Below are 57,048 nucleotides of genomic sequence, written 5' to 3'. Positions count from 1 at the left end.
TGGCCCGCGCCGGCCTCGACGACCTGCTGGGCGAGGCTCCGGCACGACCGGGAACGCCTCTCGGCGAGCCCGGAAGCCGATCCCTTCCCCGCCAGACCCACCAGCGGATCCTCACAACGTTCAGCCGTGCGACGTTGCGGCTCGGCCCCGCATCACGATGAATCGGTGTTCCGGATGAGCGCCGTGAGCCACAGCGCGCAAGCCATGCGGCTGCTCGGCTCCATCCACGCGACACGCACACGGCCTGCCGGGATCTAACACTTAGTGGGTGCCCGACTACTCAGTGTGATAGTCGTTGGGATCGCACAGTTCCCAGACACCCGAAAGGGGATCCCGTGATCACGCGTGTTCCGCTGTCCGGCCTGACCCTGGCCGCCGCCATGGTGGGTGCCGGCGTCAGCCCGGCCGTCGCCAGCGCGGCTCAGCCTCCCGTCCCCGGCTACCACTGCCACATGCTGCACTCCCACGAAAACGGCGCCTGGATGGGCCAGGTCAACTGCTTCCCGTTCCACGGCGCCACGCACCGCGGCCCCATCCACGGTGTCTTCACGATCAGCGGCCATACTCACGAGGGGACCGAGAAGACCGTGACCTGCCGGGCACACGAGGGGCAGCACTCCGGCTTCGCCGAGCTCCCGGTCTGGGTCCGCGGCTTCCACTGCGACTAGTCCACGGCTGACCGGGCCCCGGCTCTACTTTTACGGGTACAGGACCGGATCGCCGAGGGAGTGTGGCCCGGCCGGGAGAAGCCCCGGCCGGGCCTTATTCGTTTCGGTGGTCACCGCGCCGTCACGTTCGGCCCTTCTGGCCCGGGTCTGAACGCAGTGAGAGCCAGAGATCCTGCGCGCGGTGGTCCGACATCCCCTCTGGACTGCGAAAGTCGTATCGGTACGTGTGAAGGCCGGTCGTGAACGCCCAGTCGAGCCGCCATACCGTGGGCCCGAACGCGGGCCACGACGCCGGATAGAGCGAGCCGTCCGCGCGCACCGCGTCGCTCAGGTGGGACCGGAACCAGCTGACGTCCCCCATTGACGGGGTGGTGTTGAAGTCGCCGGCGATCAGCTTCGGGTTGTGGTTGGCCGCCACGTCGCGGCGCAGTGCGCTGAACTCGGCGGTGCGGTGCCGCACCCGGGTGTGCACGTCGCGGTAGAAGGAGGTGTCGAGAAGCCCCCCTTGGCCGAGCTGGACGGGGATGTGCACGTTGTAGACGGACAGCGTGTGGCCGCCGACGTCGAGGTCGGTGCGCAGCACCTTCCGCGCCTGGAACTGGGAGTACCAGGACGAGTCGACGGGCCACGCAGTCGCGATGGGGGGAGTGGCGATGATCGGGTACCGGGAGAGCGTCACGAGTTCACCACTGATCGCCATCTGGTAGCCGGGGAACTCCTTCCGCAGCCTGGTCAGGTCGTCGACCGGCTGCGGCCCGTTGTTCACCCAGTTCAGGTACTCCTGCAGCAGATAGACGTCGGCATGCTGGGCGGTGAGGTAGCGGTAGAAGTGGGCGGGGTCATCGGTCTGGTCCCAGTACTCGGTGTTCCAGGACACGATGTGCAGCGCTCCGGCCGGCGCCCGGCCGCTGACCGCCAGCGCCCGTGGGTTCAGCCCGGCCTGGCCGAAACCGAGGATCAGCGCCACCACGGCGGTGCCGGCGACGGCCATCGCCCACCGGCGCGGCCCGCGGAAGAGGCCCACCGCGGCCGCCGCGAGCAACGCGAGCGGCACCACCATGTAGACCGGCGGAGGTGCCAGGTCGGGCAGGACCCACAGCCAGAACCGTCCACTGAACAGCCGGTGCAAGACGGCGTTGGCAAGCCAGGCCACCGACATGGCGACCGCCAACCGTGCCGCCCAGCGCGGGAATAGTCCTGCGCGCTCCATCTGCATACTACCTCCAGGAGCAAATTGGCGTCCGGACTTAGCTTATTTATCACACATTAGTCAAAGAAAAAGTAAAACAAGGGCCGTCGGCGTGGGCGTACGGCGATTCGCCATTCAATTCCCGCATTAGCGCACGAAACGGGTTCGTGCGGCTATTCTGGTACCTCGCCGGAAAGGTGCTCTCCTGCGCGCCCGGCGGAGGTCCGCAGCGGAACCTCCTTCAATACCCAGCCGATCACGAACACCAGTGCGGTGAACGGCAGGCCCCACCAGAAGACGTCGTGAATGGCGTCGGCGATGGCAGCGAGGAGCGGCCCCTTTACCTGGGGTGCGACCTTCGAGAGCGCGTCCGGGTCGAGCTTCGCGCTGCCACCGCTCGGCAGCACGCCGGCGTCCGGCATCCCGGACAGCGCGGCGGCCAGCCGATTGTTGAAGATCGCGCCGAACAGCGACACCCCGAACGCACCACCGATCAAGCGGAAGAAGTTCGACGTGCTGCTCGCCACGCCCATGTCGCGCTGCTCTGCGCTGTTCTGTGCGATCAGCATGGTCAGCTGCATCGACATCGCCATGCCGATACCGAACACCACCATGTACGCCCCGGATGTGAGCTTCGTGGTGCTCACGTCGAGCCGGGTGAGCAGGAACATGCCGACGGTCAGCACCGCCCCGCCCAGGATCTGGAAGATCTTGTACCGCCCGGTGCGGCTGATGACCTGCCCGACGAGCGGGCCGACGACGAACATCGGGAACATCATCGGAAGCAGGAGGATCCCGCTGTTCGTCGCGGACGCACCCTGGACGGTCTGCTGGTAGAGCGGCAGGAATGCCACGGCACCGAACATCGCGAACCCGATGAGGAAGCCGTGCCACACGGCCACACTGAAGTTCCGGTTCCGGAACAGCCGGAACGGCAGCATGGGCTCCGGCGCGCGACGCTCGACGAGCACGAACAGCGGTGTCGATACGACGCCGATGACGGCAAGACCGATGATCTGCCAGGAGCCCCAGCCGTAGTGCGAACCGCCCCAGCTCCGCACCAGCATCAACGCGGAGGCGGCGACGATCAGCAGGACCGCGCCCAACCAGTCGATCTTGTGCTTGATCTTGTGGTGTGGCAGGTGCAGCGTGGTGCCGATCAGCGCGAGCGCCATGATCCCGGGCGGCAGGTTGATGTAGAAGATCCAGCGCCAGGAGAGGTGGTCGGTGAGGAACCCGCCGAGCAGCGGGCCGCCGATCGTGGCGACGCCGATGACCGGCGCGGCGAAGCCCATGAGCCTGCCACGTTCACGCGGCGGAACAAGGTCACCGATTATCGCCAGCACGCCGACGACAATGCCGCCGGCGCCGAGGCCCTGCAGGGCTCGGAACCCGATCAACTCAGCCATGTTCTGCGACGAACCGAGCAGCACGGACGCCACCAGGAAGATGACGATCGCCGACATGAAGATCTTCTTGCGTCCGTAGAGGTCCCCGAGCTTGCCGTAGAACGGGCCGGACACGGTCATGGTCAGGAGGTACGCCGTGACGACCCACGACAGGTGCTTGATGCCGTCGAGCTCACCGACGATCCGAGGCATCGCGGTACCGACGATCAGGTTGTCGAGCGATGCGAGCAGCATGGCGAGCAACAGCCCGGCCAGCACCACATAGACGCGCCGGTCGAGCTTGCTGGATGCGGGGGCGACTGCCGCCTCCGTGGCGACCATTGTCAATCACCGCGTCCGGCGCAGGAGCAACGGCACTGCTGTTCCGAGGCCACTCTTGGCGTACTCCGCTCTGTCGTTCATTCGGGGGAACGGCTCCGCTGGCACCGGGACGTCGAGGAATTTGCAGAGTGGCTCCCACCCCGACTTGACGTCGAAGATCAGTAGCCGGCTGGCGGGAATGGTCTCGACGACCTCATTCGTGTGCGCCTTGAACAGTTCGATGGCGCGTTCTCGTGTCTGCTCGGTCGGTGATTTGAAGGTCTGCGATTCGAGCGTCGTCTGCAGGAGCTTGACCATCGGGGCGTAATCCGTACCAAGCATCGACGACAGCAGGACGGCGGTTCGGCCCGGTAGTGAACTCATGCGCTGTCGCCGTCTGAACAGCGTCTCTTGTATGCTGCCCAGCCAGCGCTCTGGGTCGCGTATCGTGTGGATGACCTTCGCCTCTGGATAATACTCGGCGAGCTCTCGCCAACGGGTAGAGACCGGCCCGCCGACAAATGATTCATACCCGGCGAGCACCTCGTCCCAGTTCGCCGAGCCACTTTCAAGGGCTCCGAGCAATGGCCGGATCAGTTTGGGGTTCGCAAATATATCCACCGCGTGCAGGCACGGCCCGAAGCCGAGCCGCTCCAGCGCCGCCTTGATGGAGTTCGTCCCCGTTCGGCCGAGCCCGGTACATACGACACGCACCATCGTCTACTCCTTGCCGGTGAATGACTGCTTTTTGGAGATCGATGTCATTGAGGCTGCGTGAAGGAGATCAAAAAACCCTTGGCAAGGCCAGGGCGAGGGCGGCGAGTGCCATGGCCACGATGAGCAGGCGCGGCCGTTTCGGTATGGGTGCTCGTATGACGCGTACAAGAGGTATGGCCACGAGCAGCATCACCGGTACGGTCACGTAGGCGAGAGGTGGCAGGTCATCCAATGGCGTCAACAGCCACCAACGCCCACTGAACAGACGGGTTGTCAGGACGACGAGCAGCCAGACCGTCGCCGTACCGACAAGCGCCCACGTCGCCCGGCACCATCGGCTGCGCGACGGCGATGCGGTCCTATGATCGGCCGCCGAAGCATCGGCCTCGGCGGGCCGCGTCATGCTCCGGCCTCTTCCAGCGCGCCGCCGGGGGCGGGGTCGTAGAGCCGCCGGAAGGTGCCGGAGGTGAGCCACTGCAGCACGCCGGTCGCCGCCGCGGTCGCGATCGTCACGTTCACCAGGAAGTGGATCACGACGAAGTATCCCAGGAAGGCGATTGACCGGCGGCGCGCCACGAAGGCGTACAGGCCCGCGTCGCACAGCACCGACACGGCGAACAGCAGCGCCGGAACCGCCCACCAGGCCGCGCCGAACACCACCGGGACCACCACCGACACCAACGCGGCCAGCGCCGCCACGCTCCCGTACGCGCGCCATCGGGTCTCGAAGCCCTGCGCGAAGGCCTGCGCCCGCGCGTACAGCGGAATTCGCATCCGGCCTCGGTGGAAGAGCTTGCGCAGCAGTACGCGGAGGCTGTCGTCGTGATCGTGCCGGCCGCTGATGGCGGAGGTGAGCCGCAGGTCGTAGCGGCGGGACACGCGGTAGCCGTAGTCGACCTCCTCGGTGTGCCGCAGCCGGGTGTTGAAGGGGCCGATCTCGTCGAAGACCTCCCTGCGCATCGCGCACATCGCGGGGAAGAGGAACGTCACGTTGCCCTCGCCGCTGACCGACCAGTAGTGGTACTGCAGCGCCCGGTACTCCTCGAGCAGGCTGTCGCGGATCAGCGGCTCGGGATCCTCGATCCCGCAGACCACGCCGATCCGGGGATCCGAGCGCAGCTGCGCGACGGCGACCTCCACCGCGTCGGGCGCGATGGCCACGTCGGAGTCGATGAAGAACAACACCTCGCCGGCGGCGCGCGCCACGCCGAAATTACGCGCCGCCGCGCAACCCCCGTTGGCCGGTGTCGAGATCACCGAGACGCCGAGCCCCTGCGCGATCGCCACCGAGTCGTCCGTACTGCCGTCGTCGACGACCAGGATCTCCATCGGCCCGTACGTCTGGTTCAGCGCCGCGCGCAGGCACATGCCGAGCGTGCGGGCGTAGTTGTAGTTCGGGATGATGATCGACACCAGCGGCCGGTCGTCCGTGGTCATACGCTTACACCACCTTGTCGAGGAATATGCCGGTCACCGCGACTTTGGTCACCACAGCCTTGGTCACCACAGGGACGTCACCTTCTCCTTGACGAACCGGGTGAGGAGCCGGGAAAGCCCGGTCTCGAGCACCTGGGCAAAGGCATCCAGGAACTGCTCCACCTCGGCGGTCCCGCAGACCAGGGGCGGGGCCGCGACCAGCGGGCTGCGGCCGTTCAGCGTGTAGTAGGTGTAGATGTCGTGGTCCCGGTAGAGCGCGTTGATGACCGCACACGTGATCAACTTGGTGCGGAACAGCGGGTCACGGGCGATGCCTCCCGGCGCGAGCTTCGCCACCAGGTCGAGCACCTTCGGGCCGCCGTCGAGGTGGATCCCGTGCAGTGCGCCCGCACCCTGCACGTCGGAGATGATGTCCGGGTGTTCCTTCCGAATGCGCTCCAGGCCGGGGGCGAGCACATTCTCGATCGCCCGTGCGCGCTTCGGATAATCGTCGTCGACCACGATGTTGATCGCCTCGATCGCGGTCGCGGTCTCTTCGCCGAAGCCGTAGTACGTAGTGCTGGTGCTCTGTAGCAGGGCGTCGGTGAGGCTGTCGTATGCCTTGCGGAAGATCGGATTTCTGGCGATGAAGGCGGAGATCGAGGATTTCCCGCCGCCGAAGCTCTTGGATGTCGTCACGACGTCGGGCAGCAGGCCCTCGTACCGCATGAAGTAGAAGAGGCTGCCGGTCTTCCCCCACCCGGTGTATATCTCATCGAAGATCAACACGATGTCCTCGGCCGTGCACAGCTCGCGCAGCCCCCGCAGAAACTCCTCGGAGCACCGGCGCATCGTGGAGGCGCTGAAGGGTTCGATGAGAATGGTGTACACGTCGCAGTCGCCGCGTTCGGTTCGGGCCTCGGCCACGAGCCGCCGCACGGCGTCGAGATCGTCGTACGGGAAGCTGCGGACGCCGGGGATTCCGGGGAAGGCGAAATGGTTCTGCGCCCCGCCGGTGAGGCTGCCGCTGCCGAGCAACTTTCCGTGGAAGCTGATGTCGGCGTGCAGGATCGTGTTCCGCTTGCCGCCATGGTACTTGTAGGCCAGCTTGACCGCGCCCTCGACCGCCTCGGCTCCGGAGTTCGGGAAGAAGGACATGTCGAGATCACCGGGCAACAGCTGCGCGAGATTGTGACTCAGAGCGGCGACATAGGGGGAGAAGTAGGTCTTGTGCACCTCCATTCGGTGACGTTCGGCGAACTTCTTTCTGGCGGCCAGGATGCGCGGGTGGTTGTGGCCGTGGTTGAGGACGCCGACCCCGCCGGTGAAATCCAGGATTCGGCGGCCGTCCCGGGTATGAATCCACGGGCCTTCCGCACGCTCGACGAGTTCCTTGCCGAAGCCGAACGACGTCATGAGCGAAACCTGGCTTCGGTTCACGAATTTCCGGTACAGCTTGTGCACCTCGGCGACGCTGAGCCGTTCGGTATCGTCGAGGCTGAGTAGTTCGGCCATGATTAACCTTTCTTCGACGATGAAGGCGAAATCAGGATTCGCGTGGCATGACACCCGCTGGAGTCACGGCCTCGACACAAAAAGGGCGTGGGTGAGGCCGGGATAATGGGTATCGATCGTCGCCGTGCCGAGTAGAAGGGTCCAGAGCGCGAAGTCGGCGATGAGGACTCGGTCCCGCAGCAGGGTCTCCACCGGTTCGCCGCCGCCCTGCCGAACGATGACCAGTTGCAGGTAGCGCGAAACGGCGAAGAGTCCGACCGGGATCGACAGAAACGCGATGGCCTGCGCCTGCGTGTCGAATCGCGCGCCGGAGACGAGATAGAGGACGTACGCCATGAGCGTGAGCGCGGCGTTGAGGAGGATCAGCTGATCGACGAGTGCCACTGAGTAGCCCTGCAGCGAGGGGCGGTGGCCAGAGCCGACGGTGACAAGTTCGTGTCTCCGCTTGCCGAGGCTCAACATGAGACAAAGGCAGAGGACACAGAGCAACAGCCAGCCGGAGACCGGTTGCCCGATGGCCAGGTATCCCTGGATCAGCCGCAGGAGGAACCCAACGGCGATCAAGAACACATCCACCAGCGGCACGTGCTTGAGGCCGCGGCTGTAGACGGCGTTCATGCCGAGGTAGACGAGGACCGGCCACCAGCCGATCTGTCGCCAGCCGATGAGCGCCACGCAGAGCAGGCCCGCCAGTACCGCGGCGTAGAGCCAGGCTCCGTACACCGGAAACCGGCCGGCGGCGATGGGGCGCATCCGTTTGACCGGATGTTTCTTGTCACGTTCCCGATCGGCGATGTCGTTCACGACATATGTCACGCAGGACACGAGCGTGAAGACCGCGACCGCCAAGCAGACCCTTACAACCTCCGAGGCCGACCAGCTTCGCGCGCAGACCAGAGGAAGAGGAACGACCAATAGTGTCTTCGCCCACTGCCGCGGACGTGATATGGCGATCAGGTCGCGGACGAGTGAATGCGGGGTGGGGTCCGGCGCAGGTGAGGCCCGACGTCCTTCGCGGACGGTCGGACCCGACCCGGCCGGGTCAACGGTATGCATCGCGGTCTCCGTGTGGTGGCAGGACTGGAGGGCGTTGCTGAGAAGTCGCCGGGGAAAGGGCTCCGGGGCGGCAGATCAGAAAAAGGCCTTGGTGAGCGCGAGCGCCCCTTGCCGCCATGCGTCCTTTGAGGTGGCGCCGGATCCACGCGCCTGGTTCGCTTCACGCCCTTCTCTCCACCAGGCGAAGGTCCGCAGGATCGCGTCCTGGTTTGACCGTTGCGGCCGAAAGCCGAGCTGCTCCCGCGCCAGGTCGACGCTGACGTAGGAATCGGCGAGCAGCTTGTGAAGCAGCCGTCCGTACACCGGGGAAAGCCGTGCTCGCTGAAGCATGCTGAGTGCCGTCAGCGCCGGCTTGGCCGGGAGCGACACGATCCGTTTGCCGTGACCCGCGGCGTCGAGCACGGCCTGAAAGTCCTCACGAAGTGTGCCGAACCGTTCGGCACCGATGTTGAACGTCCCCGAGACGCGGTGTTCGGGACCGCGCAGGGCGAGCACGACCGCGTCCACCAGATCCTCGATGTCCAGCATCTGGATGCGGACGTCACCGCGGCCGAGAACGGGGAAGTTACGCCCTTCGTCGGCCCACTCGAACAACATCGCGAACAATCCGAGCCGGCCAGGGCCGAGAAAGGTCTTCGGACGCAGGATGGACAGGCATTGACCGCGGTCGCGGAACTCCTCACCTACTTCCTCCGCCGAGGCCTTCGCGCCGCTGTAGACGTCCACTGGGCTGCGCGGATGGCTCTCCGGGGTCGGGACGAGTTTCGGTAGCCCGTAGACGGCCGTGGAGGAAATCTGGACCACCCGCGGAACGTCCGCCCGGTACGCTGCTTCCAGCACGTTTCGGGTGCCACTGACGATGACGCTTCTGATCTGTTCATCCGGATAGCTCGGCAGCGCGGCCGCACAGTGCACCACGGCATCCGCACCCGCGACCGCCTTGGTCATTAGTGATTCGTCACGGACATCGCCGACAAAACATTCTTCCATTTCATGTGAACCGGGCGTCGCTCGCAAGTCCAGGCCGCGGACCTTATGGCCGTCGGCGGCCAATCGCCGTACGAGAGCGCCGCCGAGCATTCCGTTACTGCCCGTAACGAGGATTCGGTCCGTCATGCACACCACCTTCCTTTGCCAGTTCATATCTGACCTGTCGGGGGGCCTTGCTTCGGATCACTCTTAGCTGATGTCGTCGCTTGACAAAATGCAATACCACTTTCGTGTAGTGTTCGTGATCTAGGGGCTTCCCCGCTCTCATTCGCTGCGTCGTGTCAAGAGATACCTGGCTATCTGACAGGTCACGACCCTTTCCTATCGCAGGGATTGTCCAGTATGAAGCGATGTGGACAATTATGGTGACCGTTTTGTCCAGTTACAGTCAGTACGGGGAGTGACATGGGGCGACGGATGCGATCGGTGGATCCGAAGTTGGGCCCGGTAGAGCGGTTCGCATGCGAGTTGCGAGCGTTGCGGGCTGAGGCGGGTGACCTGCCGTTTTGGAAGATGGCGCACTCTTGCGAGGTATCCAAGAGCGCACTCGCCGCCGCGACGGCCGGCTACCAGTTGCCGACCGAAAGGGTGGTGCGCGAGTTCGTACGTGTCTGTGGCGGCGACTGGACAAAATGGCGGCAACGGTGGCTGCAGACGGCCGCCGAGCTGGACGCGATCGCCGACAGCGGTGCTCCTGATCGCGACGTGCCGGCTCAGGCGTCGCCGGAGACGTGCGGCGTCCCCGCACCCGCTGCGGAGGGGGACCAGCCTGCCGGCGGGAGCCCATGGCGAGACCCCCCTCGGCGGCGCATCTGGCCGATCGTCGTGGCAGCGCTCGCCTTCGCGGTCGCCGGCGGATGGCTGCTGCGCACCCGGCTACGCAAGCCGTTGGCGGCGGTAAGGGGTGTCAACACTCGGCAGTGAGTCCATGGCCGGCCATGACGGCGGCCCGGCCGGGAGGTGCCCCGGCCGGGCCTCATTCGTTGTCGGCGGTCACCGCGCCGTCGCGCAGCCGTAGTGGAACAGCTGCGGAGCCGTCGAGGAACCGGCGGCGCTCGGCACCTCCATGTGCCCGGCCGCCCACACGTTCGTGGCGGAGCCTGCGGAGACCGATGACAGGACTGCGGAGTCGGCCGGGGAGCCGCCGGGGGCGGTCACCGCCGTCCACTTCTGCCCGTCCCAGTGCTCGATGAGGTTGGCGCCCCCATTACCCGGTGGTGTGGTCCCCTGTTTGTAGGAGCCGACCGCCCAGGCGTCCGAGGGGGAGATCGCGGCCACCGAGGAGAGCGTGCCGACCGGCGAGTTGCCCGGGACCGGCGCCGGGAGGATCGTCCACTTGGCGCCGTCCCAGTGTTCGGTCAGCGGCGCTATGCCGTTCGGTCCTTTCCAGGCGCCGACCGCCCACAGGTCGTGAGCGGACGTCGCCGACAAGCCGGCGATGGTCCAGTTGCCGGCGCCCGTGGGCAGGGGCATCGGCACGACGGACCACTTGGCGCCGTCCCAGTGCATGGCGTCCTCGCCGCCGCCCTGGACGCCGGCCGCGAGCCAGATGTCGTTCTTGGCCCGGCCGTACAGCGCGGTCACGACGGGGACGGCCGACGTCTGGGCGAGCGGATAGTCGACGTAGGTCCAGGACTTACCGTCCCAGTGCTCCACCAGGCTCGGGTGCAGGCCGTTGCCGCCGAGGGGCCGGGCGACACTGATCCAGGCGTCCGTGGCCGAGAACGCGGCGAGGCCGGTCACCGTCCCGCCCGGATCCTGCTGGGCCGGATAGCTCAGCGCCGGACTGATCGTCCACCGGGTGCCGTCCCAGTGTTCGACCAGCGGGCTGAAGGGCGCGCCCATGTAATAGCCGGCGGCCCACCCGTCATCGGGCGAATCGAACCTCAGCCTGGTCAGCGTCGCCGCGCCGGAGCCCGGGTCGAGCGGGACGCTGGGGCCGTGGCTTCGTACCCATTTCGACCCGTCATAGCGCTCTAGGTCGGAGATGTTGTTGCCGGACGGATAAGGAGCCTGCGTCCAGGTCCTGTCGGTGGCCGCGATCCAGACGTCGTGGTCGGACAGGACGTCCACCGCGCCGATCGGGGCGCTGGTGTACGACTGACCGGAGTTCGAAGAACTCAGGCTGAACGCCTCGGCGTTGTTCGGTGCCTCGACGGCCGACCAGGTGGCATGGCACGAGCTCGCGGCACTCGCCGCTCGCGAGGCGGTGGGCGTGTCCGCCGACACCGCGCCGGCCGGGACGGCGATCAAAGCGATGCCCAGCGACATCGCGGTGATGGCCGACCGGGCCGAGGTCCCGGGCTTCCGCCACGGAAGAATCCTCATCTTGAACATCTTTCGTTCGGAGCCTAGAAGGCGTCTGTGCCGTTGGGGGTGCCGAGTCCGGTCGGGCCGTCGTAGCCGCGTCCGGCCGTGCAGAGATAGGCCGGGTAGCAGCCGGCATTGGTGCCGCTCGTGATGTCGAAGAGCCGCGCGCGATGGGCGTAGGGGAACGCCGCGGCGTTCACCGTCGCGGCATTCCCGGCGAGGGCGTAGACGGCAGCGATGATCGGTGACGACGCGCTCGTTCCGCCCACGGTGACCCACCCGCCGACGCCGTACGTGTCATGGACCGCGACACCGGTGAAGGGGTCGGCCACGGCGGCCACGTCCGCCACCGTACGGTGCGTGCAGACCTTGTCGGTCTGCCAGGCGGGCTTGGCGATCTGGGTCGAACATCCGCTGCCGGCTCCCCACCAGGCGGTCTCCTGCCAGCCCCGCGCGTTGTCCGCGGGCCAGAGCGTCGTCCCGCCGACCGCGATCACGTGCGCGGACGCGGCCGGATAGCCCACGCCGAGTCCGGAGTCGCCCGATGACGCGGTGACGGCGATGCCCGGGTGGTCGAAGTGGCCCTCCATACGGGCCACCCCCACGTACTCGGGTTCGCCGTAACTGTTGGAGATGGCGTTCGCGTGCAGCCTGGCGGCGGTGTCCACCGAGGCCCCCAGGCTCTCGTCCTGGTTGTCGTCCGCCTCGACCAGCAGGATGTGACAGTTCGGGCAGACGGCCGAGGCCATCTGGATGTCCAGCGACTCCTCCAGGGCCCACCCGCTGTCGGGCGAGGGGAGCGGTGTGGCGGCGCCTCGCTGGTTGACCTTGTGGAAGCAGCCGTTGGCCTCCGTACAGGGCGGCAGCCCGTACTGGCGGCGGTAGACCGCCAGGTCCGCCTCGGCGTTCGGGTCGTCGAACGCGTCGACGATCGCGATGGTCTGTCCGGCGCCGCCCTTCGCCGCCGACGTGAGACGGTACGCGGCCTGCAGATCCGCGGGCCCGTATCCGGCCGGGCTCGTCGCGGCCAGAGCCGGTCCGGCGGGTCCCGAGGTGCGCACCACCGCCATGCAGCTCGGGCGCCCCGGCGAGGGCGTGCCGCAGGCGTTACGTACGGAAGGGGCCGCGGTGCTCGTGTCCGCGGGCCGGGGGCCGGTGTCGGCGCGCGTGCTGCCGCCGGCGAGCAGGGCCGCCGCGCAGACGGCCGTGCCCAGCAGGGCGCCGCGGCGTGGAGATTGACGTCGGTTCATCGGGGATCTCCTCACCGGCCGTGGGACCGGGCGGCGCCGGCGGACGTGGGCAGCGCGTAGGCGCGGATGATCGTCTGAGACAGCGCACTTCCGGAGCTGTCCGTCAACGCGGTCCGGAGCGAGACGTAACCGGTGGACTTCCCGCCCGCGGGCGGGCCGGCGGGCACCGTCACCGCGAAGCCGCCGTGGTCCGCCCGCACGTCACCGACCGCGGTCCAGGTCGCTCCGTCGTCGAAGGAGACCTCGACCGCCGCCTTCGTCACCGGCGAGGCGTTCGTCTCATGCGCCTGGTGGTAGCCGGCGAGCCGGAACGTCTCCGGCCGGTCCGCCGGCGCCCGGCCCGACTGGTCGACATCGAGGTCGTAGCCCGCGAAGACGAGCGGGAGCAGCGAACATCCGCGGCTGACGTCCGGACCGCAATAGTCGAACGATGGGAGCTTGTCCGGCCGGTGCGGGCGCCGCGACGTGAACGCCCACACCGATTCCACCGTGGAATCCAGCGGCGACCCGGTCGGGGCGGGATGCGTGACCCAATCGATCTTGTACGAGGCACTGCCCGGGAGCATCGGGAAGATGCCGCCGGGGCGCGGCTGTTCCTGCGTCAGCACGCCGTCGCGGTAGAACTTCAGGTCCTCGCCCGCTCTCGGGAGATACGCCCAGTGGCCCGCCGCGTCGCCGTAGTCGGTGACGTCGAAGGACATATTGTCGTCCTGCCGGCACACCGGGCACATGAAGCCGTGGCCCTCGGCGGCGGCGCTGGGAGCCACCAGCCCGGACTCGGCTGTGGGAGTGGGCACCAGCGGGCCGCGCAGCCAGTTCTCGCTCGTCTGCCGGCCGGGCTCGTACGCGCGGGCGGTGCCGACGACCGACGCCGCTGAGTCGTTGACGTCGTCGAAGACGGCGGGTTGCCAGACCGGCGAACCCGTGCCGCCGAAGTAGTTGGTGCGCGTCCCCGGGAGGGCGAAGTTGTACACGCTGAGGTAGGCGTCGTACGGGCTCCAGGAGTGATGGGGTGCGAAGAACTCGGCCCCCTGACCCGGCCGGTCGGCCGCGTAGTTCTCCTGGACCGTGGCGAGATCGCCGGCGCCGAGGTCGTGGTCGAGCCGTTTCGGCACGCCGCTGTCGCCGGCGTAGTCCAGGTAGTAGGCGTAGGCGGGATTCGCGCCGAAACCTCGACCCGGTGGCTCGAGCAGCCACGAATCCGCGAAATGAAGAGTCCCGACGCCGTGCGCGCCGGTCGGCGTCGCGAAGGCGCGCAGATCCGGGTACTCCTGCCCGGGTCCGAACACCTGCAGCAGCTCGGACCGGCCGAACCCGAGGACGGTACCCGCGAACTCCCGGCCGTCGGCCCCCTCTCGCGTGTAACCGAGGCCGACCATCCCCGTCTCGGAGGGCCGGGGCGTCTTGATCGTCATCGGTTCGGCGGTGCGCGCGTCGGCGGTCACCGACCGGTCCCGGTGAACGGCGACGTCGGGCAGCGCCACGAACGTCGAGGTCTGGTACAGCGACGAGGCGAGCGGCGTCCCGACGAACGCCTCGATGCTGTACCGGCCGGCCGGCACGCTCAAGGCGACCGGCTGGTCCGGGCTCGCCCAGCTGACGCTCCAGTAATGCCGCAGGTCGTCCAGGTTCTGGACGTCGATCCGCGCGTATCCCGGCTGACCGTCCCGCTCGATGGCGTCGATCGTCAGCGTGTACAGCCGGACCCCGCTCGTCGCGGCCTCAGCGCCGTCCGGCGTGCCGCCCACCGTGGCCGGCGGCGCCGCCCGGCCGCTCGCTGGCCTCCCGGCATCACCGGCTGCCGGGAGGAGCGGTGCCGGCCCGGTCGGCGTGGCGAGCGAGACGGCGTTCACCTCGTCCAGGCCACCGGCCTTCCCGGTGACCCGGGCCGGTACGCGCCCCGCGGGGACATGCCGGTCGGCGGCGAACCTGGATGCCAGCGCCGCGCCGAACGCCGTGGCCCGTGCCTTGTCGACGGTGCCCGAGGTCGTCCTCCCCTTGATGGGGGCGGTGACTCCCGGCGCGGCGACCGGATGCCGATCCGCGTTCCAGGCGACCGTGACCGGGACGACCTTCTGGTGAGCGTCGTCGAGGCCGAGCCGGGTCAGCAGGCTGACGTCGAACAACCGCCGATCGAGCAGCGTTCCCAGGTACGGTCCCGCGTCACGCGGCACCACGTACAGGTCGCCGCTCACGGTGAACGTGTCGACCAGGGGCACGGCGCCCGACGCGCTCGGGGTGACGGAGACCTGCTGCTGACCCGCGGCGCCGCTGACGTGAACGCGCTCACCGGTGATCAGTGTCACGGTCGTGCCGCCGCGCCCGCCGGCGGTCGCGGCGACCTGGGCCGCGGACGCCGACGGCAGCACGCTCAGCGGGCCGGCCGGGTCGGTGGGTGCGGTCTTCTTGCCGGAGAGAGCCGCCGCGGAACCACCCCCACATGCCAGGAGCGCCGCCGCGAGCGTGGCGGAGAGCAACCAGCCCCTCTTCCGGCGTCGCGTCGGCCTCGGCGTTCTGCGCCCAGGAGGTTCTGACCAGTGCATGAACGGTGACTCCTTACCGCGCCCGATCGGTGCCCCCGCCCGGCCGGTGGAAAATGATCATCCGCAGCATGTACCGGAGATCCGGCAATTGGAAGATCTTGGTGTGGCGGGGATCTGCCGACGTCGTCTTCCCGCCAGCCCCGGCCCGATCCGGGCGCGGCGCGCGCCGGCCCGTGCCCTGGGGCGGGGTCAGGGCACGGGCCGGTGGACATCGGAGATCAGCAGGTGATGGAGGCGTTGCCCCAGTCGGCGTGGTCGTAGTCGATGCCGTCGCGGGCGTCGGTCACGCGCAGCTCGAGCGTGCGGGCACCACCGACCGGAGCCACGAGGTTCGTGGCCGCGCCGTACGACTTGACGTCGGTGTAGGTGATCAGCCGGCCGTCACCGTACACCGCGAAGCGGACGCTGCCGTGGCCGGAGCCGACCTCGGAGTCGATTCCGACGTCCGCCGTGAACCGGCTGCAGGTGCCGCCGAGCCATACGTGTACGGCCGAGTCGGCGTGGGCGCCCACGCCCTTGGCGTACGTCGTCGTACCGATGGTCAGCGTGTGCCCGTCGCCCGCGGCCTGCTCGCCGTTCGATCGGTCGCGCTCCACCGGGCCCCAGCCGTTGCTGTCGGCGAGCCAGGTCAGGTCGCTGACCTGGTAGGTGCCGGCGGCGCGCGGGGCGGCGAGGGTGCCGGACCGCGTGACCCGGTACATCACCACGCCGTGGCTCGGCACGCTCGACGAGATCGTCCCCGACGTGGTCGAGGTGGTTCCGCTCCAGAGGTCCTTGAGACCGTACGAGCTGGACCCGCCCAGCCCGAGCTCGGCGGCGCTGGTCGTGATGGTGGCGGCCGATCCGGACCGGTTGAGGAGTACGGCGGTCACCGAGCCGTCCGACATCGGCTTCGCCCACACCTGCAGGCCGCCGCCCAGGTCGCGCATCCGGCGGCCCTGGGAGCCGCCCCAGTCCTGGTCGACCGCGACGACGTCGGGGTTGGTGATGATGGCCTTGGTGGCGGCGCTCATCGAGCGCAGGTCGTTGCCGAGGATCAGCGGGGCGTTGAGCAGCGCCCACAGTGAGAAGTGCGCGCGGTACTCGGTGTCGGTCATCCCGCCGTTGCCGACCTCGAGCATGTCCGGGTCGTTCCAGGCATCCGGGTGCGAGAAGAGCTCCAGCCCCGCCTGCTGGTCCAGCAGGGAGGTCATGCTGGACCACGAGTCGCTGATGTCGCCGGTCGTCCGCCACAGGCTGCCGCCCGTGCCCGGGCCGAACACCCAGGGCGATTCCTCCCCCAGTCGCAAGGCTCACTTCTTCTTTTAGTCACTCTTGGTGATCTCGTGGTATCGTTCTGACATCAGCACGCCCCGTGCCCAGGCGACGCGGGGCACCCTCCTCGGTCCGATAGCTGTGCAGGCTGGACCGACAGCGTCCGGAGGGGCGTGCCACGCGGGTCGGCGCTTCTGCCGACACCAGGGCACGAAGACGATTGGCATCATGCCCGGCATCCAGTCGGAACGATTCCTCGGGATCGCTTAGCCAATCAGAGACGCTGTAGACGATCGGTCGGCCGGTGGCCTTCAGCACGTCGCCCATCGCCTTGTGGCGCTGGGCGGCGAGCCGGCCTGGAGATGGCCACTGGGGCTCCAGGGGAATCTCGGTTAGCTGATCGAGAGGTTGTCGAACTGGTCGGTCTGGTAGCCCGCGACACCGAAACCGACCTGGCCGGAGGTATAGGTGCCGTCGGTGACCGTGCCCAGGGTGGCGCCGTCGAGCTTCGCGGCGATGGTGCTGCCCTGCATGCTGAGGGCCAGCGTGTGCCAGCGGCCGAGGCCCGGGGCCGTGGTCGTACCGCTCGCCAGGGTGGTGAGGGTGCCGCCGGTGTCGCGCTTGCCGAGCGTCCACGAGCCGCCGTCGTTGATGCGGAACTCGTAGCCGGCCTGCCGATCCTGGGGACGGGACTGGGCGCCGGCCCGGCCGATCAGCTTGACCGTTCCGGCCTGCTGCAGGTCGACGTCGACCGATGCCGTGTAGTTCGCCCAGGCGGTGTCACCGACGAGGGCGTACGCGTCACTGTCCCCCTGCCATTCGATGGGCTTGACCGGGGCGACCTGTTGCAGGCAGTTGCCGCTGCGGCCGTTCAGGCAGGCGCGTGCCTCGAAGGCGCCCTGCATGTCGGATACGTACTTGGCTTCGGAACCGGTCCCGTACGTGTCGAAGCCGTCGCGGTAGGGGAGGGCGAGGCCGTGCTGGGCGGGGCCGGCGGCGGTGCCCTTGGCCTGTCCGGTCGTGGTGGTGAGCGAGTAGATGTAACCGGGCTGGAGGGTGAGCTGGTAGCCGCCGCCGGACGGCGCGAGGTCGGGCTGCCTGATGAAGTAGTCGCCCGAGTTCAGGTTCGTCGCCCACACGTGGACGGTGCCGGTGGACAGGCCGCCCGTGACCGTGACGTTGAGGGTGTGGGCGGTGCTCGCGCCGGCCGTCTCGATGATCGTGCTGTAGTCGGTGCCGTTCTTCAGCGTGATGTAGCTGCCGTTGGTGCGGGCGCCGCCGAGGTATCCGCTCGCGGAGTCGATGAACCGCCAGCCGGGTTTGACGAACTGCGTGACCTGTGCCATCGCCCAGGTCTCCTTGCCGAGCCGGTAGGAGCCGGACCAGGGTGACGGCGCGACCGCGAGTCCGACGGTCGCGTAAGGCAGGTTGGGCGTGAGGGCGGCGACCACCGGCCAGTTGAGGTAGGCGGTCATCCTGCCGTCGATGTAGCCCCTGGTGATGGAGCGGATCAGCGCGGCGGCACCGCCGTCGATGTCGAGGGAGCCGTTCTCGCTCGCCCACAGCTGTTTGCCGGTGGCGAGCGCGTTCGCGGTCGAGTCGCAGGTCGTCGAGTCGGAGAGGTAGCCGCACGGATAGTGGACGCCCACGATGTCGACGGCGGCGTTGAAGGCCGGGTCGGCCGCCATGTCGTCGGCGACGCTCCAGCCGGTGTCGTCGCCGACGACCTTGACGTTGCCGTATCCGCGGTCGGCGAGGGCCCGGTGGAGGTTCTCGTACCAGGTCTTGTCGTGGCCCTTCTCATTGCGGCCGCCGAGGTAGTCGACGGTGAGACCGTGGCTCTTCGCGCAGTCCAGCCAGGAGGTCAGGTAGTCGATCGCGTCCTGCGACCACCAGTTGCCGCCGCCGATCCAGCCCGGGCCGGCCCACGCCAGCCCGTACAGCTTGATATCGGGATTACGGGCCTTGGCCTGCTCGCCCAGCCAGAATTCGTACCCGACGTTGCAGTTCACGGTCCCGCGGGTGTGCTCGATGCTGGGCTCCGCGCCGTCGGTGGAGTTGGCGTCGCCGCCTATCTCCAGCTTGAGCAGCTGGACGTTCGCGCCGTAATCGGGCTTGAACAGGTAGTCCAGGATCTGGGAGCGCTGCGGCTCCGGATAGTCGATCAGCAGCCGGCTGTTGCCGCCTCCGCCGCTGATCGCACCGACGCCGTCGAAGACCCTTCCGTCGCCGGTGCCGTTGATCGTGAGGCTGGTCGACGTGCTCGGCGGAATCCATCGCTGGTTGTTGTCACCGGGCGTCTTGCACGTCCAGAGCTGGACGATTGTGCCGTCCGCCGTGCCGCCCGCGTCGGCGTCCAGGCACCTGCCCGACTGGGCGCCGGCGATGGTCTGGTCGGCGCCGAGGTTCCACTTCTGGTTCGCGCCGCCGTTGCACGTCCAGATGACGACCTTCGTGCCGTCGGACGTGCCCTGCCCGGACGCGTCGAGGCACTTGGTCACGCCGCCGATCGTCACGCGCAGTTCGTTCGCGGACGTCGACGTCCACTGCTGGTTGGCGCCTCCGTTGCAGGTCCAGATCTCCACCTGGGTTCCGTCGGTGCTGGTGTTACCGGTAACATCCAGGCACTTTCCCGAGACCGGATTCAGCAGCTGGCTGTTCGCGATCGCCGCCTCGGCGCGCTCCGCGCCGAAGAGCAGCACGCCGATCAGCACGAGAACGGTCGACAGGGCGAGGGAGGGACGGCGGCGGTTCCGGCTCCCTTGTCCTAACGAGGTGCGCGGTGGGATCGGGCTGGCGCTGGCGGCCGGCAGGGTGGGGGTGCGAAGAATTCGACGCATGGCGGGCTCCTGGCGGTGAGCGAACGCGTGCGAAATTCGTTGGTGTCCTGGTTGTACCTGTTTGGCTGTGTTCGGACAAGATGGAATTTGTGGCCACCTTCGGCGAGTGGGACGGCGATCCCGTCCCGGCGCCGCGGACGTGCCGCGTCTCCGCCCGCGTTCACCCCGGCACACGAGTCTCGCGCCCTCATGACCAAGGCGATCATCGCCGACGGCGTCACCGTCCGTGGCACCCGCCCCGTCGGCGGCCAGCAGGCCATCTACCGCGAGTACCGCTTCGAGTGCCGGAACGGTTGGCGCTCGACGCCGCGCCTATGGTGGCTGCCGCAGTCCGGCGTCCTGCTGGAGACCATCGAGCTACCCGACCGCTACCGGACGACCGTCGACGCGATCGCCCGGAGCATCGACCTCAGCGCCTACCAACGCCCGGCCCAGCAGACGGGCTGACGGCCGCGCGCCGCCGCACGGTGGGCGGTGCCCTGCCCGCGCCTGGCGAGGAGCGGGCAGGGCGGTGCGACGGCCGATCTCGCGATCAGCGCCACGGGCCTCGGCGCCGGTCTCATCCGGTGGGGCAGGGGCGGGCCTCTCCGCTCGCCGGGGACGGCACCCGCGTCCCGGTGAGCGCTTCGTGGAGGCGGAGCCAGGCGGAGTTCGGGGCGTGGGACTCCGTCAGCGCCTCGCGGACCGCGCCGGCCACCGGCGGCACGTCGAGCACGTGCGGCCGGGACTGCGGGGCGTCCTCGTGGAGCCGCCGGCGAATGTGGTCGTGCAGGAGGACCTGGCCGTTCTGCAGCGTTCCGCCGCCGAGCACGACCGGCGTCGGGGTGTCCAGCAGGTTGAGCCGGCGCAACAGCGCGGTCACCATCGTGACGATCTCGTCGCCGAGACGCGTCACGATCCCCCGCGCCACCGCGTCGCCGTCCTCGGCGGCGGCGAACACCAGCGGCGCGAGGGTGAGCAGCTGCATGGCGGAGATCTTTCCGGCGGGGACGGCCAGGGCGACGGCCTCCACGGTCGGCAGCCCGAAACGGCCCGGAAGGACCTCCCGGAGTGCGGTCGCGGGCCCGCGTCCGTCACCGGCGCGTACCGCCGCGCCCAGGGCCGCCCGCGCGACGCCCATGCCGCCGCCCCAGTCGCCGGTGATGTCGCCGAGCGACAGAAAGCGGGCCGACCGTCCGTCCGGGTGGACTCCGACGGCGTTGATGCCGGCGCCGGACACCACGGCCACGCCCCAGCCCTCCGGCGCACCGGCCCGCAGGATGGCGAGCGTGTCGTTCCGGACGAGGATCCGCTCGGCCACGCCCAGCTGGGACAGCTGGGACAGCGCCTCCTGTTCGTCGTCCGGAACGTCCACATTGGCCAGGAAGTACGCGCCGACCGTGACGGGCGAGGTCTCCGGCAGACCGGCCTCGGACAGCCCCCGGCGCGTCAGGTCGGCGAGCTGTCCGCCCGTGACCGCCATGCCGTCGGTGTGCGGGCGCGTACCGGTGCCGCGCACCCAGGCCAGCAGCCGCCCATCGGTGTCCGCGACCACGAGGTCGGTCTTGGAGTTCCCGCCGTCGACGCCGACCACGAGGTCAGCCATCGGCAGGCTCCTCGCCGAAGAACCGCGGCAGGTACGAACGGTTGGCCTCCAGGATCGCGTCCGACATCGGCGCCGCGAGGTCCCACTGGCGGACCAGCGGGTTGGCGAGCAGCGCCCGCCGGGCCACCGACCGGTCGCCGGTCAGCGCGGCCTCGATCGTGAGGGTCTCGTACGCCGTGACGGCCTGGACCAGTCCGAGCATCTCGGGCGGCAGCGGCGGCACCGCGACAGGGTGGGGGCCTGCGGTGTCGACGTGCGCAGGCACCTCGACGACGGCCTCATCGGGCAGGCCCGCCAGCACCCCGTCGTTGCGCACGTCCACGTAGTGGTGCGCTCCGTCGCCGGTGAGCAGGCTGGTCACCAGGGCCGCCGCGGCCTCGCTGTAGTACGCGCCGCCCCGGCGTTCGAGGATCTCGGGCTTGTGGTCCAGCTCCGGGTCCTCGTAGAGGGCGAGCAGCTCCCGCTCGATGGCCTGGACCTGCTCGGCCCGGTGCGACCCCGTCCGCTGTCGGCCCAGCTCGTGGTCGGTGCAGTAGAAGTAGTGCAGGTAGTAGGACGGGATCGCTTTCAGGTCGCGCAGCAGCCCGGCGGGCAGGCGCACCTCCTCGGCGATCTCGGCGAGGAGATCGCCGGACAGCAGCCCGGGCAGCCGCTCCTCGCCGTCCACGGTGACCGAGCGGACCCACGACAGATGGTTGAGACCGGCGTGGTCGAGCCGGACCCGGTCGGCGTCGACGCCGAACCGGTCCGCCATGCTCCGCTGGAACTTGATCGCCACGTTGCACAGGCCGACCGCCCGGTGCCCGGCGTCCAGCAGCGCCCTGGTGACGATGCCGACCGGGTTGGTGAAGTCGACGATCCACGCGTCGGGCCTGGCCCGGCGGCGTACCTCCGCCGCGATGTCGAGCACGAGCGGCACCGTGCGCAGCGCCTTGGCGAAGCCTCCCGGGCCGGTGGTCTCCTGGCCGATCAGATCGAACTTGTTCGGCAGCGTCTCGTCCCTCAGCCTGGCCGCCTGGCCGCCGACGCGCAGCTGGATGAGCACTGCGGCCGCCCCGTCCAGGGCCTGGGCGAGGTCGGTCGTGGTGGTCAGCCGGCCGGGGAACGCCTGCCGGGCGAGGATCCGCCCCGCCAGGCCGCCGACGACGCGGAGCCGCTCGGGGTCGACGTCGTACAGGACCAGTTCGTCGACCGGAAGCACGCCCGCGCGCCGGGCGAAGCCCTCCACGAGCTCGGGCGTGTACGTGCTGCCACCGCCGACAACGGTGATCTTCACTCTTACTCCAAAGAAGTTCGCTTGGGACGGTCCGCCGTCGCGGCGGGGCCGTCAACCCTTAATGCCGGTCAGCCCTCGATGCCGGGTCAGCCCTTGATGCCGGTCAGCGCGATGCCCTCGACGAACACCTTCTGCGCCAGGAAGAACAGCACCAGGACGGGCAGCAGGAACATCAGCGACGCCGCCATCTGCAGCTGGTACGCGTTCTGGTGCCCGCTCTTGGCGAGCTGGGTGAGGGCCACCGCGAGGGTCTGGCCGCCCTGGCTGTTACCGGTGTAGAGCAGCGGGTTGTAGAAGTCGTTCCAGGCGTACAGGAACGAGAACAGCCCCACGGCGGCGATCGCCGGCTTGGTCATGGGGATCATCACCCGCAGGAGGATGCGCAGCTCGCCCGCGCCGTCGACCCGCGCCGCCTCGGTCAGCTCGCCGGGGATCGTGCGGAAGAACTGGCGCAGCAGGAAGATGCTGAACGCGTCGCCGAAGAACGACGGGACGATCAGCGGCTTGAGCGTGCCCACCCATCCGATGTGCGAGTAGAAGACGTACAGCGGAAGGCTGGTCACCTGCGCGGGAAGCATCATCGCGGCCAGCACCACCAGGAAGAACGCCTCCCGGCCCCGCCAGCGCAGCCGGGCCAGCGCGTACGCCACGGGCACCGATGACACGACCGTGCCGATCGTGGACAGTCCGGCGTACAGCACCGTGTTGAGCAGGTCGCGACCGAAGGGCATGGCGCTGAAGACCTGCCGGAAGTTGCCGAAGTCCCAGGGCGACGGCCACAGCGACCCGGTGCCCGCCTGGTCCTGTGTCATGAACGCGGTGAGCACACTGATCATCAACGGCAGCAGGAAACAGAGCGCGACCGCGACGGCCGGCGCGTGTTCGGCCAGCCGGTACAGCAGGCGACGCCCGATCGGCGGCCGGGGACGGCCGAGTGCGGGCCGGCGCCCGGTCATGCCCGCGGCGGTCACCGGTCACCGCCCGAGTAGTGCACGAAGCGGCGGGAGGCGCGGATGAACACCACGGTCGCGGCGAAGATGGCCAGGAAGAGCAGCCATGCCATCGCCGACGCGTACCCGGTCTTGAAGTACGAGAAGCCCTGCTGGTAGAGCTCCGTGGAGTAGAACAGCAGCGACCTGGCCGGGTAGCCGATCAGCTCGTTGCTGGACGCCTCGACGTTCGCCGAGCCGGAGACGACGAACGCCTCGGTGAAGTATTGGAACGCGTAGATCATCCCGGTGAGCAGCGAGAAGTAGATCACGGGGGAGAGCGCCGGCAGCGTGATGCTGCGGAACTTCCGCAACGGGCCCGCGCCGTCCAGGTCGGCCGCCTCGTACAGCTCGCGCGGTACGTCCAGCATGGCGGCCGAGAAGATCACCATCGTGTTGCCGGCCGCCCAGAGCGCCATCAGCACCAGGCTCGGCTTGGACCAGGCGGGATCGGAGAACCACCCGGGCTCGCCGATGCCGAACAGGCCCAGCAGCTTGTTGAGCGGCCCGACCGGGTTGAGCAGCACGATGAACGACAGCGCGGCGGCCACCGGCGGCACCATGTGGGGCAGGAAGAAGATCGTGCGGTAGACGTTCCGGCCGCGCTTCACCCGGGTGATCAGCCAGGCGGTGAGCATGGCCCAGGCGGTGCGCAGCGGCACCATGATCACGACCATCCACACGGTGTTGCGCACCGCGATCCAGAAGTTGTCGGACTGGGTGAACAGGGTCCGGTAGTTGTTCAGCCCGACGAACCGTACGGGCCGGTACGAGCCGGCCTGGAAGTTGGTCAGTGAGTAGTACAGCGTCGCGGCCACCGGATACAGCACGAAGGTCACGAGCCCGATCACGAACGGCGACAGGAAGGCCAGCACGACCCACCAGCGGGTCTTGCTCGGATGGCGGCGGCGCGCCCCCTGAGCGGGGCGCCGCGGCGCCCCGCTCACGGTGCCGCCGGCACGGGCGACGGTGGTCGTCATCCTCAGTTCCCCGCCTGCGCGTTGGCGTTGTCGATCTTCTTGGCGATCCCGGCGAGACCAGAGGGCAGGTTCGCCACCTTGCCCTGCTCGTACTGGAGCAGGAACTCCCTCCAGGTGTCCATGTCCTCCTCGCCGGCGGGTGCGAGCGTCTTGTAGTACGAGCCGGGGTTCTTGAACATGTCGACCAGCGGCTTCCAGTGGGGGTCGCTCGCCTTGTCCCAGCTCTGCAGCGCGGCGAAGGTGCTGGGGATGTTCGAGACCGTGTCCGCCAGGGTGTTCAGGAACGTCGTGTCGGTGGTGAGCTGCTGTAGGGCGAAGAAGCCCTCCTGCTTGTGCTTGGAACCCGCGGGCAGGTAGGCGACGGTGCCCAGAGTGTTACCCGCGCCGTACGTGCCCGACGTGGAGTCGAGCATCGGCATCGGCGCGACCCCGTAGTCGAGGCCCTTCTTGGCCGCGTCGATCTCGCCGATGTGCCACTCGCCGTCGAACTCCATCGCCGCCGTGCCGGTCAGGAAGGGGTTGCTCGTGTCGTCCGCGTGCGCCTGGTACTGGCCGACGAACTTCTGCACGTTCCCCGGGCCGTAGGAGTCGCCGAGACTCTTGTCCCACTGCAGGAGTTGCTGCCACTTGGGGTCGGCGGCGAACGTCGCCTTCCCGTCACCGCCGTAGAACTTGGTGCCGCTCTGCACCCCGGTGTAGATGTACCGGTTGGCGTTGTAGTCGGACCGGGACACGAATCCGTACGTCTTGATCGAGCCGTTCGCGTTCTTCACCGTGAGCTTCTTCGCGTCGGCGGCCAGCTCCGACAGCGTCTTCGGCGGCGTGGTGATGCCGGCCGCCGCGAACATCTTCTTGTTGTAGTACAGCCCGAACGCGTCGGTGAGCAGCGGCAGCGCGCACTGCTTGCCCTGGTACTTCGTGTACACCAGGGTCGCGGCCGGGAACGTCGCGGTGGTGTTCACCTTCGCCGACGACAGGTACGGGCCGAGGTCGGCGACCGTGCCGTTGGCGCAGAACTTGCCGACGTTGTCCGGCGCGGACGCGACGAAGACGTCCGGCGGATCACCGGCGGCGACCGCCTTGGCGAACGCCGCGTCGTCCTTGTTGGGCACGAACTTCACGGTCAGCCACGGGTACTTCGCGTGCAGGCGGTTCAGCGCCGCGGTGAACGCCGCCACCTCGTTGGGCAGGTGGTTGAACGTCCACACGCTGATCGTGGTCGGTGCGTGCGAGGCACCCGCCGAGATCGCGGTGGTCGGCTCCGACGACGCGGGCCCGGCGGATGTGCAGCCGGCCAGCAGCAGCGCGGCAGCCGTGCCCGCCACGGCCCCGGTGGTAAATTTGAACACTGATCGTCCTTCCTAGGTAATGGCATTCGCTGGGTGACGGGTCGGTCATCGCTCCGGGCGCGGCAACGCCCAGGCGTCTCTGGTGGCGGCGCCGTCCGGCAAGACGGCGCCGCCGCGGTACGTCAGGACAAGGACAGGGGCGCCTCCATCAGGCCACTCGGCGCGGTGGCGGCCGCGTACGTCGACTCGCGTGCCAGATCCGACGCCATGGTCGTGGCGCCGATGAGCTCCGCGCCCGGTCCGAGGTCGGACGCGACGATCCGCGGCTGGAAGATGCTGAAGTCCTCGAGGTGCCGGGCGACCGGCGCGAGCAGCAGATCGCCGTTGCCGCCGATGGCGCCGCCCAGCACGACCAGGGCCGGATCGATCAGCGGCACCACGCAGGCGATCACGTGCGCGATGCTGCGGGCGGTGTCGTCCACGATCCCCGCCGCGGTCGGGTCGCCTCCGCGGGCCAGCTCGAAGACGGTGCGCGGGGTGCCGTCACCGGGCAGTCCCAGGCGACGCGCCTCGGCGCTGATGTATCGCGCGCCGATGTAGTCCTGCACGAGGTCCCGGCGCTGCCCGGGCGGCGCGATCACCCGATAGCCGGGCAGGTAGCCCGCCTCGCCCGCCACACCGGTCGCCCCACGCCGTACGCGGCCGTCGACCACCATGCCCAGCCCGAGACCGACGCCCAGGCTGACCAGGACGAAGTCGTCGACCTCGGTCCCGTGGCCCTGCCTGCGCTCGGCGAGCGCCGCGAGGTTCACGTCGTTCTCCAGGATCAGCGGCGCCGGGACGATACGACCGAGCGCCGTGCCGAGCCCACGTCCCGAGTCGGGCAGGCCCTCGGCGTACGACAGGGCGCGACCGTCGGGCCCGACGACGGCCGGCACGCCCATCACGACCTGGCCGACGGCCTCCAGCGCGATGCCCATCTGGCCGGCGAGGTCCTCGCACATCGCCAGGACCCGCTCGATGAGCGCGTCGCGGTCGGAAGGGCTCTCCTGTTCGGCCCGCGCCCGTACGCTCCCGGTGACGTCGGCGATCGCGGCACGGATCTTCTTGTGCCCGATGTCCACGCCGATCGCGAACGCGCAGTCGGCGTTGACCTCGTACAACGTGGGCGCGGGCCCCTTACGGCCCGTCTCCGGGCCCACTTCGCTGATCACGCCGCGCTCGAGCAGCAGGCTCACCGCGGCGGCGACCGTCGGCCGGGACAGGTCGATCCGGCCCGCCAGGTCGGTGGTGGTGATCGGGTGACCGGCCCGGTGGATCGCTTCCAGGACCGCACGCCCGTTGAGCAGACGCAGCAGGCGTTGCGGTCCTGCTGGATACCGTTGGGCCACCTGGACACCCCTCTCTCAACTGGGCGAACTTGTTAGAAAGAAAGTTGTTTACTTATACGCTCCCAGGCATCCGCGAATCAACCCCCAATCCTCGAACCGGGCGAACCATGCTCTTGCCACAAAACGGCCGGCCCGAGACTAGGAGGTCCCGGGCCGGCCGCGTGTGGAACGGTCGGTGGGTCGGCAGGATGTCGGCGAGAGAGGCCTTGGCGTCAGCCCTTCACGGCGCCGGCGGTCAGCCCCTGAATGAGGAAGCGCTGCACGTACGCGAAGAGCACGATGACCGGGACGACGGCGATCAGACCTCCGGCGGCGAGCGCGCCGAAGTCGGTCCCGAAGTCGCCCAGGAGGTAGCTCAGGCCCACGGGCACGGTGAACTTGTCCTGCGAACTGATGAACATGATGGCGAACAGGAAGTTGTTCCACGCGCTGATGAACGCGAACGACCCGACGGCGACGATCCCCGGCTTGAGCAGGGGCAGCACGACCGCGCAGAACGCCCGGATCCGGCCGCACCCGTCGACCTGCGCCGCCGCCTCCAGTTCGACCGGCACGTTGCGGATGAAGCCGGACATGAGGATGAGGGACAGCGGCAGGTGGAAGACCGTGTCGGCGATGACCAGGCTCCACAGGCTGTTGGTGAGCCGCAACGTGTTGAAGATCTGAAAGAGCGGGATGAGCATCATCGCGCCGGGGATGAACTGCGTGCACAGCATCGTGACCAGGAAGAGCTTCTTGCCCCGGAAGTCGAGGCGGGCGAGCGCGTACCCGCCGAGCAGGCCGACCCCGGTGGACACGACGAGGCTGGTGACCGCGACGATGATGCTGTTGCGGAAGTAGACGCCGAACCCCGAGCCCTCCCAGACGGTCCGGAAGTGCTCCAGCGTGATCGGCCACGGCAGGAGGGACGTCGAGCCCGCCGGCCGGAAGGCGAACAGCACCATCCAGTACAGCGGCACGATCGTGAAGAGCAGGAACAGGGCCAGCGGCACCCACAGCGCGAGACGGTCTCCCACGGAACGCCGCCGCCTCCCGCCCGTGGCGGCGGCGGTCGTCCGCCCGCGCGGGGGAGATGTCACCGGGCCCTGCCGGACGTCGCCGCGGGTGGCGAGGCTCACTTGCCCTCCTCGAAGTTCGTCCTGCTGATGCGCAGGTAGACCAGGGACGCGAAGGTCAGGATCAGGAACGCCGCGACGGTGAGCGCGGACCCGTACCCGAAGTTCTGGCCGTGGATCGCGGTCTGGGCCACGTAGAGCGGCAGCGTGGTGGTCGAGTTGGCCGGGCCGCCGGCGGTCATGGTGTACAGCAGGTCGACGTTGTTGAACTCCCAGACCGCCCGCAGCAGCGTGGCGATGACGACGGCCTTGCGGATGTGCGACCAGGTGACCGCCCTGAACTTCTGGAACACTCCGGCCCCGTCGACGTCCGCGGCCTCGTACAGCTCGGTCGGCACCGACTGGAGGTCGGCGAGGATGAGGATGGCGTAGAAGGGGATGCCCTTCCACAACTCGGCGATGACCAGGGCCCAGAAACTGGTGCCCGGGTCGGAGAGCAGCGACGTCCCGTACTCGCCGACGCCCATGGACGCCAGGTAGTGACCGACGCCGGTGGTCGGGTTGTAGAGCAGGAGCCAGATCGTCGTGGTCAGGATGCCGGACACCGCCCACGGGCTGAAGGCGAGGGCCCGGGCCATTCCGCGGGCGACGAAGGTGCGGTTCAGCACCAGCGCCAGCGCCAGGCCGAGGGCGAACTGCAGCCCCACCTCGACCAGCACCCACTGACCGGTGAAGCGCAGGCTCCGCCAGAACAGGCCGTCGGAGAGCATCTTCCGGAAGTTGTCGAGACCGGCGAAGCCGTCGTCGAGGGGGCGGGTGAGGTTGTGGTTCTGCAGGCTCTGCCAGAAGACGCTGAGGACCGGATAGAGGAGGAAGACCGCGACCAGCACGACCGCCGGTGCGATCAGCAGATAGGGATGGGCGGCGCGTGGCCCGAACAACCGGGCGGCCGCGGGCCTCTTACGGCGGATCGGTCCGGCCGTCGCGCTCATCCGTGCTCCTTGCCGTACTTGCTCTTGGCCTTGGTGAGGGAGGCCGCGGCGGCGGTGAGGAAGTCACGGGACGACAGGCCGCCCTGCAGGACCTTCTGCCACTGCGGGAGCAGGTCGTTGGTGGTGATGGTGGTGAACTCCGGCAGGTAGTACGGCTGCTCGAGCGTCACGGCGCCCGGCGCGGCGGCGGCGTCCATGGCGGCCTTGAGGGCCTTGTTCTCGGTCACCCACTTCTCCTGGGCGACCGCGTTGTTGCCGGGGAGGTATCCGGACTTCTGGGCCCAGAAGCTGTTGCCCTCCTGCTCCATCGTGTAAGCGAGGAACTTCCAGGCCGCGTCCTCGTGCTTGCTCGCCTTGAACATCGCGAATCCGGTGGTCATCCAGCCGGTCAGCACCCGGTGGCCCGTGGCGGGGAAGGGCGCGACGACGCCGACCTTGTCGGTGCCCAAGGCGGCGACGTGGTTGGGATAGGAGCCGATGCTGTGGCTGAGCATGCCGGCGCCGCCCTTGCCGAACTGGGCCACCATGGCCTTGAAGTCGGCGGTGAGGTCGCTGCGTGCCGTCTGTTTGCCGAACAGTGCCACATAGGCCTCGCAGGCGCTGATGACCGCGGGGTCGTCGAGCGTGCAGGTGCCGTCCGCGCGGTAGAAGGTCGACACGCCCGCGCGTGGATAGACCATCTCCACCATCTGGGCGAAGAAGCCGTTGCCGCCGCGCAGCGTGTAGCCGAAGCGGCCCGTGGACGCGTTCGTGAGGCGCCGGGCGGCCGCGTCGAAGTCCGCCCACGTCGCCGGCGGCTTCAGGTTCGCCTGCTTGAACCAGTCGGCCCGGTAGTAGATCACGTCCGCGAGGCTGGTGGCCGGCGTCAGGTAGAGCTTGCCGTCGGGGGCGGCGGCCCGGGAGGACTTGAGCATCTGCGGGGAGATCTGTTGTTCCAGGCCGGCCGCCCGCAGGCGATCGTCCAGCGGGGCGAGGGCCTTCTGCGCCACAAGGGCGGCGATGTCGGAAGCCTTCGGCGTGAGCAGGTCCGGGGTCGAGCGGGTGGCGATCGCGGTATTGATCTTCTGCATGTACTGGTCGGTCGGCAGCCCCAGGTAGCTGATGCGGATGCCCGGGTTCTTGGCCTCGAACATCGAGATCAGCTTCTTGAGGTTGGCGGTGCGCTCGGGGCGCGTGTCGGTGTCCCACAGCTGCAGCGTGACGGTGCCGCTGGAGCCCCCCGAGCCGCCACAGGCGCTCAGCGTCGATCCCAGGCCCGCGGCGACGCCGACGCCTGCCGCCGCTCGGAGGAAGCCGCGCCGGGGCAGGCCGTCGGAACTGCGGGCCGCGACCGGGTGGTGCTGACGCTTCATCGCTGCTCTCCCTCTCGTTGACCGCGGACTGCGCGTCTCGCGATGACGTTCCGCAACCGTAAGGCATACGATATGACGGCACAACATATACGAAATATGAGATGCCTGGTAGGGTCGATCTCGGCGCATCAGGGATCAGCGCGTCAGGGGTGTGGCAGTCCCTCGCCTTACGCGATGACCGGCACCGCGTGCCCGGCCGGTGCGATGATCCTTTGGCCGCCATCAAGACGCCGTCAGGGGCGTCGTCGAGCGAAGGAGTGTGGGTGAGCGAGACAGCATTGGGTGCGATCAAGCCGTCTTCGAGGACCGGCCTGGTTCTCGAAGCGCTGCGTCGCGGCATCCTGAGCGGCGAGCTGCCGGCTGGCCGTCCGCTGGTCGAGGCGGAGCTCGCGGGCCGCTTCGGCGTCTCCAAGACCCCGGTGCGCGAGGCGCTCAAGATCCTCAGTGGTGCTGGTCTGGTCACCATGAGCGACTACAGCGGGGCCGCGGTCCGGACCGTCGATGAGCGCCTCACCCGTAACGTGTTCGACGCCCGGTGCCTGATCGAGCCGGTCGCCGTGCAGCGGAGCGTCGAGGCGGGCCTGCGGACCGGCGGCCGACTGGCCCGGGAGGCCCTGGAGGCCGCCGACAACGCCGCCGACGAGGTGGCGCGCAGCCTCGCGAACCGCGACTTCCACCGCGCCCTGTACGCGGACTGCGACAACGACGTCCTGGTCGGGATGCTGGACCAGTTGCGCGAACAGACCGCCCTGATCTCGGTGAACGCCTGGTCGCAGCGCCCCTCCTGGGAGGACGAGGCGAGAGAGCACCGGGAGATCCTCGACGCGGCCCTGAGCGGCCAGGCGGAGGAAGCGGCGCGGCTCGTGCTACAGCACGTCAGCGCGTTCCGGGAGCGGGCGATCCGCCAGATCAAGGAGGTCGGCCGTGAAGTTCGATGAGCTCTCGCAGGCGCTGCGCGACGTGGTCGCCATCCCGGTGACGCCATATGCCGACGGAGCGCCCGATGTCGAGCTGTTCAAGGTGTTGCTGGGACGTCTGGTCGACGCCGGCGTCGGCGTGCTCACCCCGAACGGCAACACCGGCGAGTTCTACGCGCTGAACGCCGACGAACGCCATCGGCTCCTCACCGCCTCCGCGGAGGCCGTCGACGGGCGGGCGCACCTGCTCGCCGGGATCGGCCACGACGTGGCCACCGCCGTCGATGAGGCGCGTCACGCGGCCGCCTGCGGCATCCGGATGGTCATGGTGCATCAGCCCGTCCACCCGTACGTCTCGGCCGACGGCTGGCTCGACTACCACCGGGCGATCGCCGACGCCCTGCCCGACATGGCCCTGGTGCTCTACGTACGGAACGCCTGGGTGGACGCCGGCCTGCTGACGCGACTGGGCGACCTGTGCCCCAACGTGATCGCCCTGAAGTACGCGGTGACGGACGTGAACCGCTTCGCGCAGCTGCGCATGGAGGTGGGCGCCGACCGGTTCGTCTGGATCGCCGGGCTGGCCGAGCCGTACGCCCTGTCCTACGCCGTTCACGGCGCCGAGGGCTTCACTTCCGGGCTGGTGAACGTCAACCCCGCCTTCTCGCTCCGGCTCAGGGACGCGCTCCGCGAGGGGAACTACGCCCAGGCGGAGCGGATGCTTCAGGAGATCGCGCAGTTCGAGCATCTGCGGGCGGTCGACCGGGGCGCCAACAACGTCAGCGTCGTGAAGGAGGCCATGCACCAGCTCGGCCTGTGCGACCGCTCGGTACGGCCCCCCAGCACGGTCCTTCCCGAGCGGGAACGCCAGGTGGTGGCCCGGATCATCGCGGACTGGACCAGGACCGACGACCTGCTGCCCCTGCCATCGGCGGGCCGCGCGGTGGCCTCATGAGGATCAGCGGTCTGCGCTCGTTCGTCCAGCGCGTGGGGGAGCGGCCCCGTGTCCTGGTGCGCGTCGACACCGACGAGGGCGTCAGCGGGTGGGGCGAGGCCTACAACCACGGTCCCGACCTGGCGCTCGTCCCGTTGCTGGACTACCTCGGCGGACAGATCCGGGGCGAGGACCCCCGGCGCGTCGAGTACCTGTCGCAGCTCCTGATCCGCACCGCGCGCTTCCCCCAGGGGGCGCTCGGGCTCGCGGCGATCGCCGCCATCGACCACGCGCTGTGGGACATCACCGCGAAGGCGCTCGGCGTCCCGGTCTACCAGGTGCTCGGCGGCGCCGTACGGGACCGGGTCCGCGTCTACTGCGGCCTGTACTCCGCGCCCGACCCCGACGACTGCCGGCGGCGGACCGTCGAGCTGCACGAGCGGTACGGCTTCACCGCTTTCAAGCTGAGCCCGTTCCGGAACGACCTCCACGCGACGCGGTGGGGTCTCGTCGTCGCCGAGGCGGCGGAGTGGGCTCAGGAGGTCAGGCGGAGCTGCCCGCAGGAGTTCGACTTCGCCTTCGACGCCCACGCCAAGATCTTCGAGCCCTATCAGGCGGTCCAGCTGGGCAACGCGCTCGCGCCGATGGACCCCCTGTTCCTCGAAGAGCCGATCCGCCCCGAGCACTTCGCCTCGTGGGGGCGCCTGCGCGGTGAGCTCCAGGTCCCCCTCGCGACCGGCGAGAGCCTGTACTCCCCGCACGAGTTCCTCCAGCTGCTCACCCACGGGGGCGCCGACATCGTCCAGCCCGACATCTGCGTGGTCGGCGGCATCTCCCAGCTGCGGCGCATCGCGACCATCGCCGAGACCTTCAACACCATGCTGGCGCCGCACAACCCGATGGGCCCGCTGGCCACCGCCCACAACGTCCACTTCGCCGCGGCGTGCAGCAACTTCTCGATCCTCGAGTACAAACCCGAGACGACGAGCTGGTGCCCCGACCCGTACGTCCCGGTCGACGGGCACCTCGAGCTGCGGCCGGACCGTCCCGGCTGGGGGGTCACCATCGACGAGGCGGCCCTGGCGGAGGACGACTACGTGCACTGGGAACGCCGCGTGCCGACCCGCCCGGACGGCTCACTGGCGTACTGCTGACGTCCCGAGCGTTCGGGTCGGCGATCAGGCGAGCTGCTCGGCGGCGGCGCGGCCGGCGCGGCGTCCGGACAGCAGGCAGCCGCCGAGGAAGGTCCCTTCGAGGGCGTTGTAGCCGTGCATCCCGCCGCCGCCGAACCCGGCGACCTCGCCCGCGGCGTACAGCCCCTCGATCGGCCGTCCGTCGGCGCCCAGGACCCGGGAGTCCAGGTCGGTCTGGATGCCGCCGAGCGTCTTGCGGGTGAGGATGTGCAGCTTGACGCCGATCAGCGGCCCGGCCGCGGGGTCGAGGATCCGGTGCGGCGCGGCGGTGCGGCCGAGCCGGTCGCCGAGGTAGCGCCGCGAGTTGCGGATGCCCTGGACCTGGGCGTCCTTGCTGTAGGAGTTGACGATCTGGGAGTCCCGCGCCTGGATCTGGCGGCGCAGGACGGCCGCGTCCAGGAGCGGCTCCTCGGTGAGCGCGTTCATCTTGGCGACGAGCTCGTCCAGGGTGTCGGCGACGACGAAGTCCGCGCCGTTCCGCTTGAACGCGTCCACCGGGCCGGGCGCGCCCTTGCTCAGCAGCCGCTCCCGCATGAACCTCTTACGGTCTCCGCTGGTGATGTCGGGATTCTGCTCCGACCCCGACAGGGCGAACTCCTTCTCCAGGATCTTCTGGGTGAGGATGAACCAGGAATGGTCGTAGCCGGCGATGTCCTCGGTGGTGCGCAGGTGCCGCAGCGTGCTGAGCGTGTCGTAGCCCGGCAGGCAGGGGGCCGGCAGGCGCCGGCCGAGGGCGTCGAACCACAGCGACGACGGGCCGGGCAGGATGCGGATGCCGTGGCCGGGCCAGATCGGATCCCAGTTCTGGATGCCCTCGGTGTAGTGCCACATGCGGTCGCGGTTGACCAGGCGCGCGCCGGCGGCCTCGGTGATGTCGAGCATTCGCCCGTCGACGTGGGCCGGCACCCCCGTGACCATCTGACCGGGCGGCCTGCCCAGCCGTTCCGGCCAGTAGCGGCGCACCAGGTCGTGGTCGGCGCCGATCCCGCCCGCGGTGACGATGACGGCCTGGGCGGTGAGCTCGAAGTCCCCGACCACCTCACGGTTGGAGGCCACGCCGCGCGGTGCGGAGTCGTCGGCCAGCAGGACGCCGCGCACCCCCGTCACGGCGCCCGCCTCGACGATGAGTTCGTCGACGCGGTGCCGGTGGCGGAAGGTCAGCGTTCCGGCGTCGGCCGCCCGGTGGGCGCTCTGCGCGAACGGCGCCACCACGCCCGTGCCGGTGCCCCAGGCGATGTGGAAGCGCGGCACCGAGTTGCCGTGCCCGTCCGCCCGCAGATCACCGCGCTCGGCCCAGCCGACCGTCGGCAGCAGCCGGATGCCGTGGCTCTCCAGCCACGAACGCTTCTCCCCGGCGGCGAACTCGACGTAGGAACGCGCCCAGCGAACCGCCCACGAGTCCTCGTCCTCGACCCGGTCGAACTGGGCGCTGCCCTGCCAGTCGTTCCAGGCCAGCTCCAGGGAGTCCTTCACCCTCATGCGCCGCTGCTCCGGCGAGTCGACCAGGAACAGCCCGCCGAACGACCAGAACGCCTGCCCGCCGAGGTTCGCGGCGTTCTCCTGATCGAGCAGAGCGACCTTCCTCCCGCGGGAGGTGAGCTCATGGGCGGCCACGAGGCCGGCCAGGCCGGCTCCGACGACGATGACGTCGAAATCCATGGGTCTCCTCGCTGGCCGCCGTCCTGCGGCGGCGGCGACTCGGTGCGGCGGTATCAGTGCATCATCTACCACAGCCGCACCGGTCGACGATCAGCCCCGCCTCATCGCGACTCCCGAACGGTGACGGTCGCGTGCAGGGGCAGGTCGCGCGAAGAGTCGCCCGCGTAGAGGGCGTACCGGCCCGGGACCGTGCTCCAGCGACCCGCCGCGGTGCCCCAGACGGAGAAGGAGCGGGCGTCGAGCCCAATCGTCACGTGCCGGGTCTGGCCGGGCCGCAGCGTGACCTTCGCGAAGCCGGCGAGCCGGCGTGGTGGCTCACCGGCGGACGGGGGCGACGCGAGGTACAGCTGAACGACGTCGGCGCCGGTACGCGTGCCGGTGTTCGTGACGTCGACGGACGCGACCCGGCCCTGCCCGGACACGCTCAGGTGGCGGATCGCGAAGGTCGTGTACGACAGGCCGTAGCCGAACGGGAACTGCGGAGTCACGCCGTGCGCGTCGTACCAGCGGTAGCCGACGTCGAGTCCCTCGGAGTAGGTCGCGGTGCCGTTCACACCGGGGTACTGCTGCGGCGTGTTCGCCGCCGTCTCGTTATCGGCCTTCGGGAAGGTCATCGGCAGTTTGCCCGACGGGTCGGCGTCGCCGAACAGGAGGTCGGCGACGGCGTTGCCGTCCTCCTCGCCCGGGTACCACGCCTCGAGGACGGCGGGGACCTGGGCGAGCCACGGCATCAGCACCGGACCGCCGGTCTTCAGGACCACGACCGTCCGCGGGTTGGCCGCGGCGACGGCCGACACGAGCCGGTCCTGGCCGTCGGGCAGCGACAGGTTCGGCCGGTCGCCGCCCTCCTTGTCCTTGTTGCCGACCATGACGACGGCGACGTCGGCGGACTTGGCGAGTGTCGCGGCGGCCGCCGGGTCGGCGCCGTCGGCGTAGGTCACGGTCACGCCCTTGCTCTTGATCCCGTCGACGGGGGAGACCGTGTAGAGCGGCGTCACGGCGGAGCTGCCGCCCCCACCGGTGTGCGCCGCGCCCGCGTACGGTCCGATCACCGCGACGGAGCGCACCCCGCGCAGCGGCAGCTGCCCGCCGCTGTTCTTGAGCAGGACCGCGCTCTGCTCGGCGATCGACCGGGCGATCGCGCCGTCCCGCTGCGCCGGGATCGGCGTCGGTGTGCGCGGATGGTCGAAGAGCCCGAAGCGGAACATCTGCGCGAACCGGCGTACGAGCATCCGGTCGACGACCGCCTCGTCGAGCTGCCGGCCGAGGACGGCGGCCTTGGTCGCGTCGCCGTAGTAGACGTGCTTCATGTCCAGGTCCAGACCGGCCAGTGCCGACGCGACCGTGCTGTGGTTCGCGGTGTAGTCGGACTGGACGAAGCCGTCGAAGCCCCAGTCGCCGCGGAGCACGTCCTGTAGCTGGTGGGTGTTCTCGCAGCCGAACCGCCCGTTGACGCTCGGGTAGGCGCACATGACCGCGCCGGCCCGGCCCCGCGTCACCGCGGCCTCGAACGCGGGCAGGTAGATCTCCCGCAGCGTGCGCTCGTCGATGACCTCGTTGATCGTCTTGCGGTCCGTCTCCTGGTTGTTGGCCGCGTAGTGCTTGACCTCGGCGATGACGCCCTGGGCCTGGATGCCACGGACCTCCGGGACCGCCATCTGCGCGGCGAGGTAGGGATCCTCGCCGAGGTACTCGAAGTTGCGGCCGTTCCGCGGCACGCGCGTGATGTTCATTCCCGGGGCCTCGATGAGGCCCTCCCCGCGGTCCGCGACCTCCTGGCCGGCCACCCGGCCGAAGGCCGCGGCCACCCGCGGATCCCACGACGCGGACATGCCGAGCGCCGCGGGCAGGGCCGTCGCCGGCTGGGGCGTGTTGCTGTCGCCCGGCCCCGCGCCCGCCGGGCCGTTGGTGATCTTCAGGGCCGGGATGCCGAGCCGCTCGATGCCCGGCACCTCGCGTGGATGGTCCGGCACGTCCATCATGTGGATCTCGAGGACCTTCTCGTCGAGCGTCATCCGCGCCACGAGCAGTTCGGCCCGCTTCTGCGGCGACAGGGAGCGGTCCATCCACGGCCGGGCGGGCACCGCCGCGGACGGTACGGCCATGGCGCCGAGCAGGAGGGCGGACGTCGCCAGGGCGAAAAGGGTCTTGCGCACGAGGCCTCCTACGGCCGGTCTCGGTCAAGAGAGGTGTACCGCGCGTACGGATCAAGGTCAATAGATACATCCGATGTATATGCTCTTATTGGGGCGAGAAATGCTCAGAAGGGCCGGACATCGGCACTAAAGGAGGGATGTGTGGCTGACCTGCCTCTGCCCACTGCGAGGGGCGCGCCGCCGACGGCACGGGGTACGTAGGGAGGGAGACCGTTGAAAGGGGGGACCCATGCGATTTCCGCTACGGCTGCGGCACGTCCCGGGTCGGCTGGCGACGGGCGTGTTCTTCCTCGACTCGGGCCTGGGCAAGCGGGGAGCGGACCAGCAGACCGCCGAGATGCTGCACGGCATGGCCGCGAACGCCTATCCGTTCCTGGGCGCCGTCGATCCCAAGACCTTCGTCCGGCTGCTCTCCGCCGGCGAGATGGCGGTGGCCGCCGCCTTGCTGCTCCCGGTCGTGCCCACGGCCGTGGCCGGGGGAGCCCTGGCCGCCTTCTCGGCCGGCCTGGTCGGCCTTTACGCCAGGACGCCGGGGATGCGCCGGGAGGGCAGTGTCTTCCCGACCGAACAGGGGCTCATCCTGGCCAAGGACGTCTGGCTGTTCGGCCTCGGTCTCGGCTTGCTCATCGACGGCCTCACGGAGCGCGAGTGATGCCCGCGGCCGCTTATGATTCGTCGTAACGGGCGGAGTACCGCCCGGGATGCGGTGAAATCGCGCGCGGTGGTCATGGTCAAGGGGTTCACGTGGTGGTCAAAGGACGTGTCGTAAGGTTCGACGAGGTACGGGGATACGGGTTCGTCGCCCCCGAGGACGGCGGAGAGGACGTCTTCGTTCACGCGAACGACCTGCTGGACGACAAGTACGCCTTCTCCCCGGGGACGAGCGTCGAGTTCGAGGTCACGGAGGGCGAGCGGGGCCCGAAGGGATACGACGTCCGCGTCGTTCCGGGCGCCTCCGACGGCTCCCGCCGGGGCCCCGTGAAGGCCGCGCGTGCCCCTCGTCCGCGTGACGACGACGGAACGTGCGAGATCCTCACGACGGAGGATTTCCGGACCGAGCTCACCGAGACGTTCCTCGCGGCAGTGCCGGAGCTGACCGCGGCGCAGATCCTGCTCCTCCGCGAGCGGGTCATCCGGCTCGCCGCCTCGCACGACTGGATCGAGGACTGACGCTCCGCGCGGCTGCCGTTAGGGTCGGAGGAGTCGGTGACGCCGATCGTCCAGGAGCCGTGAGCGTATGCCGACCGAGCTTGACGATCTTCTTCGGGTACAGGCGCCGATCGTGCTCGCCGCGCTGTTGCGCGCCCGGGGCGGGTTCGACATGTGCGAGGACGCCGTCCAGAAGGCCCTGATGGCGGCGGCCGTGCAGTGGCCCGTCGAAGGCGTGCCCGGCAATCCGACGGGATGGCTGACCCGGGTCGCCTCGCGGCGGTGGACCGAGATGTGGCGCAACGAGACGGCCCGGCGGCGACGCGAGGGTGTCGCGGCGGCGTTGACCCCGGTCGATCCCGAGCCCGCGTCCACGGCGGACGACTCCCTGACCTTGATGTTCCTGTGCTGTCACCCGGCGCTGACCCGGCCGTCGCAGGTCGCCTTGACGCTGCGCGCCTGCGGTGGGCTGACCACCGCGGAGATCGCTCGCGGGCTGCTGGTCCCCGAGGCGACCGTGGGGCAGCGGATCAGCCGCGCAAAGCAGCGGATCAAGGTCGCCGGCGCGGAGTTCCGCATGCCGTCGCCGCAGGAGCGGCCGCAGCGGGTGGCGGCGGTCCGGGACGTGCTCTACCTGATCTTCAACGAGGGGTACACCGCCAGTTCGGGCGCTTCGCTGAACCGCGTGGAGCTGACGACGGAGGCGATCCGGCTGACCAGGCAGCTGCGGGCGCGGCTGCCCGAGGACGGCGAGGTCGCCGGGCTGCTGGCGCTGATGCTGCTCACCGACGCCCGCCGCCCCGCCCGGACGGGACCGGGCGGCGAGCTGCCCGGTCCTCCCAGTCCGGGCCGCGGTGACCGACTGGATCGTGGAGGAGCAGATGGCGCTGGCCGGTGCCCACCGCCTGGAGGAGGCGTATCTACGGCGACTCCTCGCCAGGGTCCTCGACCGTACCGGCGACATCTCCGCCTGCCTGACCAACCGCCGTCACCTCGAGCCCGGTGCCGCGTACGGGTCGCGGGTCGGTGACATCGCCCTGCCCACGCTGGTCGTCCACGGGACCGACGATCCGCTGCTGCCCTTCGAACACGCCGTCGCGCTGGCAGATGAGATCCCCACCGCGCAGTTGCTTCCGCTGCGGGCCGTCGGGCACCAGATGCCGCCGCCCGGCACCTGGGACACCCTGGTCCCCGCCCTGCTGTCGCACACCGAGGCTCACGAGTCATAAATCGGGCCCGGTGAACGTGAGGGCCGGCCGCAACCTCCGCCGCTCCTTCGGGGGCCGCCGCCTCGGGCGTCTTCGCCATGATCGTCGTCGCGGTGGCCCTCACAGCGGGTGACCACGACTCCTCTTGACAGCTAATCGTCAAGGAGTGAAAATTCCTGCAAATAGTAAACTTTACTATTTGATAACCCGGTCGTGTCACGGAGACCGTCATGGCGGCTCGCGCCCCGCCCCGCGCGCTCAGAGCAACGAACGTTCCCCGCAACGGCCGCTCGAGCGGCCGGCCCCCACGAGATTCGGAGCTCACATGAAGACCAGACTCGTCGCCGCTGCCGGCGGCGTCGCCCTCGCCCCCGCCCTCGTCGTGGCCCTGGCCGGCGCGGCCAGCGCGCACGGCTACATCAACTCCCCGCCCAGTCGCCAGGCCCAGTGCGCGCAGGGCATCGTCCAGTGCGGCGACATCAAGTACGAGCCGCAGAGCGTCGAGGGCCCCAAGGGCCTGCACAGCTGCAGCGGCGGTGTCGCCCGGTTCGCCGAGCTCGACGACGACAGCCATGGCTGGCGCGCCACGAAGGTGGGCCGGACGGTCACCTTCACCTGGACCTTCACCGCGCGCCACCGCACCACCGACTGGCAGTACTACATCGGCGGCACGCGCGTCGGCGTGTTCAGCGGCAACGACAGCCAGCCGCCGGCCACGGTGTCGCACACCGTCAACCTCGGCAACGTCTCCGGCCGCGTGAAGCTGCTGGCGATCTGGAACATCGCCGACACCGCGAACGCCTTCTACTCCTGCGTCGACCTGCAGGTCGGCTGAGTCGTACGGCGCGGCTCGGGAGCGGGATCCGACACGACCCCGCGTGCCGGCCACCCTGCTCCCGTGCCGGCCTGAATATCTGGGAGGACCAGGCTGTCCGCCTGCCGGTCCGTCCCTGGCCATAGGACGACGGTGGTCGGCATCGCCGCGGTCGGCCTTCCGGGCGGCCGTCCTACTGCGGGCGCAGTACGCCCCGGCTACTCCCTGGGGCCAACGGAGGGGCGTCGGGGTGCGGCTACCGTGGGGCGGGTGAGTCCGCTGACCGAGGTCAGGCGCATCACCGGTTGCCATCCGTTCCTCTCGGACGGGCTGTTGGCGGCGGCGGTGTACGCGCTGGCCCTGTGGGTGCCGTCGGGGCCGCATGAGGTCGGGCCCGACCCATCGACCTGGCAGATGGCGGTGTTCGGCGTGCTGGCCGTCGGCCCGCTGGCGGTACGGCGGCGGTGGCCCGTCGCCGCGCTGGCGTTCACGCTGGCCGGGACGGCGTGCTACCTGGCCGTGGACGGCAAGGAGGGCCCGCTCCTGCTCGCGCCGATGATCGCCATGTACACCGTCGCGCTGCGCGGTGCACGCCGGACGACGGTCATGACCGCCGCGGTGTCGGGGTTCGTCCTGATCATCGCCAAGCTGGTGGGGGTGGCCCGCGATCCCGCGGTGCACGGGATGGTGGTCTTCGACCCCCGGCTCGTGAGCGTCGTCGCCCAGATCGCGTTCGCCGCCGCGGTGGGCGACGCGGTGCGCAATCGCCGCGCCTACGTCGCGGCCGTCGAGGAACGCGCGCGCCGCGCGGAGCGGACCCGGGAGGAGGAAGCCGAGCGGCGGGTCATCGAGGAGCGGCTGCGGATCGCCCGCGAGCTCCATGATGTGCTCGCCCATCACGTCGCGCTGATTAACGTACAGGCCGAGGTCGCGGCGTACGTCATGGAGACCGATCCGGACCAGGCGCGCGAGGCGCTGTCCCATGTCCGCCGCGCGGGTCAGGAGGTGCTGGAGGATCTCGGTGCCACCGTGAGCCTGCTGCGCCGGCCGAACGCGCAGCTCGAGTCGGCCCCGGAGCCCGCCCCTGGGCTCGACCGGCTGCCCGGCCTGCTCGAGGCGTTCGCGGCCGGCGGGCTGACGGTCGACCTGCGCGTGGTGGGTGAGCGGCGCGAGCTGCCCGCCACCGTCGACCTCGCCGCCTACCGCATCGTCCAGGAGGCGCTGACCAACGTGCACAAGCACGCCGGCGACGCCCCGGCGACGCTGCGCATCGCTTACAAGCCCAGGGAGCTCCGACTGGAGATCACCGACTCGGGGCCCGGCGGATCGACGCCGGGGGAGGGGACCGGGCACGGCCTGCTCGGCATGCGGGAACGCGCGTACTCGGTCGGCGGCGCCTTCGAGGCGGGTCCCCGGTCGGAGGGCGGCTTCCGCGTCCGCGCGGTGCTGCCCTCGGCCGACCATTCGCCCGCGCCGGCCGCCCGCGCGGCCGGGACGGGGTGCGCATGACGATCCGCGTGGTGCTGGCCGACGACCAGTCCCTGGTGCGGGCGGGGTTCAAGGTGCTCGTGCAGGCCGCGCCCGACCTCGAGGTGGTGGGCGAGGCCGCGAACGGCGACGAGGCCGTCGTGCTCGCCCGCGAGACGCATCCGGACGTCGTGCTCATGGACATCCGGATGCCCGAGTCCGACGGGCTGGTCGCGACCCGGAAGATCACCGCCGACGAGGCTCTGGCCGCCGTGCGCGTGCTGGTGCTGACGACCTTCGAGATCGACGAGTACGTGTTCGCGGCGCTGCGCGCCGGCGCCAGCGGGTTCGTCGGCAAAGGGGTGCAGGCCGGGGACCTGCACGAGGCGATCCGCACCGTCGCCCGGGGGGACGCGCTGCTGTCCCCGGCGGCGACGCAGGCGCTCATCGCCCGTTTCCTCAGCGGCCCCGGGGACATCGCCGACGCTGCGGCCGAACGCCTTTCGGACCTGACCGAACGCGAACGTGAGGTCGTCGTCATGGTGGCGCGTGGGCTGTCGAACGACCAGATCGCCCAGCGACTGTGCATCCGGCCGCTGACGGTCAAGACCCACGCGAACCGGGCGATGATGAAGCTCGGGGCGCACGACCGCGCGCAACTGGTGATGATCGCCTACGAGACGGGGCTCGTCCGGCCGGCCGCTCCGCCGCGGTAGTCGCCCGGTCATCCAAGGGATCCCCGCCCGGCCGCGTGACCATCCGGCCGCTCCGGTCACCCGAGTGGTCCTCGCCCGGCTCACGCGTGACCGTCCGGGTGCTCGTAGTCGCTCCGGTCACCCGGCTGGTCCTCGCCCGACCGGCCGCGTAACCGTACGGCCATCTCGCCGCAGTAGTCGCACGCACCGGCTACTGCGGGCGCGGTATGCCGAAGACCCTTCCCCAGGCGGACGGGAACGCATACCCCCCGGCACCAGGATGGCACTGGCATTCGATGACAACTGGGGGTTTCTCTCATGTCCGCTCTCGCGCGATGGTGCTACCGCCATCGCCTCGTCGTGGTCCTGTTGTGGCTGGCCGCGCTCGTCGGCCTTGGCGTGCTGTCGCAGACGGCGGGCTCCGCCTACAAAGACGCCTTCTCCCTGCCGGGCACCGAGTCCACGAAGGCCCTGCAACTGCTGCAGAAGTCCCTGCCGGCGCAGTCGGGCGACACGGCGACCGTCGTGTGGCGTGCGGCCGCGGGCGGCACCGTCCGTGACGACGCCGTACGGCGGAAGATGACCGCCACCCTTGCGACGATCTCCAAGCTGCCCTCCGTGACCTCGGTGACCGGCCCGTACGACGGCCGGCGGGGCGCCCGCCAGATCAGCGGGGACGGCCGGACCGCCTACGCCCAGGTCGGCTTCGACAAGACGGGCGACAAGCTGGCCAAGACGGACGTGCAGCGTGTGATCGACACCGCCGAGGCCGCCCGGGGCGACGGCCTCCGCGTCGAGCTCGGCGGCAACCCGATCAGCCAGGTCGAGCGGACCCCGCCCGGCAACTCCGAGCTGATCGGAGTGGCGGTCGCCGCGATCGTCCTGCTGCTCGCCTTCGGGTCGCTGTTCGCGATGCTGCTTCCGATCATCACCGCCATCGCCGGTGTCGGGAGCGGCCTGATGCTCGTCGGCCTGCTCACCCACGTCGTCACCATCGGCCAGATCGGGCCCACACTGGGCGCGCTGATCGGGCTCGGCGTCGGGATCGACTACGCGCTGTTCATCGTCACCCGGCACCGTACCGGCCTGAAGGACGGATTGAGCGTCGAGGAGTCGGTGGTCAAGGCCATCGACACGTCCGGCCGTGCGGTGCTGTTCGCCGGGGGCACCGTGGTGATCGCCCTGCTCGGCCTGTTCGTCCTGGGCATGAGCTTCCTCAACGGCATGGCCATCGCCTCGGCGGTCACCGTGGTGTGCACCGTGCTCGCCGCGATCACACTGCTGCCGGCGATGCTCGGCCTGCTCAAGACGCGGGTGCTCAGTCGCCGCGAACGCCGCCGCCTCGGGGCCCACGCGGGCGGCGCGGCCCGGCCGGACGTCTGGACCCGCTGGGCGGGCGTGGTCGAGCGCCGGCCCCGTACGCTGTCCGCGGTGGCGCTCGTGGTCATCGCGGTGCTGTGCGTGCCGGTGTTCTCCCTGCGTCTCGGCTCCTCCGACGCGGGCAACAACCCGACGTCCACGACGACGCGCCAGGCGTACGATCTGCTGGCCGAGGGCTTCGGCCCGGGTTTCAACGGCCCGCTGCAGCTGATCGCCGAGACGCACGGCGCGGCCGACCAGCAGGCCTTCACCCGCCTGGTCGGCGAGGTGTCCCGTACGCCGGGAGTGGCCGCTGCGGCCCCGATGCCCGCTCAGCCGGGTGCGACGGTCGCCATGGCGCAGGTGATCCCGACGACCTCTCCCCAGTCCGCAAAGACCTCCGACCTGATCGATCGGCTTCGCCACGACGTCGTCCCGGCCGCTGAACGCGGCACGTCGATGCGGGTCTACGTCGGCGGCCCGACGGCGATCTTCGACGACTTCGCGGACGTGCTGACCGGCAAGCTCCCGCTGTTCCTCGGTGTGATCATCACACTCGGGTTCCTGCTGCTCATGCTCGCCTTCCGCAGCCTGCTCGTGCCGGCCATCGCCGCCGTGATGAACGTGCTGGCCGCCGGCGCCTCCTTCGGCGTGGTCGTCGCCTTCTTCCAGTGGGGATGGGGCTCTGAACCGCTCGGCGTGGGCGCCGCCGGTCCGGTCGAGGCGTTCCTCCCGGTGATCATGCTGTCGATCCTGTTCGGCCTGTCAATGGACTACCAGGTGTTCCTCGTCAGCCGGATGCACGAGGAATGGGTGCACAGCGGCGACAACCGCCGGGCCGTCACCGTTGGCCAGGCCCACACCGGCCGGGTCATCACCGCCGCCGCGACCATCATGATCGCGGTGTTCGTCGCCTTCGTCTTCGGGGGCCAGCGCGTCATCGCCGAGTTCGGCATCGGCCTGAGCGCCGCCGTCGCGCTGGACGCGTTCATCCTGCGGACGATCCTCGTCCCGGCCGCGATGCACCTGTTCGGCCGCGCCAACTGGTGGCTGCCCTCCTGGCTGGATCGCCGTCTCCCGCACCTGTCGGTCGACCCGCCGGAGGAACGGCCGATCGACGCCGGCACCCCGTTGGAGCCGGTCTCCCACTGAGGCCCATGGCGGGGCGGTCGGAGACGACCGCCCCGCTTTTCCCATTGCAGGGTTAAAAGACGGTCATTTGACCGAAACAAGGGGTTTTACGGGGAATGGCCGTGAATTGAAGGCGTCCGCGGGAGGTGGTCATGGCGACTTACGAGTACCTCTGCCGTGGCTGCGGCGCCTTCGAGGTACGGCTGGCGCTGGGCACCGCGCCCGCGACTCACGCCTGCCCGAGGTGCGGGCGCGGCGGACGGCGCGTGTTCTCACCACCGGCGCTGGCGCGCACGTCCCCGACCGCACGGGCGAGCCGGGAACGTGAAGAGCAGAGCCGGGAGGCGCCGGAGGTCGTGTCGGAGGTGCCGCCGAACAGGCGCGCGCCCCGGCGGCCGCACCCGGCGCTCGCCCGCCTGCCGCGACCGTGAGCGCGGCCGCCGCCACGCGAGCCACGCGAACGACGGCGGCCGAGGGGTGGACCAGATGGCGAACGTGGGACTTCTTTACGTCGGAGCGGTGCTCTTCATCAACGGGATGATGCTGCTCAAGAAGGTCGACGCCAAGGCCGCGGCGGTGTTCAACCTGTTCGTCGGCACGATGCAGGTGGTCTTTCCGACCGTTCTGATCGCCACGGCGGGACGGGACACCCAGACGATCCTGGCGGCGTCCGGGCTGTACCTGTTCGGGTTCACGTACCTGTACGTCGGGATCGGGCTGCTGGCCGGGCTCGACACCACCGGCGTCGGATACTTCTCGCTGTTCGTGGCCGTGATGGCGCTCGGCTACGCCTACGTGAACTTCCGCGTCCTGCGGAACACGCCGTTCGGGGTCATCTGGCTGTACTGGTCGTTCCTCTGGTTCCTGTTCTTCGTCCTGCTGGGGCTGAAGGTCGAGGGGATCACCACCTACACGGGCTGGGTGACGGCGATCGAAGGCTGGGTCACCGGGGCCATTCCGGCGTTCCTGCTGCTGTCCGGCTACTGGGGCGGGCCCGGGGCGACGGCGATCGCGTTGGCGGTGTTCGCCGTCGTGGTCTTCGGCGCCCTCTGGGTCCTGGTGGGCCCGGGGCACCGTCCCCGCCCGCGGCCCGGCGGCGTGGCGGCACCGGGACGTACCTGACACACCGCCTCCCGATTCGAGATCGTGAATTCGGCAGGGAGTGAGTGACCATGCCAGACGTCGTATTCCACGTGGACCAGTCACGGTCAATGCGTGATCAGAAGATACCCGGCCACAACAGGTGGCATCCGGCCGTCCCGCCCGCCGACTCCGTACGGCCGGGCGATGAGTTCCGGATGGAATGCCGGGAGTGGACCGACTGCCAGATCGGCAACAACAACTCCGCCAACGACGTGCGGGACGTCAACCTGAAGCTGGCTCACATGCTGAGCGGCCCGATCCGGATCGAAGGGGCCGAGCCCGGCGATCTGCTGATCGTCGACATTCTCGACCTCGGGCCCGTTCCGCAGCACGTCGGGGACGCGGCCGGCGAGGGCTGGGGCTACACCGGCGTGTTCGCCAAGGTCAACGGCGGGTCGTTCCTGACCGACTACTACCCGGAGGCCGTCAAGGCGATCTGGGACTTCCACGGTCAGCAGGCCACCTCGCGGCACCTGCCCGGCGTACGGTACACCGGCATCACCCACCCGGGGCTGTTCGGCACCGCGCCGTCGCAGGAACTGCTGGAGCGGTGGAACCGCCGGGAGCAGGCCCTGATCGACACCAATCCCGACCGGGTGCCGCCCCTGGCGCTGCCGCCGGAGCCGGAAGGCGCGCTGGCGGGCCACGCCCACGGCGGCGACGCCGACCGGGTCGCCCGGGAGGGCGCCCGTACGGTGCCGGCCCGCGAGCACGGCGGTAACCAGGACATCAAGAACTTCAGCCGCGGATCCCGCGTGTTCGTGCCCGTCTTCGTCGACGGCGCGAACCTCTCCGCCGGTGACCTGCACTTCAGCCAGGGCGACGGAGAGATCACCTTCTGCGGCGCGATCGAGATGGGAGGCTTCGTCGACTTCCACGTCGACCTGATCAAGGGCGGCATGGAGAAGTACGGAATCAAGAACAACCCGGTCTTCATGCCGGGCAACGTCGAGCCCAGGTACTCGGAGTTCATGAGCTTCGTCGGCATCTCCGTCGATCCCGACGACGACACGAACCTCTACATGGACGCGACGCAGGCCTACAAGTGCGCCTGCCTCAACGCCATCGAGTACCTCAAGAGGTGGGGTTACAGCGGCGAGCAGGCGTACCTGATCCTCGGATCCGCGCCGGTCGAAGGGCGGATCAGCGGGATCGTCGACATCCCGAACGCGTGCTGCACGCTGTACCTGCCTACGGCGATCTTCGACTTCGACATCCGTCCCACCGGGGACGGTCCGCGAAGCGCCAACCGTGGGGCGTGCGCCGTCACCTCCTGACCGGCCGTGGACGGTGCGCCGTCCTGAACGCGATCGTGGCGCCGGAGCCCGGGGGGTCCGGCGCCACGCCATGCCCGGCCAACCCGACGTGGGCGGCCGAACCGTCTCCTTCTGCGGACCTCCGCGCGGCAAAGGCCGCCGGCGGAGCGAGCGTCAGCGGCGGGCGCCCAGCGCGGCGGGGGAGAGGTAGCGCCGCTCGACGTCGTCCAGGGCGCTTCGGATCCCGCCGACGGCGACGGCGGTGTCGCCGAGTGCGGACAGCGCGAGCCGGGGTCGTACGAGGGCGCGGCGGCGGAGATGCCGCTCGACGACCGTCAGCAGCCGCTCGCCGGCGCGGGACACGCCTCCGCCGATCACGATGAGTTCCGGGTCGATGAGCAGGCAGGCGGCGGCGAGGCCGCGGGCGAAGCGGGCGGCGATCTGGTCGATGATCGATTCGGCGAGCGCGCTGCCGGCCGACGCGGCGTCGAACAGCGCGGCCGCGTCGTCGTGCGGCCTGGCCCGCAGCATGACCTCCGTCAGCCGGGCGTCGCCCCGACCTTCCGCCTCCGCGAGCGCGAGTTCGATGATGGCGGCGGCGCCGACCTGGCGTTCGAACGGTCCCATCGTGTCCCGGGTGATGGCGCCGTCGGCTCCGGGGTGCTCGGCGAGGTCGAGGAAGCCGATCTCGCCGGCCGCCGCGTTCGCCCCCTGGAGCAGCCGGCCGTCGATCATGATGCCCGCGCCCACGCGGGCGCCCCACTGCACGAACACGAGGTTCTCCGTCGCCGTCGCGGTCCCGCGCCAGCGCTCGGCGAGGACGGCGAGGTTGACGTCGTTGTGGACGGCGATCGGGCAGGCGAGGAGCGAGCGGAGCTCGGCGGCGACGGGGAGGGAGGCCCAGCCGGGGATGCTCGGAGCCAGCGTGACCGTTCCCGTCCCGGGGTCGACGAGTCCCGGGCTGCCGATCGCCGCGGACAGCACCTCGTCGGCCGGAACGCCGGCCTCGGCCAGGACGTCGGTGGCGATGCCGAGGAGAGCCCGGAGGACGTCCTCCCCGCGGCGGAGCCGGTGGGTGTCGTGGCGCCGCTCGGCGATCACGTTGCCGTCCAGGTCGGCGACCATGGCGAGGATCTTGTGCGGTCCGACGTCGGCGCCGAGGACGTGGCCCGCGCCGGACCGGAACCGGATGACGGCGGCGGGGCGGCCGATCCTGCCCTCGCGGCCGGCCCCGGATTCCTCGCCCTGATCGGCGTCCTCCGCCCAGCCTTCGGCGCGCAGCGCCTCGATGGCCCGGGTCACGGCGGGCCGGGACAGGCCGGTGGCCGTGACCAGGTCCGCGACGCGCTGGGGTCCGCCCGCGCGCAGCGCGTCGAGCACCGTCACGACGTTGATCCGCCGCAGCACGTGTGGCCCTGTACCGACCGGCACCGACTCACTCGTCAAAAGATCACCTCTTGACCGATGGTCTCGTGGGCGTTTTAGTTACGAACGATACGTTACTAAATCCCCGCCGAGCCGTCCGGTACCTGGAGAAGACCGGCGTTTCCCCCTCCGCCGTTCCGCGTCTTCCGCCCCAGAAGGCAGGTTCGCCATGCGATCGTTCCTCCGCCGTGCCCTAGCGCTCGCCGTGCCCCCGGTGCTGGCGCTGGGCCTCGTCACCCCCGGATGGGCCGCGGCCCCCGGGCCCGCACGCTCCCGGCCGGGGTCGCCCGCGCTCGTCCAGGCGACGACCGGCGCCTCCGGTTACGGAAATCCCTACAACGACTACCGGCGCTCCCCGTATGGGGTGATGCAGACCCCGCAGGAGCAGCAGTCCCTGCCGCCGGTCAAGGACGACCCGAACGAACCGTTCGACTGGTACCGCTATCCCCGCGCCGCCATCGGGGTGTACGGCGGACCGGAACGGTCCATCATCACCCCCGAGGGCTACCTGCAGAACGAGTACGGCGCCCTCACGTTCGCCACCGGAGACTCCCGGACCCCCGTGAACCAGCGGGTCAAGACCTGGGTGGACGGCTACCTGCCGATCATGTCGGAGCAGTTCGACTCCGGCGGAGTCCAGCACGCGATCCGGTTCTTCGCCGCCAAGGTGCCGGGCGTCGCCAAGCTTCCCTTCACCCAGCCGTACGGCCTGCCGGCGAAGAAGGTGACGGCCGACGTCGACAACATGGTGAACTTCGTCAAGGTCAGTCTCACCAACCCGGGCTCGTCGCCGGTCACACACCGGTTCTCGGCGACCCTCGACGTCACCAAGGGCATCGGTGCCCTGAACGGCAACTCCGGTCCGAGCAAGCCCGCCTCGCCGGGCTGGGACGACGACCACCGCGTCTACGGAGGCGACGGGAAGCTCCTCCTGCTCTCCGGGCAGGCGCCCAGCGGCACCGACGGCGCCACTCAGGACTATGACGTCGCGCTCCAGCCCCACCAGACCCGCACGCTCACGTTCGCGATGCCGTACTTCGTCGGGCAGGACTCCGACACGGCGCCGATCAAGGGCGCGGACTACGACGGGTACGAGCAACAGACCGCGCAGTTCTGGCACAAGACCCTCGACCAGGCCGGGACGGTCCTGCAGGTCCCCGGCAGCGGCGCCGAGACCAAGGTGCTGGACGCCTACAAGGCAAACCTGGCGTTCTCCCTGATCCTGATGAACGTCATCGACGGCCGGTACTACTGGAACGCCAACCCGACCATCTACGCCCACTACTGGCTGCGCGACACGGCCTTCGACATCGACGGCATCCTGAACGCCGGCTTCACCGACGTCGCCAAGCAGGTCACGCTCGAGATGCTCGACTGGCAGTCCGACTCGGGCCAGTTCATCTCCCAGTCGGGACAGTACGACGGCAACGGGGAGGCCCTGTGGGCCTTCGCCAACTACTACGAACGCACCCATGACACCGAGTTCGCCCGCCAGGTCTGGCCCGCCGTCCAGCGGGCGATGGGCTGGGAGTGGCAGGTCCGCCGGCAGTACTGGCAGTCCGACGACGGCCTGTTCCCCGCCTCCACGATGAAGGACGACGAAGGTGTCCGTGGGCACGTCCTCACGTACGACCTGTGGAACATCGCCGGCGAGGAGGGGGCCGCGAAGATCGCCGAGGCGGTCGGCGACGGCGCGACCGCCGCGACGTGGAAACAGCGCCGCACGCAGTACATCGGCATCCTGCGCTCCAAGCTCGCCCCGCAGGTGAAAAAGCTGGGCGTCATCCCGCCGACGACCGAGGGCATGGCGGCGCCGGGCGTCCGCGACGGCTGGTACGGCGGCGTGTACGGGATCGACTGGGGCAACCTCGAGGCCGTCTGGCCCGCGAACGCCTTCCGTCCGAACGACCCGTGGATCACCAAGAGCCTGGCCACCTGGCGGGGCAAGACGTTCGAGGGGATCTTCGGCTACCCGTCCGGCGGCGTGGAGAGCACCCTGCACTCCTACACGCCGATGTCCTTGTCGATCACCGATATCCTCCGCGGCGACCAGGACGCGGCCCTGTCGTCGCTGTACTCCCTGCTGACGCACACGTCGGCCGCGCACATGGCCTCGGAGGGCATGGCCTCGGCCCAGCGCTGGGGATGGTCCTCCACCGATCAGACCCAGCCGCACGCCGAGTTCGCCGGCAAGTACCTGACGTTCCTGCGCGACATGCTCGCCTACGAGGCGTCGGACGGATCCCTGCACCTCGCCAACGTCTGGTCGCCCCAGTCGAGCAGGCCCGGCCAGACCGTGGGGCTTCAGCGGGGAGACCGACTTCGGGCCGATGTCCTACACCGCCGCCGTCGACGGGAAGGGCGCCACGATGCGCCTCACACCGCCGACTCGCGGCACCCCGGACCACCTCGCGATCTCGGCGCCGGCCGGGACCGTCCTCACCTCGGTGACCGTGGACGGCCGCCACACCGGCCGGATCTCCGGGAACCAGGTCACCCTGACGTCGCCCCGGAAGGCGAGCGTGATCCGGCTGAACTGGACGAGGACACGGTCCGTGCCGCAGCTCGGCGTCGCCCGCGCGGTCGCCGACTACGAGGCGAACTACCAGCGGATGACCTCGCCGGCCGATGCCACGGTCACCGCCGTCAGGTCCGACCACCGCGCCATCGAGGCGGGCGCGCCGCTGACGGTCACCGGGACGGTGGTCAACAACGGGGGAGCGGGCTACCTCGCCGACCCCCGCGTCGTGCTCTACGTGAACGGCCAGGCGACCCAGACCGACACGACGACGTTCGCCCGGGGGATCGGGTTCACCACCCCCGCGCGGATCGTCTCCTTCGGCCACCACGACGAGGGCACCGTGCCCGTGGTGTTCTCCCCGCAGCTGTGCGCTCCGGGCCACTACACGATCGGCATCGGGCTCGGATCGGCCGCGCCCACCCACACCGTCGAGGTGGACGTCCGCGCCCCGTCGAAGGCCACGCCGCCGACGGCGACGGTCGAGCTGTCGCCCGGCTCGCCGTACGTCGACGGCGGCGGCAAGGCCACCGTCACCGGCAAGGTCACCAACACCGGCTGTCTCGCCGTGACGGGAACGAAGGTGACCCTCGCCGCGCCGGACGGCTGGACGGCGACGCCGCAGGACCCGGCCGAGCTCGGCACCATCGAGCCGGGCGCCTCGGCGACCGCGTCCTGGACGCTCACCCCGCCCGCGACGCTTCCGGACCCCGACACGACCGTGAGCGTCGGCGCCTCGGCGACCTTCGCGGACGGCCCCGGCGGCACCGGGAAGGCGGACGGTTCGACGACCTTCACCGCCTTCGCGGCACCGTCGGCCGACTATCGCACCGTCGCGGGCACCGCCACCCACGTCGGGCAGCTCGGCGACCGGTTCGCCGTCTTCGCCGACGGTAAGGACCAGTGGGGGCGCACCGACCAGTTCGGCGCCCTCTACCGCAAGGGCGCGGGCAAGGAGGCCATGACGGTGACCACCAAGGTCACGCGGCAGGACCCGACGGGCGTCTGGGCCAAGGCCGGCATCGTCGTCCGCAACGACCTGTCCGCCAAGAGTCCCGGCTACGTGATCCTGGCCGCCACGCCCGCGAACGGCGTCGTCATGCAGTGGGACGCCAATGGGGACGGTTACCTGGACACCACCCTGAACACCGGGTTCTCCGGTTACCCCGTGCAGCTCAAACTCGTGCGGTCCGGGGCGACCTTCACCGGGTCGTTCAGCCTCGACGGCAAGACCTGGCAGCAGGTCGCCACCGCCCAGGTGCCGAGCGCGGCGGCCACCCAGGACGTCGGCCTCTCGGCGGCGGCCGTCACCGGGGACGCCTCAGGCAAGATCTCCGGCGCGGAGTTCACCGGCTTCGGAATCGAGTAACGCAGAGCCGGCACGGGCGCCCGCCCCTCCCGCGACCCGGGAGGCGCGGGCGCCCGTCCCGTAGGCCATGAGCGCCCCGGAGCCGGGGGACCAACGCGCCGGCGCTCGTACCGCCCTTGGCTGGCGGGTATGGCCCTGAACAGGGACTCCGGGAAGGAGGCTGTGACATGACATTGTTCTTGGCCCTCATCATCGTGGCGATCGGGCTCGGCATCGCCGGAGTCGCGGTGGAAGGCCTCTTCTACCTACTGATCATCGGCATTCTGGTCTTCCTGGCCGACCTGGTGCTCGGCGGGATCCTGATCGGCCGCTGGCACGGTGCCCGCACCGCACGCTGACCCGCAGGGCGGTCATCCGGTCGCCGAGCACGCGCCGGTCACCAGTGGACGGGTAGGTCGACCAGTCCGCGCATGAGGATGCCGGGCCGCCAGACCAGCGCGTCGGCGGGGACGGTCAGGTGCAGCTCGGGCAGCAGGGTCAGTAGCGTGTCGAAGGCGACCTGGCCTTCCACCCGGGCCAGCGGAGCGCCGACGCAGAAGTGGATGCCGTGGCCGAAGGCGACGTGCCCGCCGTCGGTGCGGTCGATGTCGAGGCGGTCCGGGTTGGCGTAGCGGTCGGGGTCGCGGTTGGCCGAGGCGAGCGAGGCGAATACCAGTTCCCCGGCCGGGATGGTGACCCCGCCGATCTCCACCGGCTCGGTGGTGACCCGGGGCGTGCTGCCCGCGAGCGGGCTCTCAAACCGCAGGAACTCCTCCACCGCCGCCGGTATCAAGCTGCGGTCGGCGCGCAGCCGGGCGTACGTGTCCGGGTGGGTGAGCAGCAGGTAGACGCCGTTGCCGATCAGGTTCACGGTCGTCTCGAAGCCGGCCAGTAGCAGCAGGAATGCCATGGACAGCAGTTCCGGCTCGCTGAGCCGGTCGTCCTCGCCCCGCACCGCGACCAGATCCGACAGCAGGTCGTCACCGGGGTGGCGTCGTTTATCCACGATCAACGCCGCGAGGTAGTCGGTCATGTGGTCCCGTGCGGCCATCAGACTGTCCGGCGTGGGCGGGGCGACCATCGCGCCGGTCCAGGCCCGGAACGCGTCGCGGTCCGCGGTCGGCACGCCGACCAGTTCGCAGAAAACCGTGATCGGCAACGGGAACGAGAAGTCGGCCACCAGGTCGGCCCGCCCCCGGCCGGCCGTCCGGCGCACCAGCTCCTCGGCGATCTCGCGGATCCGCGGGCGCAACCCCTCGACCCGTCCGCTGGTGAAGACCTTGGCCACCAGCCGGCGCAGCCGGGTGTGCGTCGGCGGGTCGGCATTCAGCATGTGGAAGGCGACCCGCCGGCGCTCCGGCGGCAGCAGGTTGTACCCCAGGTCGACCGGGACTTCGTCGAGGCTCTTGGACAGCCTCGGGTCGGCGAGCACCTGCCGGACGTCGGCGTACCGCGTCACCAGCCAGCCGCGCCCGGTGGGCAGCTCGATCGGCCGCACCGGTGCCTCCCGACGCAACTTGTCGAAGACCGGGTACGGGTCGGCTTTGAACTCGGCCGCGAACAGGTTAGGGCCGGAAATGGCGGTCACGTCACGTTCTCCTTCCAGGCGGTGATGGCGCGCTCGACCAGCACGGCGTAGCGCGCGTTGTGCAGCACGCCCATGGGGTCGAGGTCGTCGAAGTGCACGAGAGCCCGGGCGGCGTTACCCGTACGGGACCCGGGATGCCTCGGTAACGGTCCGGCTCATGTCAGCTCCGGAAGAATCGTCGGGTCGGTCGTGAGCGTTCGCAGGTGGCCCAGCAGGGCGCGGCGGGAGTGCCGGCAGGTCACCGCGGCTCCGCGGACGGGCGCCTGCATCGCGGCATAGACACCGAGGGAGTCGATTAGATAGGCGAGGTCGGCGGGGTCGGTCTCAGGGGGGAGATCGCCGACCTCGACCGATTGTTCAGCCAGCCCGGTCAAAAACCCCATCCAGTCAGTCAATTCCGCCACGAGCCGCTCGCGAACGGCTCCGGGACGGGCGTTGTACTCGAAATAGGAGTTCGCGAAAAAGCAGCCACCGGGCAGCTTCTCTGACTCATACAACGCCATTCGCTGGTCGTGTGCGGCCCACAACCGGCGCACGCCGCGCGGCGCCTCCAGTGCCGGGTGGATCACCTCCGTGACCCACTGCTGCCGAGCGTGTTCGATCACCGCGAGCTGGAGCGCCTCCTTGGAGGGCCAGTGCGCGAAGAGGCCGGACTTGCTGAGGTTAAGCGTGTCGGCGAGCCGGGCCAGGGACAGCCCGTCCAGGCCCTCGACCGAGGCCAGTCGCAGAGTGCGGTCGAGCACGGCGACACGGGTGCGCTCGCCGCGGCGCAGTCGACCATCCTTGATCATGATTGGAAGATACTGACCGACCGGTCGTATAGTCAACTGCATCGGGTGTGCGGGTTCACCTGGAACGCGAGGAGTCGACGACGCGGTTCCGGTACGAACTCCTTCTCGCCCCGGAGCTTGAGGCTCACCGGCCCGTGATCGTAGAGCGCATCGCCCGCTCGCCGGTGCGATCCACGCTGAGCAAGCCGTTGGTCTTCGAACCGGCCTGACCGGGCTCGCTTCAGGCGACGTTGGCCTTGGTGACGACCCCCAGGTCCGGCTGGCGGTGTCGAGCAGGAAATGTATCCCCAGGCGGTGCCTCTGTCGTGCCGGGTATCGCGGCACTTCGTCAGTGGCATGCGGTTTACTCCTGCGATGGACACAGACCAGCTTGTCAAGGCCGTCCACCAGTTGGCCTGGGTGGACACCGGGGAACTGCGATGCGCGGAAGCGGGGCACGCGGCGGGGCACGTGTGCCTCGCGGTTTCGGCAGGTGCCAGCCTGTCCGTGCTGCTGGAGGAGTTGCGTAAGTGGTACGGGCGACCACGCACGCTCGTGATGGACGGACACCGCGACCCGGCGGTCACCGGACGGAGCGGGCTGCCGCTGCTTGAGCCGTTCGGGGAGCGGCTGGTCGAGATCCATGCGTGGGCGTGCCGCGGCCGGTGGATCGGCTGCGGCACGACCCGCACCGACGATGACCTGCGGCTCATCCTGCTCCTCGCCGAGCGGGCCGAGCCAGCCATGGACGGCCTCCCGGAAGGCGTTTCTTGGGCGGACCGGGTCGTCGCCGTTACGGGCTCGGATACGGACCTGACGAATCCGGTCGACTGGGCAGCGGTCGAGCATCGGATGGGGACCGCACTACCGGGCGATTACAAGAGGCTGGCCGAGCTCTTCGGATCGGGTGCCTTCGACGCGTACCTTCGGTTCTACGTCCCCAACGCCGGAATCTCGAGTTTCGACATCGTCCGGCATACCGAGCAACTGGCCCAGTGGGTCAAGGAGAACGACAGCCGACAATGGAAGCCGTATGAGGTGTTCCCGACGCCGGGTGGGCTGCTGGAGTGGGCGAGCTCCGAACAGGGCCATAGTTTCTACTGGCTTACCGAGGGCCCCGATCCTGACAAGTGGCCCATCCTTGCGACGGAGGACGACTACCGCGTATGGGAGCGGTTCGAGGGCTCCACCGCCGAGTTCATCTACCGCATGCTCACCGATCCAAATCATCCTTTCTCGACCGCGCGCTACTTCGATATCCACTGGTTCTTCGGCTATTAGAGTCGCGAGAGCCTTGCGTCATTGGGGAGAGTACAGCCGACCGGGCCGCTACCCGCCGGCCGAGGCCGCGAAGGCCCACGCGGACATCGAGTCGCGCACGACCACCGGGAAGCTCCTGCTGATCCCGTGACCGGTGGCTGCGCGGTGTACAACGAATGTCCTGCGTCAGGTCGGCCGTCACAGGCCAGGCGCGGTTTCGCGAAAATGATCATGGCATGTGCGGATCTGGGTGATCATGAAGGGGTGAGCGAAGGCAGCGGCATCGACGTGACCATTCCGAGCACCGCGCGTATCTATGACTTCCTGCTGGACGGCAAGGACAACAAGTGACCTATGGCTGGCCTGGGCATTCCTGGCCGTTCCGGCGCAATCCGGTGCGGGCGGGTCTGTCCAGGTCAGTCGGTGTTTTGGGGGTCGTGTCGTGCGGGTCGATTCGGGTCTGCTGGGGAGCGTTCCGGCCCGTTCGGTTGACGTGGTGATGACGGGGCGACGGGCTGGTCATCGCGTGTCATCGGGGGTGTTGACCGGTCGCGGTGGGGTGCTGCCGGATGAGGTCAAGCGGCGCGGGCGTTGGGTGGGCGGCCCGATGGGACGCGCCCGTTCCGCTCGTACTGATCACTTCGTTCTACGAGCCGGTCGGGTCACTGGCACGACCGGAGGGGCCCGCCGAC

General features: G+C 69.7%; 53 protein-coding genes and 1 pseudogene (1 of these 54 only partly in view). 24 read left to right on the top strand and 30 right to left on the bottom strand.

The window, feature by feature from the left end:
• Positions 1–161, top strand: the 3' end of a protein-coding gene (locus tag AB0I04_RS45695; RefSeq protein ID WP_360899739.1) for a hypothetical protein. The gene continues 1,342 nt to the left of window position 1, outside the view; 161 of the gene's 1,503 nt are visible here — the last part of the coding sequence; its start codon lies beyond the left edge, outside the window; its stop codon occupies positions 159–161.
• A gap of 174 nt (positions 162–335) precedes the next feature.
• A complete protein-coding gene (locus AB0I04_RS45690; RefSeq protein ID WP_360899736.1) occupies positions 336–668 on the top strand; it encodes a hypothetical protein in 333 nt (110 codons plus the stop codon).
• A 121-nt stretch (positions 669–789) separates the two neighbouring features.
• On the opposite strand, the gene AB0I04_RS45685 is transcribed toward AB0I04_RS45690, so the two are convergent.
• From AB0I04_RS45685 to AB0I04_RS45650, 8 genes are all read right to left on the bottom strand, one after another.
• Entirely contained in the window at positions 790–1,884 is a 1,095-nt protein-coding gene (locus AB0I04_RS45685; RefSeq protein ID WP_360899733.1) for an endonuclease/exonuclease/phosphatase family protein, read from the bottom strand.
• A gap of 146 nt (positions 1,885–2,030) precedes the next feature.
• The gene (locus AB0I04_RS45680) at positions 2,031–3,587 is read right to left on the bottom strand and encodes an MDR family MFS transporter (protein WP_360899730.1); all 1,557 of its coding nucleotides are present in this window, start codon (positions 3,585–3,587) and stop codon (positions 2,031–2,033) included.
• A 6-nt stretch (positions 3,588–3,593) separates the two neighbouring features.
• Positions 3,594–4,283: a sulfotransferase family protein gene (locus AB0I04_RS45675; RefSeq protein WP_360899727.1), complete on the bottom strand. Its 690-nt coding sequence runs from the start codon at positions 4,281–4,283 to the stop codon at positions 3,594–3,596.
• 67 nt (positions 4,284–4,350) lie between these two features.
• Positions 4,351–4,686, bottom strand: a complete 336-nt coding sequence (locus AB0I04_RS45670; protein ID WP_360899724.1) for a hypothetical protein — start codon at positions 4,684–4,686, stop codon at positions 4,351–4,353.
• A complete protein-coding gene (locus tag AB0I04_RS45665; RefSeq protein ID WP_360899721.1) occupies positions 4,683–5,720 on the bottom strand; it encodes a glycosyltransferase family 2 protein in 1,038 nt (345 codons plus the stop codon). Before AB0I04_RS45665 ends, AB0I04_RS45670 begins: the two co-directional genes overlap by 4 nt.
• A 63-nt stretch (positions 5,721–5,783) precedes the next feature.
• Complete coding sequence (locus AB0I04_RS45660) at positions 5,784–7,214, bottom strand: aminotransferase class III-fold pyridoxal phosphate-dependent enzyme (RefSeq protein WP_360899718.1); 1,431 nt, start codon at positions 7,212–7,214, stop codon at positions 5,784–5,786.
• A gap of 63 nt (positions 7,215–7,277) precedes the next feature.
• Positions 7,278–8,270 carry a UbiA prenyltransferase family protein gene (locus AB0I04_RS45655; RefSeq protein ID WP_360899715.1) on the bottom strand — a complete coding sequence of 331 codons (993 nt, stop codon included), beginning with the start codon at positions 8,268–8,270 and terminating at the stop codon, positions 7,278–7,280.
• A 75-nt stretch (positions 8,271–8,345) separates the two neighbouring features.
• On the bottom strand, positions 8,346–9,386 hold the full coding sequence (locus AB0I04_RS45650; RefSeq protein WP_360899712.1) for an NAD-dependent epimerase/dehydratase family protein: 1,041 nt from the start codon (positions 9,384–9,386) through the stop codon (positions 8,346–8,348).
• Positions 9,387–9,773: 387 nt separating this feature from the next.
• Between AB0I04_RS45650 and AB0I04_RS45645 the strand changes: the two genes are divergently transcribed.
• A complete protein-coding gene (locus AB0I04_RS45645) occupies positions 9,774–10,184 on the top strand; it encodes a hypothetical protein (protein WP_360899709.1) in 411 nt (136 codons plus the stop codon).
• A 69-nt stretch (positions 10,185–10,253) separates the two neighbouring features.
• On the opposite strand, the gene AB0I04_RS45640 is transcribed toward AB0I04_RS45645, so the two are convergent.
• From AB0I04_RS45640 to AB0I04_RS45620, 5 genes are all read right to left on the bottom strand, one after another.
• Positions 10,254–11,588, bottom strand: coding sequence for a hypothetical protein (locus tag AB0I04_RS45640; protein ID WP_360899706.1), 1,335 nt, complete (start codon positions 11,586–11,588; stop codon positions 10,254–10,256).
• A 23-nt stretch (positions 11,589–11,611) separates the two neighbouring features.
• On the bottom strand, positions 11,612–12,820 hold the full coding sequence (locus AB0I04_RS45635; protein WP_360899703.1) for a S53 family peptidase: 1,209 nt from the start codon (positions 12,818–12,820) through the stop codon (positions 11,612–11,614).
• An 11-nt stretch (positions 12,821–12,831) separates the two neighbouring features.
• Positions 12,832–15,297 carry a hypothetical protein gene (locus AB0I04_RS45630; RefSeq protein ID WP_360899700.1) on the bottom strand — a complete coding sequence of 822 codons (2,466 nt, stop codon included), beginning with the start codon at positions 15,295–15,297 and terminating at the stop codon, positions 12,832–12,834.
• 284 nt (positions 15,298–15,581) lie between these two features.
• Positions 15,582–16,652, bottom strand: coding sequence for an NPCBM/NEW2 domain-containing protein (locus tag AB0I04_RS45625; protein WP_360899697.1), 1,071 nt, complete (start codon positions 16,650–16,652; stop codon positions 15,582–15,584).
• Between the two features lie 357 nt (positions 16,653–17,009).
• The gene (locus tag AB0I04_RS45620; RefSeq protein WP_360899694.1) at positions 17,010–19,457 is read right to left on the bottom strand and encodes a ricin-type beta-trefoil lectin domain protein; all 2,448 of its coding nucleotides are present in this window, start codon (positions 19,455–19,457) and stop codon (positions 17,010–17,012) included.
• Between the two features lie 189 nt (positions 19,458–19,646).
• Between AB0I04_RS45620 and AB0I04_RS45615 the strand changes: the two genes are divergently transcribed.
• Entirely contained in the window at positions 19,647–19,904 is a 258-nt protein-coding gene (locus AB0I04_RS45615; RefSeq protein WP_360899691.1) for a hypothetical protein, read from the top strand.
• A 112-nt stretch (positions 19,905–20,016) separates the two neighbouring features.
• Here the strand turns inward: AB0I04_RS45615 and AB0I04_RS45610 are convergent, their stop codons facing one another.
• From AB0I04_RS45610 to AB0I04_RS45570, 9 genes are all read right to left on the bottom strand, one after another.
• A complete protein-coding gene (locus AB0I04_RS45610; RefSeq protein ID WP_360899688.1) occupies positions 20,017–21,042 on the bottom strand; it encodes a BadF/BadG/BcrA/BcrD ATPase family protein in 1,026 nt (341 codons plus the stop codon).
• On the bottom strand, positions 21,035–22,318 hold the full coding sequence (locus tag AB0I04_RS45605; RefSeq protein ID WP_360899685.1) for a 6-phospho-beta-glucosidase: 1,284 nt from the start codon (positions 22,316–22,318) through the stop codon (positions 21,035–21,037). The genes AB0I04_RS45610 and AB0I04_RS45605 overlap by 8 nt, the downstream gene beginning before the upstream one ends.
• Before the next feature lie 86 nt (positions 22,319–22,404).
• A complete protein-coding gene (locus AB0I04_RS45600) occupies positions 22,405–23,274 on the bottom strand; it encodes a carbohydrate ABC transporter permease (protein WP_360899682.1) in 870 nt (289 codons plus the stop codon).
• A gap of 11 nt (positions 23,275–23,285) precedes the next feature.
• Positions 23,286–24,287, bottom strand: coding sequence for a sugar ABC transporter permease (locus AB0I04_RS45595; RefSeq protein WP_360899678.1), 1,002 nt, complete (start codon positions 24,285–24,287; stop codon positions 23,286–23,288).
• A 2-nt stretch (positions 24,288–24,289) separates the two neighbouring features.
• Positions 24,290–25,636 carry an extracellular solute-binding protein gene (locus AB0I04_RS45590; protein WP_360899675.1) on the bottom strand — a complete coding sequence of 449 codons (1,347 nt, stop codon included), beginning with the start codon at positions 25,634–25,636 and terminating at the stop codon, positions 24,290–24,292.
• A 122-nt stretch (positions 25,637–25,758) separates the two neighbouring features.
• Positions 25,759–26,967 (bottom strand): ROK family transcriptional regulator, encoded by a 1,209-nt coding sequence (locus AB0I04_RS45585; protein WP_360899672.1) that lies wholly within the window; start codon positions 26,965–26,967, stop codon positions 25,759–25,761.
• A gap of 212 nt (positions 26,968–27,179) precedes the next feature.
• A complete protein-coding gene (locus tag AB0I04_RS45580; protein ID WP_360899669.1) occupies positions 27,180–28,085 on the bottom strand; it encodes a carbohydrate ABC transporter permease in 906 nt (301 codons plus the stop codon).
• Positions 28,082–29,014, bottom strand: coding sequence for a sugar ABC transporter permease (locus tag AB0I04_RS45575; RefSeq protein ID WP_360899666.1), 933 nt, complete (start codon positions 29,012–29,014; stop codon positions 28,082–28,084). The genes AB0I04_RS45580 and AB0I04_RS45575 overlap by 4 nt, the downstream gene beginning before the upstream one ends.
• Positions 29,011–30,366, bottom strand: a complete 1,356-nt coding sequence (locus tag AB0I04_RS45570; RefSeq protein ID WP_360899664.1) for a sugar ABC transporter substrate-binding protein — start codon at positions 30,364–30,366, stop codon at positions 29,011–29,013. The genes AB0I04_RS45575 and AB0I04_RS45570 overlap by 4 nt, the downstream gene beginning before the upstream one ends.
• 263 nt (positions 30,367–30,629) lie before the next feature.
• Between AB0I04_RS45570 and AB0I04_RS45565 the strand changes: the two genes are divergently transcribed.
• Genes AB0I04_RS45565 through AB0I04_RS45555 form a run of 3 tightly spaced genes read left to right on the top strand, consistent with a single transcriptional unit; the run spans position 30,630 to position 33,371 of the window.
• Entirely contained in the window at positions 30,630–31,304 is a 675-nt protein-coding gene (locus tag AB0I04_RS45565; protein WP_360899661.1) for a GntR family transcriptional regulator, read from the top strand.
• Positions 31,291–32,238 carry a dihydrodipicolinate synthase family protein gene (locus tag AB0I04_RS45560; protein ID WP_360899659.1) on the top strand — a complete coding sequence of 316 codons (948 nt, stop codon included), beginning with the start codon at positions 31,291–31,293 and terminating at the stop codon, positions 32,236–32,238. The genes AB0I04_RS45565 and AB0I04_RS45560 overlap by 14 nt, the downstream gene beginning before the upstream one ends.
• Positions 32,235–33,371 carry a mandelate racemase/muconate lactonizing enzyme family protein gene (locus AB0I04_RS45555; protein WP_360899656.1) on the top strand — a complete coding sequence of 379 codons (1,137 nt, stop codon included), beginning with the start codon at positions 32,235–32,237 and terminating at the stop codon, positions 33,369–33,371. Before AB0I04_RS45560 ends, AB0I04_RS45555 begins: the two co-directional genes overlap by 4 nt.
• A gap of 24 nt (positions 33,372–33,395) precedes the next feature.
• Here the strand turns inward: AB0I04_RS45555 and AB0I04_RS45550 are convergent, their stop codons facing one another.
• Positions 33,396–35,069: an FAD-binding dehydrogenase gene (locus AB0I04_RS45550; protein WP_360899653.1), complete on the bottom strand. Its 1,674-nt coding sequence runs from the start codon at positions 35,067–35,069 to the stop codon at positions 33,396–33,398.
• A gap of 101 nt (positions 35,070–35,170) precedes the next feature.
• The gene (locus AB0I04_RS45545) at positions 35,171–37,225 is read right to left on the bottom strand and encodes a glycoside hydrolase family 3 C-terminal domain-containing protein (protein WP_360899650.1); all 2,055 of its coding nucleotides are present in this window, start codon (positions 37,223–37,225) and stop codon (positions 35,171–35,173) included.
• 229 nt (positions 37,226–37,454) lie between these two features.
• On the opposite strand from AB0I04_RS45545, the gene AB0I04_RS45540 reads away from it, so the two are divergent.
• The 11 genes from AB0I04_RS45540 (at position 37,455) to fmdA (ending at position 47,468) form a co-directional block, all read left to right on the top strand.
• Positions 37,455–37,877 carry a hypothetical protein gene (locus tag AB0I04_RS45540; protein ID WP_360899647.1) on the top strand — a complete coding sequence of 141 codons (423 nt, stop codon included), beginning with the start codon at positions 37,455–37,457 and terminating at the stop codon, positions 37,875–37,877.
• 92 nt (positions 37,878–37,969) lie between these two features.
• Entirely contained in the window at positions 37,970–38,395 is a 426-nt protein-coding gene (locus AB0I04_RS45535) for a cold shock domain-containing protein (RefSeq protein ID WP_360899643.1), read from the top strand.
• A 67-nt stretch (positions 38,396–38,462) separates the two neighbouring features.
• The gene (locus AB0I04_RS45530; RefSeq protein WP_360899640.1) at positions 38,463–39,404 is read left to right on the top strand and encodes a DUF6596 domain-containing protein; all 942 of its coding nucleotides are present in this window, start codon (positions 38,463–38,465) and stop codon (positions 39,402–39,404) included.
• Positions 39,337–39,603 carry an alpha/beta hydrolase gene (locus AB0I04_RS45525; protein ID WP_360899754.1) on the top strand — a complete coding sequence of 89 codons (267 nt, stop codon included), beginning with the start codon at positions 39,337–39,339 and terminating at the stop codon, positions 39,601–39,603. The genes AB0I04_RS45530 and AB0I04_RS45525 overlap by 68 nt, the downstream gene beginning before the upstream one ends.
• A gap of 304 nt (positions 39,604–39,907) precedes the next feature.
• A complete protein-coding gene (locus tag AB0I04_RS45520) occupies positions 39,908–40,417 on the top strand; it encodes a lytic polysaccharide monooxygenase auxiliary activity family 9 protein (protein ID WP_360899637.1) in 510 nt (169 codons plus the stop codon).
• A gap of 249 nt (positions 40,418–40,666) precedes the next feature.
• A complete protein-coding gene (locus AB0I04_RS45515) occupies positions 40,667–41,905 on the top strand; it encodes a sensor histidine kinase (RefSeq protein ID WP_360899634.1) in 1,239 nt (412 codons plus the stop codon).
• Positions 41,902–42,579, top strand: coding sequence for a response regulator transcription factor (locus AB0I04_RS45510; RefSeq protein WP_360899631.1), 678 nt, complete (start codon positions 41,902–41,904; stop codon positions 42,577–42,579). Before AB0I04_RS45515 ends, AB0I04_RS45510 begins: the two co-directional genes overlap by 4 nt.
• A gap of 297 nt (positions 42,580–42,876) precedes the next feature.
• The gene (locus AB0I04_RS45505; RefSeq protein ID WP_360899628.1) at positions 42,877–45,069 is read left to right on the top strand and encodes an MMPL family transporter; all 2,193 of its coding nucleotides are present in this window, start codon (positions 42,877–42,879) and stop codon (positions 45,067–45,069) included.
• 131 nt (positions 45,070–45,200) lie between these two features.
• A complete protein-coding gene (locus tag AB0I04_RS45500) occupies positions 45,201–45,479 on the top strand; it encodes an FmdB family zinc ribbon protein (RefSeq protein WP_360899625.1) in 279 nt (92 codons plus the stop codon).
• Positions 45,480–45,534: 55 nt separating this feature from the next.
• On the top strand, positions 45,535–46,170 hold the full coding sequence (locus tag AB0I04_RS45495) for an AmiS/UreI family transporter (RefSeq protein ID WP_360899622.1): 636 nt from the start codon (positions 45,535–45,537) through the stop codon (positions 46,168–46,170).
• Between the two features lie 50 nt (positions 46,171–46,220).
• The gene (gene fmdA / locus AB0I04_RS45490) at positions 46,221–47,468 is read left to right on the top strand and encodes a formamidase (protein WP_360899619.1); all 1,248 of its coding nucleotides are present in this window, start codon (positions 46,221–46,223) and stop codon (positions 47,466–47,468) included.
• Between the two features lie 153 nt (positions 47,469–47,621).
• On the opposite strand, the gene AB0I04_RS45485 is transcribed toward fmdA, so the two are convergent.
• The 4 genes from AB0I04_RS45485 to AB0I04_RS45470 form a co-directional block, all read right to left on the bottom strand.
• Positions 47,622–48,893, bottom strand: a complete 1,272-nt coding sequence (locus AB0I04_RS45485) for an ROK family transcriptional regulator (protein WP_360899616.1) — start codon at positions 48,891–48,893, stop codon at positions 47,622–47,624.
• A gap of 573 nt (positions 48,894–49,466) precedes the next feature.
• Positions 49,467–49,646, bottom strand: a complete 180-nt coding sequence (locus AB0I04_RS45480) for a hypothetical protein (RefSeq protein ID WP_360899613.1) — start codon at positions 49,644–49,646, stop codon at positions 49,467–49,469.
• Between the two features lie 684 nt (positions 49,647–50,330).
• Positions 50,331–50,819 (bottom strand): hypothetical protein, encoded by a 489-nt coding sequence (locus tag AB0I04_RS45475; RefSeq protein ID WP_360899610.1) that lies wholly within the window; start codon positions 50,817–50,819, stop codon positions 50,331–50,333.
• A gap of 57 nt (positions 50,820–50,876) precedes the next feature.
• Positions 50,877–51,029: a hypothetical protein gene (locus tag AB0I04_RS45470; RefSeq protein WP_360899607.1), complete on the bottom strand. Its 153-nt coding sequence runs from the start codon at positions 51,027–51,029 to the stop codon at positions 50,877–50,879.
• 173 nt (positions 51,030–51,202) lie between these two features.
• Between AB0I04_RS45470 and AB0I04_RS45465 the strand changes: the two are divergent.
• The 3 genes and pseudogenes from AB0I04_RS45465 to AB0I04_RS45455 form a co-directional block, all read left to right on the top strand.
• Positions 51,203–52,066: pseudogene (locus AB0I04_RS45465) on the top strand (NEW3 domain-containing protein); the annotation flags it as partial.
• A 45-nt stretch (positions 52,067–52,111) separates the two neighbouring features.
• Positions 52,112–52,759 (top strand): hypothetical protein, encoded by a 648-nt coding sequence (locus AB0I04_RS45460; RefSeq protein ID WP_360899757.1) that lies wholly within the window; start codon positions 52,112–52,114, stop codon positions 52,757–52,759.
• Between the two features lie 167 nt (positions 52,760–52,926).
• Positions 52,927–53,097 carry a hypothetical protein gene (locus tag AB0I04_RS45455; protein ID WP_360899604.1) on the top strand — a complete coding sequence of 57 codons (171 nt, stop codon included), beginning with the start codon at positions 52,927–52,929 and terminating at the stop codon, positions 53,095–53,097.
• A 38-nt stretch (positions 53,098–53,135) separates the two neighbouring features.
• On the opposite strand, the gene AB0I04_RS45450 is transcribed toward AB0I04_RS45455, so the two are convergent.
• The gene (locus AB0I04_RS45450; protein WP_360899601.1) at positions 53,136–54,326 is read right to left on the bottom strand and encodes a cytochrome P450; all 1,191 of its coding nucleotides are present in this window, start codon (positions 54,324–54,326) and stop codon (positions 53,136–53,138) included.
• A 155-nt stretch (positions 54,327–54,481) separates the two neighbouring features.
• Positions 54,482–55,117 carry a TetR/AcrR family transcriptional regulator gene (locus tag AB0I04_RS45445; protein ID WP_360899598.1) on the bottom strand — a complete coding sequence of 212 codons (636 nt, stop codon included), beginning with the start codon at positions 55,115–55,117 and terminating at the stop codon, positions 54,482–54,484.
• 47 nt (positions 55,118–55,164) lie between these two features.
• Here AB0I04_RS45445 and AB0I04_RS45440 point away from each other — a divergent pair, with 47 nt between their 5' ends.
• From AB0I04_RS45440 to AB0I04_RS45430, 3 genes are all read left to right on the top strand, one after another.
• Positions 55,165–55,326, top strand: a complete 162-nt coding sequence (locus AB0I04_RS45440) for a hypothetical protein (protein ID WP_360899595.1) — start codon at positions 55,165–55,167, stop codon at positions 55,324–55,326.
• Between the two features lie 145 nt (positions 55,327–55,471).
• The gene (locus AB0I04_RS45435; RefSeq protein WP_360899592.1) at positions 55,472–56,377 is read left to right on the top strand and encodes a hypothetical protein; all 906 of its coding nucleotides are present in this window, start codon (positions 55,472–55,474) and stop codon (positions 56,375–56,377) included.
• A 126-nt stretch (positions 56,378–56,503) separates the two neighbouring features.
• On the top strand, positions 56,504–56,707 hold the full coding sequence (locus AB0I04_RS45430; protein WP_360899589.1) for a hypothetical protein: 204 nt from the start codon (positions 56,504–56,506) through the stop codon (positions 56,705–56,707).
• Positions 56,708–57,048 lie beyond the last annotated feature (341 nt).

This window comes from Actinoallomurus sp. NPDC050550, from assembly GCF_040655075.1.
Taxonomy (GTDB): Bacteria; Actinomycetota; Actinomycetes; order Streptosporangiales; family Streptosporangiaceae; genus Actinoallomurus.
Note: the sequence above shows the minus strand (reverse complement) of the source record. Positions and strands in the feature narration are given on the sequence as shown.

Excerpts from the sequence above, each read along its gene's own strand:
- AB0I04_RS45685 (WP_360899733.1), bottom strand. The coding sequence starts at position 1,884 with ATGCAGATGGAGCGCGCAGGACTATTCCCGCGCTGGGCGGCACGGTTG.
- AB0I04_RS45680 (WP_360899730.1), bottom strand. The coding sequence starts at position 3,587 with ATGGTCGCCACGGAGGCGGCAGTCGCCCCCGCATCCAGCAAGCTCGAC.
- AB0I04_RS45675 (WP_360899727.1), bottom strand. The coding sequence starts at position 4,283 with ATGGTGCGTGTCGTATGTACCGGGCTCGGCCGAACGGGGACGAACTCC.
- AB0I04_RS45670 (WP_360899724.1), bottom strand. The coding sequence starts at position 4,686 with ATGACGCGGCCCGCCGAGGCCGATGCTTCGGCGGCCGATCATAGGACC.
- AB0I04_RS45665 (WP_360899721.1), bottom strand. The coding sequence starts at position 5,720 with ATGACCACGGACGACCGGCCGCTGGTGTCGATCATCATCCCGAACTAC.
- AB0I04_RS45660 (WP_360899718.1), bottom strand. The coding sequence starts at position 7,214 with ATGGCCGAACTACTCAGCCTCGACGATACCGAACGGCTCAGCGTCGCC.
- AB0I04_RS45655 (WP_360899715.1), bottom strand. The coding sequence starts at position 8,270 with ATGCATACCGTTGACCCGGCCGGGTCGGGTCCGACCGTCCGCGAAGGA.
- AB0I04_RS45650 (WP_360899712.1), bottom strand. The coding sequence starts at position 9,386 with ATGACGGACCGAATCCTCGTTACGGGCAGTAACGGAATGCTCGGCGGC.
- AB0I04_RS45645 (WP_360899709.1), top strand. The coding sequence starts at position 9,774 with ATGGCGCACTCTTGCGAGGTATCCAAGAGCGCACTCGCCGCCGCGACG.
- AB0I04_RS45640 (WP_360899706.1), bottom strand. The coding sequence starts at position 11,588 with ATGAGGATTCTTCCGTGGCGGAAGCCCGGGACCTCGGCCCGGTCGGCC.
- AB0I04_RS45635 (WP_360899703.1), bottom strand. The coding sequence starts at position 12,820 with ATGAACCGACGTCAATCTCCACGCCGCGGCGCCCTGCTGGGCACGGCC.
- AB0I04_RS45620 (WP_360899694.1), bottom strand. The coding sequence starts at position 19,457 with ATGCGTCGAATTCTTCGCACCCCCACCCTGCCGGCCGCCAGCGCCAGC.
- AB0I04_RS45615 (WP_360899691.1), top strand. The coding sequence starts at position 19,647 with ATGACCAAGGCGATCATCGCCGACGGCGTCACCGTCCGTGGCACCCGC.
- AB0I04_RS45610 (WP_360899688.1), bottom strand. The coding sequence starts at position 21,042 with ATGGCTGACCTCGTGGTCGGCGTCGACGGCGGGAACTCCAAGACCGAC.
- AB0I04_RS45600 (WP_360899682.1), bottom strand. The coding sequence starts at position 23,274 with ATGACCGGGCGCCGGCCCGCACTCGGCCGTCCCCGGCCGCCGATCGGG.
- AB0I04_RS45595 (WP_360899678.1), bottom strand. The coding sequence starts at position 24,287 with ATGACGACCACCGTCGCCCGTGCCGGCGGCACCGTGAGCGGGGCGCCG.
- AB0I04_RS45575 (WP_360899666.1), bottom strand. The coding sequence starts at position 29,014 with ATGAGCGCGACGGCCGGACCGATCCGCCGTAAGAGGCCCGCGGCCGCC.
- AB0I04_RS45570 (WP_360899664.1), bottom strand. The coding sequence starts at position 30,366 with ATGAAGCGTCAGCACCACCCGGTCGCGGCCCGCAGTTCCGACGGCCTG.
- AB0I04_RS45555 (WP_360899656.1), top strand. The coding sequence starts at position 32,235 with ATGAGGATCAGCGGTCTGCGCTCGTTCGTCCAGCGCGTGGGGGAGCGG.
- AB0I04_RS45550 (WP_360899653.1), bottom strand. The coding sequence starts at position 35,069 with ATGGATTTCGACGTCATCGTCGTCGGAGCCGGCCTGGCCGGCCTCGTG.
- AB0I04_RS45540 (WP_360899647.1), top strand. The coding sequence starts at position 37,455 with ATGCGATTTCCGCTACGGCTGCGGCACGTCCCGGGTCGGCTGGCGACG.
- AB0I04_RS45530 (WP_360899640.1), top strand. The coding sequence starts at position 38,463 with ATGCCGACCGAGCTTGACGATCTTCTTCGGGTACAGGCGCCGATCGTG.
- AB0I04_RS45520 (WP_360899637.1), top strand. The coding sequence starts at position 39,908 with ATGAAGACCAGACTCGTCGCCGCTGCCGGCGGCGTCGCCCTCGCCCCC.
- AB0I04_RS45510 (WP_360899631.1), top strand. The coding sequence starts at position 41,902 with ATGACGATCCGCGTGGTGCTGGCCGACGACCAGTCCCTGGTGCGGGCG.
- AB0I04_RS45505 (WP_360899628.1), top strand. The coding sequence starts at position 42,877 with ATGTCCGCTCTCGCGCGATGGTGCTACCGCCATCGCCTCGTCGTGGTC.
- AB0I04_RS45500 (WP_360899625.1), top strand. The coding sequence starts at position 45,201 with ATGGCGACTTACGAGTACCTCTGCCGTGGCTGCGGCGCCTTCGAGGTA.
- AB0I04_RS45495 (WP_360899622.1), top strand. The coding sequence starts at position 45,535 with ATGGCGAACGTGGGACTTCTTTACGTCGGAGCGGTGCTCTTCATCAAC.
- fmdA (WP_360899619.1), top strand. The coding sequence starts at position 46,221 with ATGCCAGACGTCGTATTCCACGTGGACCAGTCACGGTCAATGCGTGAT.
- AB0I04_RS45455 (WP_360899604.1), top strand. The coding sequence starts at position 52,927 with ATGACATTGTTCTTGGCCCTCATCATCGTGGCGATCGGGCTCGGCATC.
- AB0I04_RS45445 (WP_360899598.1), bottom strand. The coding sequence starts at position 55,117 with ATGATCAAGGATGGTCGACTGCGCCGCGGCGAGCGCACCCGTGTCGCC.
- AB0I04_RS45435 (WP_360899592.1), top strand. The coding sequence starts at position 55,472 with ATGGACACAGACCAGCTTGTCAAGGCCGTCCACCAGTTGGCCTGGGTG.